The organism is Marinobacter sp. 1-4A, assembly GCF_016597725.1.
Lineage (GTDB): Bacteria > Pseudomonadota > Gammaproteobacteria > Pseudomonadales > Oleiphilaceae > Marinobacter.
Genome location: NZ_VCGY01000002.1, coordinates 1 through 57,671, shown reverse-complemented (window position 1 = coordinate 57,671; position 57,671 = coordinate 1). Strand labels below are relative to the sequence as shown.

Genomic DNA, 57,671 nt, shown 5'->3' with positions numbered 1-57,671 from the left:
TATCGGCTATCGCTGGGGTGAGAAGGGCAAGTGGAACCTGAAGCAAACAGCCAAGACGGACGACGTCAGCCTTCAGTTGTCTCTGGTTGAAAAGCATGACGAAGTGGTTGATGTGGCCTTCCCGTATTTCGGAGGTGTTAAGCACGATCACTTCAAGTCTGTTGAAATCAGCGACACCCTGACCCACAAGCTGGGCAGCCGTAAAATCGAGCTGGCTGACGGTGGCGAAGCTCTCGTAGTTACCGTGTACGACCTGATGATGGCCAACTACGGCATCAGCCGCGGTCTGGGCGATGACGACGGCGCAACCTCCTACGATGAAATCAAGCCGTACACTCCGGCCTGGCAGGAGAAGATCACCGGCGTACCCGCTGAAAAAGTGATTCGTATTGCCCGTGAATTTGGTGAGAACGCCCATAAAACCAAGGGCCGTTCCATGATCATTGTTGGTGCCGGTATGAACCACTGGTATCACATGGACATGAACTACCGCGCGCTGATCAACATGTTGGTTATGTGTGGCTGTATCGGTCAGAGCGGTGGTGGCTGGGCTCACTACGTAGGCCAGGAAAAGCTGCGCCCGCAGACTGGCTGGCAGCCGCTGGCATTTGGTCTGGATTGGCAGCGTCCACCACGTCAGATGAACGGTACCTCGTTCTTCTACGCCCATTCCGGGCAGTGGCGCTATGAGAAGCTGGATGTGAGCGAGATTCTTTCGCCTCTGGCCGACAAGTCCAAGTTCGGTGGCAGCCTGATCGACTACAACGTGCGTGCCGAGCGCATGGGGTGGTTGCCATCTGCTCCACAGCTTAATCGCAACCCGCTGACCATCGCAGCAGAAGCTGAAAAAGCCGGTATGGATGTACCTGCCTACGTGACCCAGTCCATGAAGGACGGTTCACTGGCCTTTGCGTCGGAAGATCCGGAAGCACCCCAGAACCATCCGCGCAACATGTTTATCTGGCGCTCCAACCTGCTGGGTTCTTCCGGTAAGGGGCATGAGTACATGCTTAAGTACCTGTTGGGGACCACCAGCGGCGTGCAGGGTAAAGATCTGGGCCATAACGGCGGCATCAAGCCTGAGGAAGTGAAGTGGCGCGATGAGGCACCGGAAGGCAAGCTCGACTTGCTGGTTACTCTCGACTTCCGCATGTCTACAACCTGCTTGTACTCAGACATAGTTCTGCCTACCGCTACCTGGTATGAAAAGAACGACCTGAATACGTCTGACATGCACCCGTTCATTCACCCGCTGACGGCTGCGACAGACCCCGCGTGGGAATCCCGCAGTGACTGGGAAATCTACAAAGGCATCGCCAAGTCCTTCTCCAAGGCGGCGGAAGGCCATCTGGGTGTCGAAAAAGACGTGGTTACCCTGCCGCTGATGCACGACGCTGCTGCAGAACTGGGCCAGCCATTCGATGTTAAAGACTGGAAGAAAGGCGAGTGTGAGCTAATTCCCGGCAAAACTGCTCCTAACTTCATTACGGTAGAGCGGGATTACCCCAATACCTACGCGCGCTTCACCTCACTTGGGCCGTTGATGGACAAGTTGGGTAACGGTGGTAAGGGTATTAACTGGAATACCGAAAAAGAAGTGAGCTTCTTGGGTGAGCTGAACTACAAGCACATCGACGGAGCGAACGCAGGTCGTCCGAAAATTGAAAGTGCCATTGATGCAGCTGAAGTAATTCTGACGCTGGCGCCGGAAACCAACGGCCACGTGGCTGTTAAAGCCTGGGCTGCGCTGTCGGAATTCACCGGGCTGGATCACAGCCACCTTGCGGTGGGCAAAGAGCACGAAGCGATTCGCTTCCGCGATATCGTGGCGCAGCCCCGCAAGATCATCTCCAGCCCGACCTGGTCTGGCCTGGAAGACGACCATGTGTCTTACAACGCGGGCTACACCAACGTGCACGAGCTGATTCCCTGGCGCACATTGACAGGCCGCCAGCAGTTCTATCTGGATCACGAGTGGATGCGTGCCTTCGGCGAAAGCTTGTTGGTCTACCGTCCGCCTATTAACACTAAAGCCGCAGCGCCATTGCTGAACGCAAAACCCAATGGCAACCCGGAAAAAGCGTTGAACTTCCTGACACCGCACCAGAAGTGGGGTATCCACAGTACCTACAGCGACAACCTGTTGATGCTGACCCTGTCTCGCGGTGGCCCCATTGTGTGGCTGAGTGAGGATGATGCCCGCGACGTGGGTGTTGAAGACAACGACTGGGTAGAAGTATTCAACGCCAACGGAGCGCTCGCAGCGCGGGCCGTTGTCAGCCAGCGGGTTATGCCGGGCATGATGATGATGTACCACGCTCAGGAACGGATTGTGAACATTCCCGGCTCGGAAGTGACCGGAAGCCGCGGTGGTATTCACAACTCGGTTACTCGGGCTTGCCCGAAGCCCACGCACATGATTGGTGGCTACGCGCAGTTCTCCTACGGCTTTAACTACTATGGAACCGTGGGTTCCAACCGCGATGAGTTCGTGGTGGTGCGCAAAATGAAGAACGTTGACTGGCTTGATGGCGAAGGCAACGACACTGTTCAGGAGGCTGTAAAATGAAGATCCGTTCCCAAGTAGGCATGGTGCTGAACCTGGACAAATGCATCGGTTGCCATACCTGTTCAGTGACTTGCAAAAACGTGTGGACCAGCCGTGAAGGCATGGAATACGCCTGGTTCAACAACGTAGAAACCAAGCCAGGTATTGGTTACCCGAAAGAGTGGGAAAACCAGGATAAGTGGAAAGGCGGCTGGATGCGTGATGCCAGCGGCAAGATCCGCCCGCGAATTGGCGGCAAGTTCCGGGTACTGGCGAACATTTTCGCCAACCCGGACCTGCCGGAAATTGACGACTACTACGAGCCGTTTGATTTCGATTATCAGCATCTGCACACCGCAGGCGACAGCAAGCACCAGCCGGTTGCACGGCCTCGCTCGCTGATCTCCGGCAAGCGTATGCAGAAAATCGAGTGGGGCCCGAACTGGGAAGAAATTCTCGGTACCGAGTTTGCCAAGCGTCGCAAGGATAAAAACTTCGACCAGATTCAGGCAGACATATACGGTCAGTTTGAAAGCACGTTCATGATGTACCTGCCGCGCCTGTGCGAGCACTGTCTGAACCCGACCTGTGTGGCCAGTTGCCCGAGTGGCGCTATCTACAAGCGGGAAGAAGACGGCATTGTACTGATCGATCAGGACAAGTGCCGTGGCTGGCGGATGTGTGTATCCGGCTGCCCGTACAAGAAGATCTACTTCAACTGGAAAACCGGCAAGTCTGAAAAGTGCATCTTCTGCTACCCGCGTATTGAAGCCGGTATGCCGACCGTATGCTCCGAGACCTGTGTAGGCCGTATCCGCTATCTGGGTGTGTTGCTTTACGATGCCGACCGCATTGAAGAAGTAGCAAGCACTCCGGGCGAGCACGAGCTGTACGAAAAGCAGTTGGAAATCTTCCTGGATCCGAACGATCCGAAAGTGATTGAGCAAGCGAAAAAAGACGGCGTGCCAATGAACGTGATCCAGGCGGCTCAGCGCAGCCCGGTTTACAAGATGGCGGTGGACTGGAAACTGGCCCTGCCTCTGCACCCGGAATACCGCACTCTGCCCATGGTCTGGTACGTGCCGCCTCTGAGCCCGATCCAGTCTGCAGCAGAAGCGGGCAAGGTTGAGTTCGACGGCGTATTGCCGAAGATCGAAAGCCTGCGGATACCGGTGAAGTATCTGGCCAACCTGCTTACCGCGGGTGACGAGAAGCCGATTGTGCGTGCGCTCAAGCGCATCATGGCCATGCGTTTGTACAAGCGCGCAGAAACAGTAGACGGCGTTGAGGATCTGCGTGCATTGGAGGAAGTTGGCCTAACCAAGGCTCAAGCCGACGAAATGTACCGTTATCTGGCCATTGCCGATTACGAGGATCGTTTCGTGATTCCGACCAGCCATCGTGAATTGGCGAAGGAAGCCTTCCCGGATGCACACGGTGAGCGCGGTGGTTGCGGCTTCAGCTTCGGCGACGGTTGCAGCGGTGGCGACAGCGAATTCAGCATGTTTGGCGGTCGTAAAAACACCTCCACCATGGTGCAAAAGCTGACCACTGTGAAGCAAGTCGATCCGAAACAGCTGCAGGAGTAAGGAGGCCGCATGAAACTATTAAAAGTACTGGCACGGATTCTGGAGTATCCCACGGCGGAGCTTCAGGCCTCCAAAGACGCCATGGTTGCCGCTGTCCTGGAGGACAGCCGGTTGCCAAGGAAAAACAAAGAGCAACTGCTCCAGTGTATTGACCGTTTATGCGATGGCGACCTGCTGGATCTCGAAGAAGCCTACACAGGCACATTCGACAAAGGCCGCGCCACCTCGCTGCTGTTGTTTGAGCACGTTCATGGGGAGTCACGTGACCGCGGTCAGGCCATGGTCGATCTGATGGAGCAATATCGCGCTAACGGGCTGGAAATCGACGCCAAGGAATTGCCGGATTACCTGCCGCTGTTCCTGGAGTATTTGTCGACCCGGCCTTGGGACGAGATTAAAAACTGGTTGGAAGATATCCACCACATTCTTGGCCTGCTGGGCGAGCGCCTGTACCAGCGTGAAAGCATCTATCACGTAGCCATGGATTCTTTGCTGGAACTGTCTGGTCGCACAACGAACCGTCAGGAGCTGGCACAGCTTGTGGCTTCTGAGGAGCGCGACGATACGGCAGAGGCTCTGGACAAGGTCTGGGAAGAAGAAATGGTGAAGTTTGTGGATGATCAGGGCAGTTCCTGTAATACAGGTGGCGTTGTTGGCCAGCGCCGCCGCGAAATGGAACAGACCCAAACCATTCACCTCAGTGATCATCTGATGACGGATGTAACGCCCGCTCAGGCGCGTGCCGCCGCGAGAGACGCCTGACGGCGCAGGAGGAGACCAAGATGATGTCTTATCTGAATACATTGATTTTCGGGATTTACCCGTACATTGCTCTGGTGGTGATGATTGTTGGCACTTGGGCAAGATACGATCACGGGCAGTTCACCTGGAAGGCTCATTCCAGCCAGATGCTGCGTAAGAAAAACATGGTGCTGGCCAGCGTGCTGTTCCACGTAGGCATTCTGGTGATCTTCTTTGGTCATTTGGTTGGCCTGCTGACCCCGCACTTTGTTTACGAACCGTTTATGACGGCAGGCACTAAACAGGTGCTGGCGATTGTGGTGGGTGGCATTGCCGGTGTGATGTGTTTGGTGGGTGGTGTTATGTTGGCCCACCGTCGGCTGACGGACCCTCGGGTCAGTGCCAGCAGCACCTTTGCCGATAATATGATCATCATCATTCTGGTGGTTCAGGTGCTGCTTGGGTTGGCGACGATAGTGCCAACTCTTGGCCACCTTGATGGCAGCACCATGTTGCTGCTGGCGGGCTGGGCACAAAGCATCTTTACCTTCCAAGGTGGTGCAGCTGAATACATGGTGGGCGTGGGCTGGATTTACAAACTCCATATATTTTTGGGTTTGACGATCTTTGTTCTCTTCCCGTTCACTCGCTTGGTGCACATGCTGAGTGTGCCGCTGGAGTACTTCGGGCGGAAGTATCAGGTGGTGCGTAAGCGCGCGTAAGGGAAAGCTTCCCCCTCTCCCCCAGCCCCTCTCCCGCGAGGGGAGAGGGGAGTTACACATCCCGGCCTGCGGGAGCGGTCCCAGCCTGCGGGATTACACCCAGGTCCGAGAGCAGTGCAGTAAAGCCCCTCTCCCCCGGAGGGAGAGGGGTTGGGGAGAGGGGGAGAGCCCTCACTCAACAAATTGACGGAGACCTACCATGCAATTGATCCCAACCGGTGAACCGGAAAAGCCCAGAAACCAGTTCCCACCAGTGTATGTGGGTGAAACCCTGATTACCGAAGAGGATATAGCCCGGGAAATGCAGCACCACCCGGCGGAAGAGGTTGCTGAAGCTTGGCATGAAGCGGCTAAAAGCCTTGTTATCCGCGAGCTTTTGTTGCAACAGGCGAAAGCTTTAAAGTTACCCGAAGAGCTGGATGAAGAAGCCGCTATCGCTCGCGTGCTAGAGCAAGAACTCGATGTGCCGGAACCCAGTGACGAGGATTGCGAGCGCTTTCATGCGTCGAACCCCGATCGGTTCCGCAGCCCAACGCTCATGGCGGTCAGCCACATCCTGCTGGCCGCTGCGCCAGATGATGTGGAAGAGCGCATGCGCCAAGAAGAAGTAGGGCAGCAGTTGTTGTCGTCTCTATTAGAAGGCCGTGCCCAGTTTGTGCCTTTAGCCAAACAATACTCTGCTTGCGAATCCCGTCATCAAGGCGGCAGTCTTGGCCAAATCAGTAAAGGGCAAACCGTCGAAGAGTTTGAAAGGCCTGTGCTCACGCTGAAAGAGGGACTTAATCCGGAATTGATCGAAAGCCGGTACGGCTGGCACATTGTTCGTGTAGATCAGCGCATTGATGGCGAGCAGCTCCCCTACGAACACGTGAAGCCGAAAATTCGCCAGTATTTGAGTGAAAGCGTTACCCGGAGGGCATGCCGCCAATATCTGCAAGTGTTGGCATTTGAGGCGGGCGTTCAAGGTGTGGATCTTGAATTACCGGATTCACCTTTAATGCAGTGACGACAAGCCGCAAACAAGAAGCGAATTTGCGAAGCAGGTAGTAATGCGAAGTTTTGAGTTAAGTCAATTTCCCCTGAATAACCGTGTTACTACCTCCATGGAGGGAGCGATTTTTCGAGAGTATCCTCCTATTATCATAAAACATGATTTTGAATGCATGATATGAGCGAGGATATGATAATGGTGGCGATGCAATCTGCAGAATCCCGCTACGCCAAACCGGTTATGGTGGCTACCAATACGCTAGTAGACGATGAAGGAGGGTTGCAGCCACTGCGCAGTCACGCCCTTTTCAGTACCCTCAGCAATTCGGATTTGGAGAATCTGATTCTGCAATCCCGCCGCCTTCGCCTTGGGCATCATCAACTGCTCTACCGTCAGGACATGCCCGCCCACCACTTCTTCTTTGTTATATCCGGTCGCTTGCGGCTGTATAGGCTGGATTCATCTGGCATTGATCGTACTCTTGATAGCATTGCCCCCGGCGACTGCTTTGCCGAAGTTATGATTTACGCCGATCCTGCGCGATACGCATGCTACGCCGAAGCACTGAAATCCAGTGAAGTTCTGATGATCCCGGTAAAAGCTTATCAGGAGCTACTTGATAGCAAACCCGAGTATGCCAGCGCCGCGCTTAGGCATTACGCCATGCGCGCAGTTTCCCGGTTCCATGACCTCGAAATCATGACGGTTCAGAATGCTCGCGATCGACTGATCCGTTACTTGATTGACTTGCTACCAAACGGCGTTGCAGAAGGAGGGGAAGTAGAGTTGCCTTTGCCAAAGTGCTTGGTTGCATCAAGGCTCGCAATGCAGCCGGAAACCTTCTCTCGAATTTTGGCGGATCTCAAGTCTAACGGGTTGGTTAGGGTAAACCGGAGCAAACTGTTTATCTCCGATCCTAAAAGATTGATCGAAATCAGCCAGTAGACCTTAGAAAGGATATAGCCCTCATGATTAGCAGTTACAGTGATTTGATCAAAGCAACGAAAAGCGAGCGCGAACCCCAGCGTCTGTTGTTCGTTTTTTGCCGGGCAGAATTACCGGATGATGCCTCCGCCGAAGAAAAAGCCGCATTCGAAAGAGGCGAGGGCGGTGCGCTTACTCCGGTTATCTGTGTTGATAAAACCCCTCAGGAGGTTTCAGAGTTTTCTGTACTGGCGGAAGAGTCTAGAAATACCGGCCAGTCGTGGGATGTGGTGTTTGTTGCAGCCATGTCCGGTAGAGGCGGAACGCCTCCATCTTCAGACGAAGCCCAGCAGCCAATGACCATGATGGTGGAGTCCATTCGCTTGGGAAATGTTAGCAATTACCTGCCCTTAGATAAGAGTGGAAACGCCGTCAGCCTTGGTTGAGCCGAGTTGTCTATCTGGTTTTTCACGGAAGATCTAACCACATAGAGGTATTTGATTTATTCCTCAATCACCTAGGCTGGCTAATTCAGGCTTGGATGATTCGCTGTTTTTGTTGGGGGCTTGCTTTGAACGTTAATTTTCGTGCCGTTTTTTGTGTTTTCACCCTGCTGCTGGCAACCTTGCCTCTGGTAGAGGCTGCGCCCCTTAGTCAGTACGAGCCGGTGGCCGGGCGCCAAGTTATCGAGAAAGCCTTTCCTGAAGTAACCCGACTGGAACCCCGAGAAGGCAACCGCGCCATACAAGAGCTGTACGCTGGCGACGAGCTCAAAGGCTATGCCTACCAATCCCTTGATTTCGTGCAAACCCCTGCCTATTCCGGTAAGCCGCTAAACGCCATGGTGGTGCTGGATAACGAAGGCACCATCCGCTTTGCCAAAGTGATTCACCACGACGAACCCATACTTTTGGTGGGCATTCCCGAAAGCAAGATGCATGATTTCACCGACCAGTACGCCGGGCTGAAAGCAGACCAGCGCGTGACCGTGGGCGGTACCTCTACCGAGCGCAAGGTCGCTGTAGACGGCCTCTCAGGTGCTACCGTAACCGTAATGGTAATTAACGAAGTGATTATGCGAACCGCTCACCGGGTAGGCGTTGAGCTGGGTTTGGTAGAGGGTAGTGGTACCAAGCGCCCTCCCACAGCTGAAGTCATTATGGATGGTTTTCAGCCCCGCACCTGGGAACAGCTGACTGGTGACGGTTCAATTCGTCGTTTGCTGCTAACCAAAGGCCAGGTAGATGACTCCTTCAAAGGCACCGATGCAGAAGGTATCGAAACGGCCGCACCGGAGGAGCGTGACGAACCTCTGATAGATCTGTACACAGCCTATTTGGATACACCGACCATTGGCCGGAACCTGCTGGGCGAGAGCCAGTACGACTGGCTGATGTTCGAATTGAAAGAGGGCGAGCAGGCCATTGCCGTTATGGCTAACGGTGAATACTCCTTTAAAGGTTCTGGCTATGTGCGCGGCGGTATTTTCGATCGTGTGCAGATTCGCCAATACGGCGATACCTTCAATTTCCGTGATCTCGATTTTTACCGACTCAACGATGTTTATGCTGGGGGTATGCCCGATTTCAAGGAAATGGCTATTTTTATTATCCGGCAACAGCATAACTTTGACCCTGGCGCGCCTTGGACTTTGGAGTTGACCGTAAAGCGGCAGACTGGCCCTCTGGACAGTGAGTTTCAAGTATTCCCACTGGAGTACCAGCTGCCGGATCAGTATTACACCCGTGCAGAACCGGTGCTCACCGAAGAAGAGTGGCTCGAAGGCCAGCCTCTGTGGGTACAAGTTTGGTACCAGCGCCAGTTTCAGGTGATCGTTCTGGGTATTGGTATTGGTGTCCTTCTGCTGATTTTGTTCTTCCAGGACTGGCTGGTGAAGAAGCCCAAGATAACTCGCTGGATTCGCCACGCATTCCTCACCTATACGCTGTTTTTCATTGGTTGGTATGCCTTGGGTCAGTTATCGATCGTTAACGTACTGGCGTTTGTGCACAGTCTGGTCAGTGGCTTCACTTGGGAAACTTTCCTCATCGACCCGATTATCTTTGTGCTCTGGGCGTCTGTGGCGGGCATTGTGCTGCTGTGGGGACGAGCGGTTTATTGCGGCTGGCTATGCCCGTTTGGTGCCCTGCAGGAACTGATCAACGAAATTGCCCGCTTCTTCAAAGTGCCCCAGTACGACGTACCCTGGGCTATTCACGAACGATTGTGGGCTGTTAAGTATATTGTGTTGCTGGTGTTGTTCGGGGTATCGCTAGACTCACTGGCCACCGCTGAGAAGATGGCAGAAATCGAGCCCTTCAAAACCGCGATTACCCTGCATTTTGATCGTAGTTGGCCGTTTGTCACCTACGCCGTTCTGTTGCTTGTAGTGAACATATTCACTCGCAAAGTATTCTGCCGCTACATGTGCCCGCTGGGCGCCGCTTTGGCGTTGCCTACCAAACTGCGTGTGTTCGACTGGCTCAAACGCCGCAAAGAGTGCGGCAATCCTTGCCAGCTCTGTGCCAAGGAATGTGAGGTTCAGGCTATTCATCCGGACGGCACCATCAATTATCAGGAATGCCATTATTGTCTGGATTGCCAGATGACTTATTTCGATGACCACAAGTGTCCGCCGCTGATTGTTAAGCGAAGAGGCAAACGTCGTGGTCACAACGCGCCGGGCCACCCGGAAGAGATTCCGGTGGTGCAGGTGACGTAGCAGAGCAAAACCAAAAAAAAGAGAAATAGAACCGCCATTACTAATAACGGAGTTGGATGTTATGAAAAAGACAGATGAGTTTAAGAAGGATGTGGCTGAAAACGGCGAAAGCGGCTTGAGCCGTCGCCGTTTTCTGGGCGCTACTGCGCTGGCCGGTGCGGTTGGTGCTGCGGGCCTAGGTGGTGCTGTAATGACCCGCGAGTCTTTTGCCGCTGCGGCAAAAGAAGCACAAAACAAGATTCACGTAGGGCCGGGCGAGCTGGACGAGTATTACGGATTCTGGAGTGGTGGCCACCAAGGCGAAGTGCGCGTTCTAGGCATACCTTCCATGCGCGAGTTGATGCGCATCCCTGTCTTCAACGTCGACTCTGCCACGGGTTGGGGTATCACTAACGAAAGTAAGGACGTTCTTGGTCACGACAACAAGTTCCTGAACGGCGACTGCCATCACCCTCACGTTTCTATGACTGACGGGCGTTACGATGGCAAGTATCTGTTCATCAACGATAAGGCCAATACCCGAGTTGCACGTATCCGTCTGGATATTATGAAGTGCGACAAGATTACCCACATTCCGAACGTGCAGGCCATTCACGGTCTGCGCCTGCAGAAAGTGCCGCACACCAAGTACGTTTTCTGCAACGCAGAATATATGATCCCGCACCCTAACGATGGCAGCGATTTCTCCATGGAGAACAGCTACACCATGTTTAATGCGCTGGATGCGGAAACCATGGAAGTGGCCTGGCAAGTGATTGTAGACGGCAATCTGGATAACACAGACGCCGACTATACTGGCAAGTACGCCGCCTCTACCTGCTACAACTCGGAGAAAGCGACCGATCTGGCAGGCACCATGCGCAACGACCGTGACTGGGTTGTGGTATTCAACATTGAGCGTATCGAGGAAGCTGTAAAAAATGGCGACTTCAAGACGCTAGGTGACTCCAAAGTTCCCGTTGTCGATGGCCGTGGCAAATCCAGACTTACCCGTTACATTCCTGTGCCTAAAAACCCGCACGGTGTGAACACTTCTCCGGACGGTAAGTACTTCATCGCAGCCGGTAAGCTGTCGCCTACTTGTACGGTTATTGCGATCGATAAGTTGGACGATGTGTTTGATGACAAAATCGGACTTCGCGATGTTGTTGTTGCCGAGCCAGAATTGGGTCTTGGGCCTCTGCACACTACCTATGATGGCCGCGGCAACGCATACACTACGCTGTTTATCGATAGTCAGGTGGCCAAGTGGAACATTGCTGACGCTATCAAGCACTACAACGGTGAGAAGGTTAACTATCTGCGCCAGAAGCTGGATGTGCATTACCAGCCGGGGCATAACCATGCTTCATTGACGGAATCACGTGATGCGGATGGCAAGTGGCTGGTTGTTTTGTCAAAGTTCTCGAAAGACCGCTTCCTGCCGGTAGGCCCACTGCATGCGGAGAACGATCAGTTGATCGATATTTCCGGTGAAGAGATGAAGCTGGTTCACGATGGCCCTGCGTTCGCCGAGCCACATGACTGCATTATGGTTCGCCGTGATCAGATCAAGACCAAGAAGGTTTATACTCGCGACGATCCTTACTTTGCTAGCGCCCGCGCTCAGGCTGAGAAGGATGGCATTACTCTGGAATCCGATAACAAGGTGATTCGCGATGGTAATAAGGTTCGCGTTTACATGACGTCGGTTGCGCCTATGTTCGGCTTGACGGAGTTCAAGGTGAAGCAGGGCGATGAGGTGACGGTGTATGTTACCAACCAGGATACCATTGAGGATGTGACTCATGGTTTCTCTATGGTTAACCATGGTGTGAGCATGGAGATCAGCCCGCAGCAGACGTCTTCGGTTACGTTCATTGCGGATAAGCCGGGGGTTAACTGGTATTACTGCAACTGGTTCTGTCACGCTCTGCACATGGAGATGACGGGGCGGATGTTGGTAGAGAAAGCCTAATTTAGGTGCTTTGACCGGAGCTCTTTATGGGCTCCGGTTCTTCTGGCTTTGAGCAACAATACACAGGAAGAGCCACTTCCAAAACACGCTGTAAATACGTCCATGTACGCTTGGCTTCGCACAGTTTTGGAAGTGGCTCTTCCTGTGTATTGCCCAACTTTGGCAATAGCTTCCAGTGTGAGAACCGATTTAATGCACCACATTTTGCGCGTAGTTGCGGCCCTGACAGTCGCTTTGCTATCGCTGACCGCTCAGGCCGATATTCAGCAGAAGCTGGATGATCTGGAGCCGGGCGCTTCTTTTGAGCTTCCACCTGAAAACCTTTCGTCTTTGGCTATCCGGGTGTCGGGGGTGACTGTCGCCTGCAGTCCGGAAACGCTTATTGATGGCGGGGGCACGGGCAATGCGGTGAAGATTGAGGCCGAGGGGGTAACGCTCGCCGGGTGTCGTATCCGGAACTGGGGTACGGATCTGAATGAGCTTAATGCCGGGGTTTTTATTAGCCGGGAGGCCAGTAATACGACGGTTGAGAACAACGATCTACAGGGTACTGCGTTTGGTATTTGGTTAGACGCCGCGCCGGATGTGACGGTTAGGGGCAATATCATTCGTGGTGATGCGACGGTTCGTCCGAACGATCGTGGGAATGGTATTCATTTGTTCAATACCACCGAGGCTTTGATTGAAGGGAATGATATCCGCCAAACCCGGGATGCGATTTATATTGAGACGGCGAACGGAAATAAGATTCGCAATAACACCATGTCGGATCTGCGCTACGGGATTCACTATATGTATTCCATGGATAATCTGTTGGAAGGCAATGTGACCCGGGGCACCCGCACTGGTTATGCGCTGATGCAGAGCAAGCGCCTTACGGTGCTCAATAACCGGTCCGAGAATGATGAGAATTACGGCATTCTGATGAACTTCATTACCCAGTCAGTACTGCGGGGGAATGTGGTTTCCGGCGTGTCGCAGGGTCAGACGGCTGGTGTTTCTGTCTCTGGCGCTGAAGGTAAGGCCGTTTTTATCTATAACTCTTTGTACAATACATTTGAAAACAATCTGTTTCGGGACAGCGGTGTGGGTATCCATTTAACCGCAGGTTCGGAGGATAACGAGGTTTTCCGTAATGCGTTTATCAACAATCAACGTCAAGTAAAGTATGTCGCCCTGCGCACTCAGGAGTGGTCTAAGGACGGTGAGGGTAATTTCTGGAGCGATTATCTCGGTTGGGATCGCAATCAGGATGGTGTTGGTGATGTGCCCTATGAGCCCAATGACAACGTTGATCGTCTGCTTTGGACTTATCCGGAAGCCAAAATTCTGATGTTCAGCCCGGCGGTGGATACGCTGCGCTGGGTTCAGGAAGCGTTTCCAGTAGTTAAGGCTGCGGGGGTGACCGATTCACACCCGTTGATGAGTCCGCCCAAAATGTTGCAACCGGAGTCCCGATGAGTTGTTTTCGTCTTGAGAATGTGAGCTACAAGTACGACAAGGCGCTGGTGTTGAATGGCGTTGATTTGCGGCTTGAGCCCGGGGAGATTCTTGGGTTGTTTGGCCACAACGGCGCCGGCAAAACGACCAGTATCAAGTTGATTCTGGGGTTGATGACACCATCCCAAGGTAAGGTGTCGGTTTTGGATGGCGAAGCTGGCGACCCCAAAATCAGCCAGTACATCGGCTACCTGCCAGAAAACGTGATGTTTTATCCACAGCTCACCGGCCACGAGATTCTTGCGCATTTTGCCCGGCTAAAAGGCGCGAGCCTGCGCCAAGTGCCTGAACTGTTGGGGCAGGTGGGGTTGGATGATGCGATGGATAGCCGGGTTAAAACCTACTCCAAAGGCATGCGTCAGCGCCTTGGGCTCGCGCAAGCGTTACTCGGTAAACCTCGGTTGTTGATGCTGGATGAGCCTACAGTAGGGCTGGACCCCGTGGCCACGGCTGATCTTTACCGCCTCTTGCGCAAGTTGCGGGATGAGGGCACGGGGATTGTTCTTTGCTCCCATGTGCTTCCCGGCGTAGAGCCATACATTGATCGGGCGGCAATTCTTACCGAGGGCAGTTTGAAAGCAGTGGGCGATCTGGCCTCGTTGCGCAGGCAAGCTAATATGCCCACCACGCTTTCTATTGAACCGGAAAGCACCGTGGCGGCACTGGAGTCAGTTGTAAATAACGCCAAGGCCTCGGCAGGGCTCATGATGCGCCACGATAATGGGCGGCTGCATGTGGATGTTCGCCCAGCGGAAAAAATGGCGTTAGTGAAAGCTCTGATGGCCTCCGGCGAGGTGCGTGACTTAGGCATTTACCAGCCAACACTGGAGGACGTGTACGTGCACTTTATAGGGTCTGGTGGTCTTGCCCACCGCGGAGGTGCGCAATGAACAGCATCTGGACCATCGCTCGCAAGGAGCTTAGCGACAGCCTGCGCAACCGCTGGCTGATTGCCATTGCTATAGTGTTTGCAACTCTCGCCGTGGGCATCGCCTGGTTTGGCGCCGCAGCATCTGGGCAGGTGGGTTATGCATCTACCCCCGCCACAATTGCCAGCCTTGCCAGTTTGGGTATCTTCCTCATTCCGCTTATTGCCCTGCTCTTGGCCTATGACGCGATTGTAGGTGAGGAAGAGGGCGGCACCTTGTTGCTGTTAATGACCTACCCCTTAAGCCGCGGGCAGTTGCTATTCGGCAAGTTTCTGGGCCACGGACTGACGTTGGCACTGGCTACTTTGATTGGGTTTGGTGTGGCAGGCGTTGCCATTGCATTGTTGGTAGAAGATGTCGCAGTGGGTGCATTGGCTGTCGCCATGCTCCGTTTTATCGTTTCGACCACATTGCTGGGCTGGAGTTTTATTGCACTGGCGTATGTTGTTAGCGTGCGCGTAAGCGAGAAACCCGTCGCTGCTGGATTGGCTTTAGCGATCTGGTTTTTCTTTGTGTTGATATTCGATTTGATGCTGCTGGGCACACTGGTCGCAAGCCAAGGCGAATTCAACCCAGAACTACTGCCCTGGCTTCTGCTACTCAATCCAACAGATATCTACCGCTTGTTAAACATAGTGACGTTTAGCGATAGCGCGCAGCTCAGTGGCGTTCTAAGCCTTGGGGCAGACCTGCCCATTGGTCCGAGCGGGCTTTGGCTGGCATTGGTTCTGTGGTTTGTTATTCCCTTAACTGGCGCATGGGCGTTGTTCCGTAGCCGCCGCATTTAACCTTAGCCCCTTAATTATGGAGAGTTCCATGAAACCTGCTCGTTTAAAATTACTGCCAGCATTGCTGATGTTCGCAGTATTTCTGGTCGGCTGCTCCGGAGAAACTGAAAAAGTCGTCGAAAAACCTGCCGCGGTACACATCGAAGACGGTGACGAGTGCCACGTATGCGGCATGGCCATAACCCGCTTCCCCGGCCCTAAAGGCGAAGTGATTACCGAGAAAGAGCAAACCGTCCACAAATTCTGCTCCACCCGAGACATGTTCGCATGGGCACTGCAGCCAGAGAACACCATGCGCAAGCATACGCTGTATGTTCACGACATGAGCCAAACCGAATGGGAAAGCCCCGACGATACCGCCCTGATCGACGCCCGAGACGCTGTCTACGTGGTCGGCTCAGAGCGCAAAGGCGCTATGGGCCAGACATTGGCGAGCTTCGCCACCGAATCAGCTGCCCATGACTTCATGATGGAACACGGTGGTGAGTTATTGGCTTTTGATGCAATCACCTTGGAGCACCTCAACACAGAGATGCCCGCTGGTGAAATGCATGGCGATATGGGGCATTAAGGGGCAGCTCCCTTTCGCAGTGGGGATCCCGTGAGGCAGGGGGTTCAGAAACTGTGCGAAGCCATGGATGGCGGAGCCAAGCGTACATGGACGTATTCACAGCGTGTTTATGAACCCCCTGCCTCACGGGATTCTTTCGATGTAGCTAAGTTGCGGGCATTAAAGCCGGACCCTTCTCCATAGGGCGCGCCCCACAATCTTCAACTTGTCCCGGGTTGCCATCCGAGACAAGTTGGTCTTAACCACCCCCGCTGTAAACCGTGTTGATCTGCACCGGTGCGGCTGACCGCATCTGCCATAAACGCACCGCCGCACTCATGGGTTACAAGTGTCGGCTCAATGCTCTCAGAACGGTTGAGCTCGTCATAAATTTCAGTGGTGTGTACACCCGGAATGCCAAAGGTGCGGCGTATGCCTAGTTGCTCCAAAGCGTGGCGAACAAGAGTCGCGCCCGTTTTTTTTCATGGATATGCCCTGAGAATTATTGTTGTGTTTTAAGTAGGGCTTTGACTGGCGAGAAGGCCGTTGAAATTGCAGTCGGAGGTTTGCCGGGGATTAACCCCCGGTCATGTTCATGAAGCGCAGAATCTGCACATCGCCATTGGTGGAGAAGTGGTGGCGCTCCGGCTTTAGGTCCATGGAGTCCATGATGGTTTGTCGGAGTTTGTCATTGGTTACCGGATGGCCACGAAGTACCCGGCGAAGATCAACAGAGTGCTCGTTGCCCAAACAAAGCAGCAACCTGCCCTCAACGGTTACCCGCACGCGGTTGCAAGTTGAGCAAAAATTGTGGGAGTGGGGCGAGATAAAACCAACTTTAATGGGGCTGTCAGACATTCGGTAATAGCGTGCGGGGCCGCCGGAGTCTTCCGGCGTTGGCCTCAAATCGTGGTGCTGGCGGACTATGTCGCGCACCTCGTCACTGGTACATAAAGCCTGACCACGGTCGTGTTCGGAAATTTCACCCAGTGGCATTTCTTCAATAAAAGTAATGTCCACGTTTTTCTTTCGCGCAAACTCGATTAAATCCGGAACTTCGTGATCATTCCCGCCTTTCATTACAACGGTATTGAGTTTAATGCCTTTAAACCCGGCCGCTCTGGCTGCGTCTATACCTTCTAGAACCTGCGACAGCTTGCCCGTGCGGGTAATGCTGGCGAACTTATCCGGGTCTAAAGAGTCCAGACTAATATTCAGTCGCTTCAGGCCAGCTCGTTGCAGTGGCTCTGCCATGGTTGGCAACTGGCTGCCATTAGTGGTCATGGCGAAGTCACGCAGGCCGTAGGTACCTATTTCCCGAACCAGTTCGAGAATGTCTTTGCGAACCAGAGGTTCCCCACCGGTGAGGCGGATTTTTTCTGTGCCCAGAGACACGAATGTTTTCGCTACTCGGGCAATTTCCTCAAGCGTTAAAACCTGTTGCCGGGGCAGAAAGGTCATCTCTTCTGCCATGCAATAAACGCAGCGAAAATCGCAGCGGTCGGTAACGGACAGGCGCACGTAATTGACGGTTCTGCCAAAACGGTCTGTCAGCTTGCTCTTGGACATCGGTATCTTTCCTGTAACTGCTGAATGCGCGTTTACGGATTACTGATAGGTCGAGTATCGCAGAATCAAACAGGGAAGCCGATACCCCTCGTTAGGTAAGCCAGCCTAATGCCTTTGGCGGTGTTTGCTTTGTTGAACGGGCCTGATTGATTTCTAGGTTTTGGTTGATCTTTGCTCAAAAGGTGTTTATAAAATACTTGTTATTAGTTGGGCGCTCATCCTGATGCCCGATGAAGGTCCCTTTGGAGGATAGAATGGAAAAACTGCTGTTTCGTGCCAATAGCGCTATGGTCTGGTCTTTGTTCGGCCTGATTGCCACCATTTTGATGGCTTACCCCTTTGCCGGGCGATTTCCTATGATGATTCAAGTGCTTGCCCATGTGGGCACTTTGCTGTTTGCGGTTGGTATCAAGATTTCTTATGTCGCCCGGCTGGTATTTTTAAGTCGCCTCGGGAGACCTGTCCACTGATTAGCGTTAGAATAGGTGAAAGATTGAACAGGGGTGAGGTTCCCGCTATGGCCGCTCGATCCGGCAAAACCGGTTTCAGGGTTCTCGCGTACATATCAATAGCTTTGGCTGCCATCGGCGTGGTTTTGCCTTTGCTGCCCACCACTCCCTTTGTTTTGTTGGCAGCTTTCTTTGCCAGCAAAGGCTCTCCGGCGTTCGCCAGTTGGCTGGAGGAGCATCCGACGTTTGGTCCAGCCATACTAGATTGGCGCCGAAACCGGGTTATACCCATAAAGGCCAAAGTGTTGGCTTGCAGCATGATGTTACTGAGCTGGAGCTTATTGTTTTTTATGGGTATGGCGGCAATCGTATTGGCTATATCAGGCACTTTTATGGCGTGCATGGCGATGTACTTGTTAACTCGGCCTTCGTATTAACTTAACGGCTTTCACTGAATATCTGGAGTATTGAATGCATATTACCCGATACACCGACTACTCACTTAGAGTGCTGATTTATTTGGCGGTGCAGGGTGATCGCCTGGCAACGATTCAGGAAATTGCCGACAGCTACGATATCTCCAAAAACCACTTGATGAAGGTGGTGCACCAGCTCAACAAAAAGGGCTATATAGAAACGGTGCGAGGCAAAAAAGGTGGCATGAGGCTGCACATGGCGCCAGAAGATATCAACGTGGGCGTGCTGGTACGCGAAACCGAGCATGATCTGAGTATTGTTGAATGTTACTCCTCTAAAAATGCCTGCAAAATCGCTCCGGTTTGTGGGCTCAAACCCATGTTCGGAGAAGCTCTGCAGGCATTCCTTTCAGTGCTTGATAAATACACTCTGCAAGACATTATGCAAGATCAGCACAAGCCGCAGTTGCTAAGATTGCTCCAGATCGCCTGACGGCCTGCTTAGGTTGGCTGGCCTATTAGCTTAGTGCGCAGTCGGTCAGGCAGAGAGTAGGTCAGTATTCTTTTCACTACGGTGCCGTACTGGTGCCCAAAACTACCTGTGTTGTAACCTATGCCGTGTTTGCGGCATACCGCCTGAACTTTGTCGGAAATCTCCGGGTAACGGTGTGCCGGCAGATCCGGGAAAACATGGTGTTCGATCTGATAGCTCAAGTGTCCGCTGAGCAGATGTACCCATTTGCTGCCGGTAAAGTTTGAGGAGCCGGTAAGCTGGCGTAAATACCAGTGTCCCTTGCTCTCATTTTCGCAGTCTTTTGCGTTAAAGGTTTCAGCATCCTGAGTGAAGTGCCCGCAGAAGATCACGGTGGACGACCACAAGTTGCGCATCAGATTGGCCCCAAGGTTACCCGCCAGTACGATGGGTGCTACGGGTAGCGTAATAAGCGGGAAGAATACATAGTCTTTGAACGCCTGCCTGCCGCCTTTACGCAGGAAATCCTTGAGAAACGGAAGTTTGTCTCTCAAGCGGATCTCGCCGCGTCGTATCCGCTCGAACTCCAGTTCGTGCAAGCTAACACCCCATTGGAAAAACACGCTCAACAGAATGTAGTTTAGAAACTGCAGGCTGTGGGCCGGGTGCCATTTTTCATCATCACTCAGACGCAGCAGGGCGTAGCCGTAGTCACGGTCTTTACCGATGATGTTGGTGTAGGTGTGGTGCTCGAAATTGTGGGTTCGTCGCCAGGAGTCTGATGAACACGCGGTGTCCCACTCGTAGGTTTGCGAGTGTAGAGATGGGTCGTTCATCCAGTCATACTGGCCATGCATTACATTGTGGCCAATTTCCATGTTTTCTATGATTTTAGAAAGACCGAGAGAAACCGTTGCCGCCACAAAAACGGGTGGGATGAAGCCGAACGGCATCATTACCCTACCTCCCACTTCAAGGGCACGGTGCAAGCGGATGACTCGGCGTATGTAGCGCGCATCCCGCTCTCCCAAGTCTGCGAGAACCTCATCACGAATGGTGTTCAGGTCTTGCTCCAGTTCTTGGAGCTGTACCTCTGTCATCTGTTTCATAGTCTTGCTCCTTAAACGTCGATAGTTACAGGGCCATGGGGAATGGATATACAAAGCTGAACGCTTTCCTCCCCAGAGCCGGAGGCTTTACCGGTGAGTCGATTGATGACTGTGCCGCTGGTTTTGCGGCAACTGCATTGGTGGCAAATACCCATGCGGCAGCCGTGGCGTGGTTTAAGGCCTGACGCCTCGGCGATTTCGAGTAGGCTGGCATCGCCCTCAGAGCTGGCTTCCAGATTGCTCTTGCCGAACTGCACTTTGCCGCCAAGAACCTGATCTGCCAGATCGGCGTTCAAAGCTGGAGTTGCCGAAGAAAAGAAAGTGCTGTGGATGTCCTTTTCGCGCACACCCTGCTGATGCAATAACTCATTGGCCAGATCCATCAGACCTTTTGGGCCGCACAGAAATACGCGCCTTGCTTTGAGGCCTGGCACAGCTTTTAGGTCTTGGCTTTTCAAGTAACGGGGCTTGTCGTTTTCATTGGTAGCGATAATGTTCAAGGTTAGAGCGCTGTAGCGGCTTGCAATAGCCTTCAAGCGCTCTTCCGCAATGACATCCCGCTGGGTGCGCACGAAATAAAGCAGGGTGACCGGTGCCCGGAAGTCGCGCGTGGCCATGGTTTCCAGTTGGCTAAGAATCGGTGTAATACCGCTGCCGCCAGCGATAAAGAGCACCGGCTGAGGCGTTTTTGGTAACAGGAAGTCTCCAAAGGCCTCTCCCAAACCTAACACCTGCCCCTGACCGAGGTGGTCATGCAGCCAGTTGGTTACCAGACCGCCGGGCAGTCGCTTGATGGTTAGGGTAACCAGTCCCTGTGTAGACCATAGCTCGGGGGAACTGGATAGGCTGAACGTGCGCGTGTGTTTAACGCCGTTAATCTCAACGCAGATGTTGACGTGTTGGCCCGCTTGAAAGCCAGCCCAGCGTGCTGCCGGTTTCAGTACAAATGTGCGTGTGTCAGCGGTTTCTTCAATAACCTGCTCGACCCTTGCAGGTGTTTGGCTTTGCACCAACATGGGGTCTAGCGTCTCCAGCAGTGGGTCAAAGAAGGCAGCCGGATCATTCCGATTAAAAAGCTGCTTTCCAAGCCAGTGCAGTGCGTTTGTTTGAGTGTTTCTTGCCAGCATGATGCTTTCTCCTTATGCGGCCTAACCTAATGTGTACGCTTGTGCACATATTGTGTACGACTGTACACATGGGTGTGTGAGCAAACAATGGGAAGCTTTTCGTTGGCACGAAATGACAAGCATTTGATACTTTATTTTTTATGTATGTGTACACTTGTTACCCTAACCCAACGATAAATGCGGTATGGGCAAGTCATGTCGGAAAGAAAAAAGCGCAAACCCGGGGAGACCCGTGAAAAGCTGATGAGTGCCGTGCTAACGCTAGTAGGCAAGGGGCGACATTTCGCCAGCCTAGGTATTCGTGAAGTAACGCGTCAGGCGGGTGTGGTACCTACTTCTTTTTACCGGCACTTTCGCAACATGGATGATTTGGGGTTGCAACTGGTCGATGAGCTTGGGCTGGTGCTGCGGCGAATGATGCGGGAGGCGCGTGAAAACGTCTTTCAGGCGGATAAGCTTATTGAAGAGTCGGTAGGGATTTTTGTCAGCCATGCACAGGCTAACCGCAGTTTCTTTTTGTTTATGGCCCAAGGGTTGGCGGGGGAAAGCCGGGCTATTCAAGACGGCATTCGCAGTGAAATGCGATATTTTTCCACGGAGTTGGCGAACGACTTGCGGCGACTGAAACTGGCAGACCACCTTACTGACGGAGATCTTGAAATGACCTGCGATCTGGTGGTTCGCAGTGTCGCCTTCAGCCTTACCGACCTAATGGGCGTTTCGGCTGAAGACGAGTATCAGGTAGAGCAAATACGGAAGCGGACATGCCGCTTCCTTCAGCTCATCTTCGTTGGTGCTGCGCACTGGGATAACAAACAGGCCTAAGCTCAGGCCTTGCCGTTTTTACTTGCCCGCGCTTTTTTAGGCCTCCGCTTGGGCGGCAGAATTAGCGCTTCTAGTTCATCCAACGCTTCTCCGGTATACACCGCCAGTTTTTGCATGCTGGGCAAGGTGTCCCGGCAACCGGTAAATCCGAAATTCAGTGCTCCCGCATAGCTTAGGCAAGTAATATTCAGAGCACCGCCGTGAGCTATCAATGAAACCGGATACATGGCCTCCAGCTTGGCGCCCTCGTAATACAAGGATTCTTGCGGGCCGGGTACGTTGGATATGGTCACGTTGAACACGGGGCGCATGCGCCCGCCAAGGCCAGACAAAAGCTGCAGGATATAGGGCGACATCAGCAGCATGGTGTACTGGGTGAGGGCGCTCTTGGGCAGCTTTTGTAAGTGCTCTTTTGCCCGGTTTGTGGAGGCAATGATGCTCTGTAAGCGGGTAAGTGGGTCGGCCTCGTTGGTTGCGAGGGTGGCGATCATGAAGCTTATCGCCGTGCCTGTGCCTTGATCATCTGCTGGCCGGATGTTGACCGGAATACCTGCTGTAAGTGGGGTCTCCGGCAGATCATTCTGCTCCAGCAAAAAACGCCGAAGTGCTGTGCCACACAGGTACAGAACTATGTCGTTCAGAGAAGATTTGGATGCATGAGCCAGTTCTTTCAGGCGGTCAAGCTTGTAGTGCTGGGTGGCGAACCGGCGCTGGCCGGTCACCCGATGGTTAATCTTCGAGACTGGCCCGACAAAGGGTGCGGTAGGGCCAGCCTCCGGATGGCGAGCAGATTGCACGAGGCGGTTCCCGGCGCGCCATAGAGTGGGCGCCATATCTGCTTGCAGCTTAACGGCATCCAGTGCCTGAGAAAATACAGAGGGGACGCTTTGCCTCGATTCGCCTTTGCGCGGCTTGAGCCTTTCTGGACGCATGGCCCAGGGCGGCAACATACCCTTTTCATTAGGATCCTTACTCAAAACCCGCTGCAGCAAACGCACGCCACTGATGCCATCAATCATCGAGTGATGCATTTTCGTGTAGAGGGCAAACCGGTTGTTTTCTAACCCCTCTATCACGTGACACTCCCAAAGCGGGCGAGCGAAATCCAAAGGATTGGAGTGTAAGCGTGATACTAGAACGCCAAGCTCCCGTTCACCGCCGGGCTTGGGAAGAGCTGAGTGGCGCACGTGGTAGTCAAGGTCGAGGTTCTTGTCGACCTTCCAAGCGGGAGCTATTAGCCGCCCCAGTGTGCCGGACCATGCAAGCTTGGCGCACCAGGGGTGTGCAATCTCGCCAGTCTCCTTCATGCTGGTAACCATATCGCGAAGGAAGGTGTCGGGCGCGTCTTCCGGCAATGAAAAGATCAACATGTTGCCGACATGCATTGGCGTGTCTTCAGACTCTACGGCTAACCATGAGGCATCAAGTGTTCCCAGGCGTTTCATTCCTTAAGCACCTCTGCCCGGTTCGGGGCGTCAAAGAGTGTCTTTTATTTGTTGTCTGCAAGTATACGGGTTACCGCTTACTCAGACGATCATTGATGTAAAAAAATATCTTCAAACCATTTCAGAGGTTTTATACAAGGTTGCGACTATCAGGCTCCCGAAAGTGTAGCGCTTGTGTTAGTTTCACAACGTTAAACGAATAACAAATAACAACATCCGGAGGCATTGTGGAATCCAGCCCACTGATCTCAGCAGGACTGCCGATTGCATTGTTCATTATCATGATTGGTATAGGCATGACCCTGACCATTCGCGATTTTCGCCAAGTGGCGGTTTATCCCAAAGGCCTAATTGTCGGAACCCTAACGCAGATTTTGTTGATGCCTTTGGTGGCGTTTGCATTGGCGTCTCTATTAGCAGTGCCGCCCGCCATTGCGGTGGGCTTGGTGATTATTGCCGCGTGCCCCGGAGGCACTACCTCCAACCTCTTTGTGTTGCTTGCCAGAGGCAACATAGCGCTGTCGATTGTGCTGACCGTTAGTGCGAGTTTGATCACCATTCTCACACTTCCGCTGTTTACCAATGTGGCGTTGCAGTTCTACATGGGCACGGAGGAAGATATTGTTCTGCCGGTGTGGAAAACCATCGGTATGCTGGTTGGAATCGTGCTGTTCCCGGTGGCAATCGGTATGCAGGTGCGCTCACGTAAGCCAGAGGTGGCGCGCAAGGCTGAAAGTATTGTGAGTGTGTTCGGCGGCGTTGTACTTGCCTTGTTGATCGTTGCGCTTATGTATGGGGCGCGGGACCAGATTTGGGAATTGCTCAAGCAGGCAGGGCCAGCAACCATTTTGCTGAATGCAGCGGGTATTTTTATCGGCTTGCTTGCGGGCCGTATGGCGGGGCTGACCCAACGAGAATCTCTGGCCGTTGCTGTAGAGTTGGGGGTGAAAAATGGCACGATTGCTCTGATGGTGACCCTCACGTTACTGGAGTCCAGCGCCATGTCGATACCGGCCGCCGTTTATGGCGTACTCATGTTCCCCATCGGCTTTTTGCTTGCTATGTACGGTCGGCGCCTCATTCCCAAAGCCAGCGCCGAGCTTTCGAAGTAAGGAGAAATAGCGTTTGCCGGCGCTTGTGCGCCGGCAGGGGTTTTTGGCTTACATCCAGCCGTCTTTATCCACCCGTGTGGGTTCCATGCTGCCCGCGTGGTAGTCGATTTCCAGTTCTTGCCCCTCGGCGTTGTCTCCCTCCACTTCAATCTCGCCCTTGGCGTTGATTTTGATGTCTTCAATGCGGTTAATGCCTTGTTTTGCACTGGCATCAATGTACTTTTCAACATCCGCGGCAGTCAGGCCCCAAGGGCCGTCATTTCGCTTGCGGCGCTCTTCTTTTTGAATGGTGCCATCGCTATCGATGTCTAGCTCTACATACCATTGCCCATCTACCCAGCCTTCAATCTCCATGCGGCCATCGTCGTCGCGATCATCTTCCAGTTCAATGCTGTGGAAGTGCGAAATGCCATAGTCGGATCCAATCTGGATCGCCCGCTTGGCGTCGTCAACAGTGCCGGATGCGAAAGCCAGTGGCGCGGTAACAAGGCTTGCGGTCAGTGCGGTTGCTATGAGTGTTTTCATGGTATTGCTCCTGATTCAATGATGGTGGAGTGTGTTTCAATCGTCTTTTAAAAGCGTTCTTGGACGTGCTCCTGTGGGAAGACTTCCTGAACGTTGAGTGCATCTTAGGTAAGGGCTGCTTGCAGGAGAGTGAGTGTTTCGTTCATGGTTCATTCATGTTGGCTCTGACAAAATGACCCTATGAAAAATTTACCCTGCTATCTTCTGAAACTGATCATCCCCACAGCCGCATTCATTGCCGCAGCCTTAGCCATAGCCTTTTGCCTAACAGCCGCTGTGCCAGCCTCTGCAGATGAAGACTGGCGCAAGCTCCATGAAGAGGTGCAAGCAGGCCGAATAAAGCCGTTAGGTGAGATTTTGGACAGCCTGCTCCGGGACTGGGAAGGTCAGGTCATTGACGTGGAGTTTGAAGAAGACAATGGCATGCGGCTTTATGAAATTGAATTGCTGGGCTCCGAGGGGCAGGTCGTCGAGTTTGAAGTGAATGCGGTCACGGGTGAGCTTATCGGCATTGAAGGTAACAACATCAACGGAATGAAACGCCAATGAAAATTTTACTGGTAGAAGACGATGAACCTCTGGCCCTTGGGCTTGCATCGTCGTTACAGGATGCTGGCCTATTGGTGGAAATTGCAGGCGATGGTCGCACTGCGGATTTTATGATCAGTACCGAGCGTTATGATGCGGTTATTCTCGATTTGGGCCTGCCCGACGGCAACGGAGCGCAATGGTTGTCGGGGTGGCGCGAGCAGGGTATTGAACTACCGATTCTGATTTTGACGGCCAGAGAACGCTGGTCTGATAAAGCTGCTGGCTTTTCTGCCGGAGCTGACGATTACGTCACCAAGCCGTTCGAAACGGCAGAAATCTTGTTCCGTTTGAGAGCTTTGGTTCGCCGGGCTCATGGACATGCCCATCCGGTTATTCGGGTAGGGGATATTTGCCTTGATACCCACAGCGCCCAAGTAACCCGCGCTGGCATGCCGGTATCCCTGACCGCTCAGGAGTTGAGATTGCTTTCCCACCTTGTACACGCTGCGCCTCGCGTGGTCAGCCGAGCGGAATTAACCGAGCACGTGTATGACGGTGATACAGAGCCGGATTCCAATGTGATTGATGTGCAGGTCAGCCGCCTTCGGCGAAAACTGGGTAGCCAGAGTATTGAAACCCTGCGGGGTCAGGGCTATCGAATGGTTACGGATACCAGCGAGGAATCATGATGTTGGCAGACCGACTGCGTCGCCTTCCCATAGCTACACGGATGCTGGTATCTGCGCTGGTTTTGGTTGTACTGGTTCTACCCGCTGCCGGTTCCTTGCTGTCGTGGAACTTTCGCGAGGCGGTGAACACAGCCTTCAATGAACGGTTGGAGTCGCTGCTTAACGTAGTGATCGCCGGGGTTAGCTACGATATCCATCAGGATGCTCTGGTAACCAATAGGCAGTTGGGAGACTCCCGCTTTGATCGTGTATTCTCCGGATGGTATTGGCAGGTTCGTGACGATGGCCAGCGGGTACTTACTTCCCGCTCGTTGTGGGATCAAAGGCTGGCGGTGTCTCAAGAGCCCGACATGGCGTTTCGAACCATCGCTGGCCCCAGAGGGAAACAACTTCGCTTGCTGGAACGGGACATTCGTTTGCCCAACCTCAACGATGTTCTGCATGTTCAGGTGGCTGCGAGTCTGGATGAGGTAGATGCCCAGGTTGCGCGATTCCAGACTTTATTATGGCTCTCTCTGGCAACACTGGGCGGGCTACTGATTGTGCTAATCGGCTTGCAGATCCGCTGGGGATTAGCGCCCCTGCGCCGAATTGAGCAAAGCTTGAAGGCGGTAGAGCAGGGTCGGCAACCGTCAGTTGAGACCGATCTGCCACGAGAGCTGGCGCGCCTGGCAGATGCCATTAATACGGTATTGGAAAGAGACCAACGCCTGATGGAACGGGGCAGAACCGCTGCGGGAAATCTGGCCCATGCCTTGAAAACCCCGGTTGCCGTGTTGGGCACTCTGGCAGAACGCTTACCGCGTGAACAGAAAGCGGCCATGCAGGCAGAGCTCAAGCGTTTGGATGAAGCCATACGGCATCATCTCGCCCGCGCGTCGGCAGCGGGGCCGGTGACTCTGGGCGCGGAACAGGAGGTAACCACCGTACTTGCGCCGGTAATTGAAGGCGTCCAGCGTTTGGCTGGAAGACGCGGATTGGTGTTTCAGAGTGATTTACAGGAAGGGCTTCAGGTACGGATTGACGCACAGGACTTGCAGGAAATTGTCGGGAACCTGCTGGAAAATGCCATCAACTGGGCCAAGGGTTGCATCAGCTTGACGGGCACTGTAGAGGGTGGCTGGCTGGTGCTCAGCGTTTCCGATGACGGCCCCGGTATGTCACCAGAAACACGTGAGCAGGCCCTGAGCCGGGGCGGCAAGTTGGATGAAACAAGATCCGGCTCCGGGCTGGGGCTGTCGATTGTTACTGAGCTGGCGGCGTTACACGGTGGCGACCTCAGGCTGGGCGAAAGCACTTTGGGCGGCTTGCACGCGGAAGTGGTCTTGCCACTGACTCACTTACGCTCAGGACGTTAACGGCGGCGGGTGCGGGCAGTGGTATTCATCAACTACCGTACCTTCATCCACGCTTTCCAGATGCACATCAAACCCCCACAGCCTGTGCGCATGCCGCAGCACTTCTTCTGTATCCTTGCCCAAAGGCACTCTGTTTACAGGTACGTGCCTGAGCATCAAAGAACGATCACCACGAACGTCCACATTCCAGACCTGAATATTGGGCTCCCGGTGGCTGAGGTTGTATTGGCGGGCCAGCTTCTCCCGCAGTTCCCGGTAGCCAGGCTCATCGTGAATGGCGGTTACCTTGTAGCTGTCTTCCTGATCATCATCTTCAACGGCAAAAAGCTTTAAATCCCGCATCACTTTGGGTGACAGAAACTGTTGAATAAAGCTCTCGTCTTTGAAGTTGGCCATGGCAAAGTGCAGGGTTTTTACCCAGTCAGTACCAGCAATATCGGGAAACCATTCGCGATCTTCATCTGTAGGTGCTTCGCAGATTCGCCGTAGATCCGTAAAGATAGAAAACCCGAGGGTGTAAGGATTGATGCCGGAATACCAGGGGCTATTGAACGGCGGCTGATACACCACAGCGGTATGGCTTTGCAGGAACTCCAGCATGAAACCGTCAGTGACCAAACCTTTTTCGTACATTCTGTTCAGCAGGGTGTAATGCCAGAAGGTGGCCCAGCCTTCGTTCATTACCTGCGTTTGGCGCTGCGGATAAAAATATTGCGCCAGTTTGCGCACAATCCGGATGATTTCCCTCTGCCAGGTTTCCAGTAGGGGCGCGTTTTTCTCGATGAAGTACAACAGGTTTTCCTGAGGCTCCTCCGGGTAGCGTTTTTTGCGCGTTATCGGGTCTTCGTCCTCATCCATTTTCGGAATGGTGCGCCACAGATCGTTCACGCGGCGTTGCAGATATTCCTCCCGTTCTGCTTGGCGCAGGACTTCTTTAGCAGCCGAAATCGGGGCGGGCCGCTTATAGCGATCAACGCCATGGTTCATCAATGCATGGCAGGAATCCAGTATTTGCTCCACCGCATCCACGCCGTGGCGCTCTTCGCATTCAGAAACATAATGTCGGGCAAACACCAGATAATCAATAATGGCGCTGGCATCTGTCCATGTGCGGAACAGGTAGTTGCCTTTAAAAAACGAGTTGTGGCCATAACAGGCGTGGGCAATCACCAGTGCCTGCATAGGCAGGGTGTTTTCTTCCATCAGGTAGGCAATGCAGGGGTTAGAGTTAATCACAATCTCATAGGCCAGCCCCATCTGCCCCCGCTGGTAGCCTTTGGAGGTACTAAGAAACTGCTTGCCGAAAGACCAGTGATTGTAGCCAACCGGCATGCCAACGGAGCTGTAGGCGTCCATCATCTGCTCGGCGCTGATCACCTCAACTTGATTGGGGTAGGTGTCTAGGCCGAACTCGGCGGCGCACTTGGCAATTTCCTCATCGTATTGCCGGATCAGCTCGAAGGTCCATTCCGATCCGGTGGAAACCGGTTTGCGAGTTGCCGGGCTGTCGCTGCCCGGAGCATTGGGGCGATCTATGGCGTCACTCATGCCGCTTTCCTCTCAAAAAGCCTGCGAAAGACCGGGTAGATCTCGCTGGGCTCCGCAATCTGTTGTTGCGCAAAACTTCCGGGGAACTGCTCCTGCACCCGCTCATATTCGTACCAGAGCATCTGGTGATCTTGGGGCGTAATCTCTACATAAGCGTAATACTGCACCAATGGAAGAATGCTGTCGGTCAGAAGCTTGCCACACACCGGCGAGTCGTCGTTCCAGTTGTCGCCATCGGATGCCTGAGCTGCGTAGATGTTCCACTCGGCCGGGGAGTAGCGGGATTCGATGATCTTGTGCATCAGCTTCAGAGCGCTGGAAACAATTGTGCCGCCGGTTTCACGGGAATAGAAAAACTCTTCTTCGTCCACTTCCTTGGCGCTGGTGTGGTGGCGAATGAACACCACGTCGATTTTTTTATAGTTCTTCTTCAAGAATAGGTACAGCAGGATGAAAAACCGCTTGGCGGTGTCTTTATGCATCTGCGTCATAGAGCCGGAAACGTCCATCAGGCAGAACATCACAGCGCTGGTTGCAGGCTTGGGTTGCTTTAAATGCTGGCGGTAACGCAGGTCGATTTCATCAATAAACGGAATCCGTTTCACATTGGCTTTCAGCCGTGCGATTTCGTCTTCGAGTGCTTTAACCTGATCCTCATGGCTGAACGCAGCGTCCAGATCAGCGGTCGCGCTTTTTAGCTCCGCAAGCTGAGCCTCAAGCTCGCGAATCTTTTTCTTGCGGGCACCGCCAAGGCCGAGGCGGCGCGCGTGGGCGCCACGCAGTGACCTTACAACGTCGAGCTTGGCGGGCACACCCTGAGTGCTGAATCCGGAACGCACGTAATTGAATGCTTCGGTGTCTTTGAGCTTTTTGCGAACAAGGTTAGGAAGCTCCAAATCGTCAAACAGGAAGTTCAAGAACTCTTCCTGCGTTATCTGGAAAGCAAATTCATCCATGCCCTCGCCATCGGGGCTGGCTTGGCCTTGCCCCTGACCTTGGCCCTCACCACCTTCTGGTTTGGGTAGCCGATCTCCGGTTACAAACTCCTGATTTCCCGGGTGAACCATCTCCCGGTGACCGCCTTGGCCGTGGTGAAACACAGGCTCATCAATATCCCGCGAGGGAATGCTAATGCTCTCCCCCCGTTCTATGTCAGTGATAGAACGCCGGTGCACCGCGTCCGAAACCGCCTTTTTTATGTGATGCCGGTAGCGGCGCAAAAACCGCTCCCGGTTCACCGCGCTTTTGTTTTTGCCGTTCAGTCGTCGGTCGACTATGTGGGTCATACCCATAATTCACACTCCACTTACAGGTTCCGGCCTAGGATGGCAGGCTCGTTTATAGAGCCTGCCATCCTGCTAGTGAGACTTGCGAACCCGCAGGTACCACTCTGCCAGCAGGCGCACCTGCTTCTCCGTATAGCCACGATCGACCATGCGTTCGACGAACTGTTTGTGCTTGTTCTGATCCTCCTGGCTGGCTTTAGGGTTGAACGAAATAACCGGCAGCAAGTCTTCGGTGTTGGAGAACATTTTCTTCTCGATCACGCTGCGCAGCTTTTCATAGCTGAGCCAGGATGGGTTTTCGCCCTGATTGTTGGCTCGCGCCCGCAGTACAAAGTTGACCACCTCGTTGCGGAAATCCTTGGGGTTGCTGATGCCCGCCGGCTTTTCGATTTTCTCCAGTTCCTCGTTGATGGAAGAACGGTCGAGGATTTCGCCAGTTTCCGGATCCCGGAATTCCTGATCCTGAATCCACAGGTCGGCATAGGTTACGTAGCGGTCAAACAGGTTTTGCCCGTACTCGCTGTAGCTTTCCAGATAGGCCGTCTGGATTTCTTTACCGATAAACTGAACGTAATGGGGTGCCAGGAATTCCTTGATGAAGCGCAGATAGCGCTCTTGAACGTCTGGCGCGAACTGCTCCTGTTCAATCTGCTTTTCAATCACATACAGCAGGTGCACCGGGTTGGCGGCCACTTCAGTGGTGTCGAAGTTAAACACCTTGGAGAGAATCTTGAAGGCGAACCGGGTCGAGAGGCCGTCCATACCCTCGTTTACGCCCGCTGCATCCCGATATTCTTGAATGGATTTGGCTTTGGGGTCTGTATCTTTAATGTTCTGGCCGTCATAGACCCGCATTTTGGAGAAAATGCTGGAATTTTCAGGCTCCTTAATACGCGAGAGAACTGAAAACTGGGCCAGCATGTCCAGTGTGTCCGGGGCGCAGGGCGACCCAGCCAGAGAGCTGTTTTGCAGAAGCTTTTTGTATATCTCGATCTCTTCCGTAACCCGCACGCAGTAAGGCACCTTGACGATATACACCCGGTCAAGAAAGGCCTCGTTGTGCTTGTTGTTGCGGAAGGTTTGCCATTCCGACTCGTTGGAGTGGGCCAGAATAACGCCATCAAAGGGCACCGAACCCATGCCTTCGGTGGTGTTGTAGTTACCCTCTTGAGTCGCGGTTAACAACGGGTGCAGCACTTTGATGGGGGCTTTGAACATCTCCACAAATTCCATCAGCCCCTGATTGGCTTTGCACAGGCCGCCGCTGAAACTGTAGGCGTCGGGATCATCCTGTGAATAATCCTCCAGCATGCGGATGTTCACCTTGCCCACAAGGGCAGAGATATCCTGATTGTTGTCGTCCCCTGGCTCGGTTTTAGAGACGGCAACCTGGTCTAGAACGGAAGGGTATTTCTTCACCACGCGGAATTGGCTAATGTCGCCGCCAAATTCGTGCAGCCGCTTAACTGCCCAAGGCGACATGATGTTTTTCAAGTAGCGGGAAGGAATGCCATATTCTTCTTCCAGAATGGCGGCATCTTCTGCCGGATCGAAAAGCCCCAGAGGCGACTCGTTAACGGGGGAGCCCTTGATTGCGTAGAAGGGCACCTTTTGCATCAGGTACTTCAGCTTCTCTGCCAGCGATGACTTACCACCACCAACCGGCCCAAGCAGATACAGAATCTGTTTCTTTTCTTCCAGACCCTGAGCTGCGTGCCTGAAGAACGATACTATGTTCTCCACAGCTTCTTCCATGCCGTAGAACTCGGAAAACTCCGGATAGCGTTTGATGATTTTGTTGGAAAAGATGCGCGACAGACGTGCATCGCGGGAAGTATCGACAAATTCGGGTTCGCCGATGGCAATCAGTAACCGTTCTGCAGCCGTGGCGTAGGCCGCTGGGTCGTTTTTGCAGATCTCTAGGTATTCTTCAAGACTGTACTCTTCTTCTTGGGTGCTCTCATACCGGTTTTTGAATTGCTGCAGTATGCTCATTGGTAGCCCCTCGCTCGCTGTTCTTCAGCTTTCAGTGCACGCAGTATCCCCGTTAAGTTACGGTCGCCACGACGGCGATTCGCTTTGGTTATAGGTGAATGGAAGTATCGGTTTTGGCCTGTCACGATCTGTGTCGGGTTTTGACCTATTCAATCTGAGCTTAGTTCACGGTCACGAGGTTGGACAGGCTGTTAATGGTTAAGGTTCATTAAATTATGTTACCGCTGGGCTGCTGGCCTCAGCGTTTAGTCAGTCTGAATACGCTCTCTGTTGCACCAATAAGGCCTTTGCGCTTGGTGAACGGGTGGTCGTTGGGCAGCGTGTTGGTAAGAATGTGCTCAATCTCGTAATCCGGTGAATAGAGTTCGCGAACCTCTTCATCGCTCACGTTAAACGGTGGCGGACTGATTTTTGTGCCGTAGTCGAGGGTGATAAGCAAAATGCGTGTGCCATCGGGGATGACGGCCGTAAGATGTTCCACATAGGCTTTGCGCATTGAAGGTGGCAGGGCAATGAGCGCAGCACGGTCGTATACCAAGCGACTGTGCTTTAAGTCATCTGGCACCAATTGAAAGAAATCGCCGCACCAGAGCTGCAGGCTTTCATGCTTGAATTTGGTGAAGGGCTCGCTTGGGTGCACCATGGCTTTCTCGCCCGCCTCCTCAAAAAAGTCTTTACAGGCGATTTCACTCAGCTCTACACCAATAACCGGGTGCCCGCGATCGTGCAGCCACCACATATCGTGGGCTTTGCCGCACAAGGGTACAAAAACACCCTCAGTGCCGCCGCCAGAAAGCTCGGGCCAGTGATCGTATAAAAACTTGTTGACGGAGCCTTCGTGAAAGCCGATTTCCTTTTTGCTCCAGCGCTCGTGCCAGAATTCGTGTTCCATAGTTTCGATTCTCTTATTTGGATGTTTGATTCAGTCTACCTTAATCTCAGTGTTTATTGATGAAGGAGAAAAGTATGAAAGCCGTGTTTTTGGATGCCACTACGCTTGGCAATGATGTGGATTTTGCGCCTATTGAGCGCGTGACTGGCGGCCTTGTGAAACATGGGGCTACAGCGCCAGAACAGGTGGCTGAACGAATTCGGGGTTTTGATACGGTGTTGGTCAACAAGGTGGTACTCGGGCGCGAGCACTTTGAACACAGCCCCGAGCTAAAAACCATAGCGGTTGTGGCCACTGGGTTGAACAACATAGATCTAAATGCCGCCAAAGACCACGGCATACAGGTGCTGAACGTGACGAACTACGGGCGCTCCACGGTAGCCCAGCACACCATGGCGCTGATTTTGGCTTTAGCAACGCGCTTGCTGGATTACGATCGGGATGTGCGGGCAGGGCGCTGGGCGCAGAGCGACATGTTTTGCCTAATGAACCACCCCATCATGGAGCTGGAAGGCCGAACTTTAGGTATTGTGGGCTACGGTGACTTAGGCCAAGGTGTGGCCGAGCGAGCCAAAGCCTTTGGTATGAAGATATTGCTCGGCGCGCGGCCGGGGCAGGCAACAGGCAAGGTTGATGGCTACTCACGGATTCCGCTGGATGAGCTTTTGCCTCAAGTTGATGTGCTCTCGCTGCACTGTCTTCTTACCGATGAAACCCGCAACCTGATTGGCGCACGTGAGTTGCAGATGATGAAGCCGGACGCTCTTTTAATTAACACCAGCCGTGGCGGCCTTGTGGATGAAGGCGCTCTTGCGAACGCCTTACGTGAAGGCATTATTAGGGGTGCCGGTTTTGATGTTCTGACCGAGGAGCCGCCGCGCAATGGCAATGCCCTGCTTGCTGAAGATATTCCGAATCTCATCATTACACCGCACTCGGCATGGGCCAGCCGCGAAGCACGACAACGCATTGTGGATATCACAGCGCACAACCTTGCTTCGGTTTCTTGATCTATCAACAGGCAATGTTGTGCAGGGAGAGAGGGTGTGCGAGAGGTAATGGCTTGACAGCACTGCGGTATATGATTGTGGCCGCTTTTTCGACGGTGCTTGTGTCGGGGTGCTCGTCATTCCAGCACCGCGACCAGTTGGCTTTGTTTAACGCCGCTTATGTGACCGGTGATTACGACGCTGCGCTGAAAGCAGTGAGCTTCCCTGCGCCTGAAAACAAAGCTGTCGACACTCAAGAGCATTTGCTAGAACTGCTGCATCAGGGGGAAATGTACCGCCTGACCGATCGAAACAGTGAATCCACAAAAGCCTACGACCTCGCTGAAGAGGGAATGAAAGGCCAAGATACCATGGGGCTGCTGGCAAGCACTGCGGAAGGCTTGATGGCGGTGATGGTTAATGACTCAGAGCGAGACTACAAGGCTTTGCTGTCAGAAGCTGTTCTGGTGAACACCTACAAAGGGCTGGCGTTTCTTGCATCGGGCAATAATGATTATGCCCGAGTGGAATTTAACCGGGCCAATGATCGTACCAGACGCGCTGTTGAGTATTTTCGTAAGGAGATTGCTGCACAACAGGCCGCCTTGAAGCATGAAGCGGAGGGGGGAAGCCAAAAAGCCTCTATGGTTCGCAACAGCCTTCAGAGCGGCAGTTTTCAATCAGCGGTCGACAACCGCTATGGTGCGCCTTCGAAATGGTCTGTTTTCCCGGAGTTCATCGTGCCTTTCAGCACCTACCTGCACGGCCTTTATTTTCTCGCGAATGCCGAAGGCGGTTCAGACTACGAACGTGCTGTGACCTCACTTGCCCGAGTGGCAGAAATGAGCCCCGGGAATAGGATGCTGCAAGCAGATGCGGACCTAGCTGAGAGCCTTGCCTCGGGCGCGCAGAGCTTGCAAACCCTGCCGCCGCAGGTGTGGATTGTGTATGAGAACGGACTGGGTCCGGTGCTTAGGGAATCGCGTTTGGATGTGCCGTTGTTTTTGACCTACGGTAACCAACAAGTGCCCTCGTATTTTAGCATTGCCTTACCTGTATACACTGACCGCTCTGCGGTACCCGGGAGCATCGGCGCAGCAGATTCCTCCGGCGAGGTAATACGAACCGAGCGCATTTCGGATATGGGCAAAGTTGTCCGTACCGAAATGAAGGAGCGTTTTTCAGGCATACTCACCAGAGCGGTTACCTCTGCTATCAGCAAAGCGGTTCTTCAGAGAGAAGCAGCTGAGCAATTTGGCCCTGTGGGGCAACTTTTCGCCGCGGTGCTGACCATAGCAACCACTCAGGCTGACTTGCGCAGCTGGCAGGCGCTGCCGAACCACTGGCAGACTGCCCGCACTGATCGCCCGGAAAACGGAACCCTGTCACTGCTGGATCATAGGGGGGAGACGCTGGGCGCGCTGGAAATTCCGCAACAGCCATTTACTCTGGTGTATGTGAAACGCCCGACGTTACAGGCACCGGCAACGGTGATTATTATGGATTTGCAAGGTGGAGCTGAGGCGGCTTTTGCGCGTTTACCCAAGTGGTATGAGTAGTAGCATGAGCTTTCACAGCAATATAGATAAGCTGATTAACACAAAACAGGACGCACCTTATGAAATCAGTATTGTTCGCCAGCTTGCTGGTTCTTGGTTTGGCAGGCTGTGCTTCGCAACCCGAAGTAAGTAACTTATTGGCCGATAGGCAAGAGCTGAAGGTAGACCCGGAAGTTATTTACATCACCGCCGTAACAGAGCTCTTTGAGGAGCGCGTGCCCCAGCCCGATGGGGAGAGCCTTCTGCAGATACAGTTCGCGGTTGAGGCGAGATCAGACGCAGAGTTGGCGTGGAAGGTGACCTGGTTTGATGCCAAGGGTATGACTGTGCCCGGCGTTGGTGAAGGCTACCGAAAAGCGAGCTTGCTAACAGGGCAAACCCGCTATTTTAAGGCGACGGCACCCCACTCAAGGGCTACCAGTTACCAATTGCATCTTCGTGAGCCCAAATAAAAGGAAAACCTAATGTTGATACGCGCTGTTGTTATAACTGCAGGACTTGCGGTTCTGGCTGGCTGTGCCGCACCTACCCGCTACATCGATCCGGCTGCTGACGATGGCCCGGTTGCCATGACCATGGATTACCGGGATTTTGAAAAAGCGGCGACCGATGCCGTTGAAGACATGCTTGCAAGCGGAGCCGTAAATAATCCAAATGGTGGCCGTTACATAATGGTGGTCAGCCGTATTACCAACGACACCATGCAACGGATCGACACAGACCAATTAACCAAGAAAATCCGGGTGGCGCTTTTACGCTCAGGCAAGGTTGTAACCACCACGGCGGTTGGCCTTAATGGCGCTGAAGACGAAATGACCCAGAAAGCGCGTGAGCTGAGGGAATCTGAGGAGTTCGACCAGTCTACCGTACAAAGTAAGGGTACGCTTCAGGCGCCGGATTTAAGCCTCTCCGGAAAGATTCTTCAGCGTAACCATAAGGTCGGGAAAGAGCAGCAGGTGGAATATTACATCCAACTGTCTCTAACGGAGTTGGCATCCGGTCTGGCCATTTGGGAAGGTGAAACTCCCATCATCAAGCGGGGCCCTAACAAGTCCGTTACTTGGTAGGGCTGATGCGCCGCAATGGCGCGGTAAAGTTGCACTGGTGCATGGAATCCGACAGGCCTGCTTTCCTATGCCTCTGAAAGTAGGCCATACTCATTTTGTTTCGTATCCGTTTCAGGTTACCTTCTTGATATATAGAAAACAGGACGTTAAGTGGCTTCTTTCCAATTAAAAGAACGTCTGCAGGCTGCAGAAAACTGGATTCTCGCAAATCCGAATCCGCCGCAAAGCTGGCCTTGGACTTGGCTGTACAAGGTTGGCCGCTCTGCTTATGCCTTGATACGTGATGTGATTAGCGGGCAGCTAACTCTGCACGCTATGAGTCTGGTGTACACCACGCTCTTAAGTATTGTGCCTTTGCTTGCCTTGAGTTTTTCGGTTTTGAAAGCACTGGGTGTGCATCAACGTATGGAACCCTTCCTGTTCCAGTTCTTTCAGCCCATGGGGCCTGAAGGCGTTGAAATGGCAGAGCGTATACTGGGCTTCGTGGACAACATGAAGGTGGGGGTGTTGGGCTCCGTCGGTTTAGGCCTGTTGGTATACACGGTGGTGTCGCTGGTTCAGAAAATCGAGCGTTCGTTCAATATGATCTGGCATGTGCCGGAGATGCGCTCCGTGGCCCAGAGGTTCAGCAACTACCTGAGCGTTATTATGGTCGGGCCGTTGTTGATGGTTTCTGCCATCGGTGTGAGCGCTACCATCTTCTCGTCATCTTTCGTTCAAACTCTGATTGCCATTGAGCCCTTTGGCTCGGTGATTCTTGCCGCCAGCCGCTTCACGCCGTTTTTCCTTGTGGTGGGCGCCTTCACCTTCGTTTACGTATTTATGCCCAATACTCGCGTAAAAGTTCGGTATGCGGCCATTGGCGGTTTGGTTGCCGGTGTTTCCTGGCAGGCTGGGGGTATGCTGTTTGCCTCTTTTGTAGCGGGCTCGGCTAAATACGCAGCGATTTATTCCAGTTTTGCGATCGGCATTATTATGCTGATCTGGATTTATCTGAACTGGATGATTCTGCTTCTGGGGGCAAGCCTTTCGTATTACCTGCAAAACCCAGGTTCCGTTGCTAAACGCAGCCATGTACAGCTTGCGCCAGAGTTGCAGGAAAAAATTGCCTTGGCCATGATGTGGCTTGTAGCGCGGCCCTTTAGCGAGGGCAAAAAAGCGCCGCAGCAGGAGGCTTTGGAACATGATTTGCGTGTGCCGGGCGAAGTAACCCGAGCCGTTAGCGACAAGCTGATTCGCGCAGGCTTATTAAGCCTTGCGGGGCCACAGGGCGATCAGCTGGTACCTGGGCGAGCACTGGACCTTATTACCGTAGGGGATGTGCTTAAGGTTGTCCGCCGCGATGAAGATCGTGTTGTTGACAGGCTGCCGCCAGTGTTCCCTGCTGACTTGCTTAACGGCGAGCGGGAGAACGAATCCAAAACATTTGCCGCTTTGTTGAAAAACGGGGCTGACACTAGCTCTGCTGGCTGAGCAGGGCTTTGATGGCAGTTCGCACTCGGCCGGTTTGTTCCGGCGTAAGATGAACGATGTGCTCCAAATCTTCTTCGGGGAGGTTGCGTTGGTGCGCATGTCGCAACACTTCACGACTACCTATTACCATGCCATCTACCAGCGCTGCTTGCTCCTGATCAGGCACAGGTCGCTCTGCCGACATTAGATACGCGTGGTACTTAGGTGGCAGGCCCCACTCACTGGCGATCAATTGCGAAGCAACCCACTGGTAGCGCGCTAATGCGGTACGAATCAACACAACATCCGGCTCCCCGCCACCACGCTGTGCCCGGCATATCTGCTGGAGCTCCCTGCGAATAGTGATATAGGAGAGTGCCGGTAAAAGCCCCACGGTGAAGTGGGCGCTTGCGTCCTCCCCTTGTAGCTTTGCGATAAACTCCGCCGCGCGGGCGCAGGTAAGGCCCCAGCGCCATGCCCGTTGGGCAAATAGGGCTTCGCGGCTATTGCGGGCCGCCATCATTGGCCGCATAACCGTTGCCGAAATCACATTCCGAATACCATCGATACCTAGAATGAAAACAGCCTGATCCACAGACTCGATGGTGGCGTCGCCAGTACGGAAATAGGGGCTATTGGCCACCTGCAATATCTGATCGGTTAAAGAGGGGTCTCCCAGAATAATCTGGCTCAGCTTTTGCCGGTCGCCGGATTCATCAGAAAGCGCCTTCATCAGCATGGGAAGTGTCATGGGCCGCCTTGGCAGCTCTTCCATTTTCCGGTTCGCGAGGCGGTGATCGAGCTCTTGAAGTGCTTGGTGTGACGGGGCTTGCTCGGAGCGAAGTTGAGCGGGGCCGGTGTCCAGAAGCCAGCAAAAAAGATTTTCCTCAAGCTGCAGGGACAAGCTTTGAGCATCTTCCGCTGCTATGGCGGGTTTTGTAGATTTTGAAGGATTAAATAGCCTTGCCTCAGAAACCGCAGGAGGTGTCGGCTTTTCCGTGACAAAAAAGCCTGCAATCCAGGAAAAGAAGCCTGGCATCCGTTGCCCCCAGGTAAACCAGTCGCGAAAGTGTACGTTCTTGTGTATTGCAGTATAGAGGCCCACTACCGCCTTGCACAGTCTAACCCCTGTGCGGCTATAAAATTTTTCAGACTAACACCTCACCAAATACAAAAACGAGTTGGCCAACACCGGCCGAAAAGCCGAGAAAAGCACCCACAAGAATCAGTTTAATCTCATCTTCTTGGAAGCAAGGGCGAAGTAAATCCTGAAACTCCTCCGAAGAGAGGGCAATCATACGCTCCACCATAATGGACTCAACGGCGCGGGCACGGTCTGTCTCAAACACAGGGTTGTTAAAGGATGTTTTCGATATCTCGATGGCTTTTTCACCCACCTGATTTTTTAGCGTGGCAAAGCCAGTGGGGCCGAAGGCCATTTGGGTGAGAGCTTTGCCCATACCGGCGGTTTCGTCCACCAGTGGCTTGATGTGCTTTTTCACCATGTTGCGGGCACGATCACCTTTTGGGCCTTCCAGTATGGCACTGATGATATTGCCAACCGTGAGGATCTCGTGGGTAATTATGTGGCAAAAAGACTGTGCCACTTCCGGCTGTCGCTTGAGGAACAGTCCCTGAATACGAAAAGGGCCGACTTTTTTGGGGTGCAAGGGGCGGAAGATAACGTTCAAGGCAATCCAGTTAGTGGCCCAGCCCACCAGCAAGCCGAAGAAGGGTAATACCCACCAGCTTTGATAAAAGTACCAAACGGTCATCTGGATAACACCGAACAGAAAACCGAAGTAAAGACCGGAGTTCACGATAAAGCGGAACTCTGCATCGCCGCACTCCAGAAAGATACGATTCAGCAGCTGCTTGTCGGCCGACAGTTTCTCAATGGTCATGGTTTTGATATCAAGCAGATCTTCGATGTTGTTGGCGATATCGTCGACTAGGTTGTCCACCAGATGCGGCGTGGATTTACGAACTCTGTCATAGACCATCTTTCGGGCAGAGGCAGGAAGGTTCTCCCAAAATGTGGGGTATTCCCGGAGCATCATTTCATCCACGTATTCTTCGATGCGCGGCTCTACCGAGTGGACAATGTGCGCGGCGAGCACTTTGGGATCAATCTGTTCGAATATTTCCCGTACGGTTCCGATTTTTGAAATGGTGGCGTCTACGGCAATGGCGGCCATTTTATGGGCTTTGGAGGGAATAATGCCCTGCCATCCTAGCAGTGGAGGTTTGCCAACAAACTCCAGTGGAAGGAAGGTCATTTTGATGGCAAGCCAGTTGGTGAACCAGCCAATGAGGGCTGCGATAACGGGAATACTGAGGTATTGCCAGAATTCTGGGTTGTTAAGCAGGCTTGTCATTCGGAGGTGCACTCGCTTTTTTGTTTATGTCAGCGGGGTGAAGCATGTTTCGAAGGCACCTGCCTGTCAATGGCCCTTTAACCCCCACGTGACGGCAGTTCGATCTTAGCTGCTCATATCGCCCCATAACCATTGGCACAGTGCAATGGCCGCCACGGGCGCTGTTTCTGTCCTTAGAACCCGTGGTCCCATGGCCATTGGTAGGAACCCTTCTTTCTCCGCCAGTGCGATTTCGTCTGCTGTAAGGCCGCCTTCCGGGCCGATCATTAGGGCAATGGTGCCGGGTCGGTTCATGGATTTCAGCGATTTTTCGGTGCGGTGGTGCAAAACCAAACGCAGGTCGCAGGTGCGGCTGTACTCCAGCCATTGCTCTACCGTCATAACCGGGAGGATTTCGGGAACTGTGGCGCGGCCGCATTGTTCTGCTGCACTTATCGCAACCGACTGCCAATGACGCAGGCGCTTGTCTTCGCGGTCGCCTTTTAGTTTTACCTCGCAGCGTTCCGTGGTGAGCGGCACAATGCGGCTAACGCCCATTTCCACGGCTTTCTGCACGGCGTAATCCATGCGATCACCCTTGGATAAGGTTTGGCCAAGGGTGATTTGCAAAGGCGATTCGGTTGGGTTGGCTTGCGGTGGGCCCACCAGAACTTGTACACGTTTTTTGCCCGCTTCCGTGATAGTAGCGGAGTAATCTTGGCCATCGCCATTGAACAGTTTCAGTTCCTGCCCTGATTGCATGCGCAATACGCGGCCAACATGCTGGGCGGCGTTTTCATCCAGATCTGCGTGATGTCCTTCGCTCAGGGGCGAGTCTGTGTAAATTCTGGGGATGCGCATGCGTATGTACCTTGATCAGTCCCTAACGGCTATGTTGATGCCTTCGGTCGCGACCTGTGCCAGATGGCGGATCTGATCTTCGGTAATGACGTAGGGCGGCATGAAGTAAACCACATTACCTAGGGGGCGAAGCAAGGCCTCGCGTGTTAGCGAGTGCTGATAAACGCGAACACCCCGCCGCTCCTGCCAGGGAAACGGTGTTTTTGAGGCTTTGTCTTTTACCATTTCCACCGCGAGGGTCATGCCGTGCTGGCGGATATCACCAACGTTGGGGTGGTCGGCCAGATGTGCCACAGAATCGGCCATGCAGGCTGAGAGCCGTCGGTTGTTTTCGATAACATTATCATCCCGAAATATGTCGAGCGTGGCGAGTGCCACGGCGCAGCCAATAGGGTTTCCGGTGTAACTGTGGCTGTGCAAAAAGGCTTTTAGGGTTTCGTAGTCGTCATAAAATGCGTTGTAAACGGTATCTGTAGTCAGAACGACCGAGAGCGGCAAATAGCCCGCGGTCAGTCCTTTTGAAAGGCACATGAAGTCTGGCGTGATACCGGATTGCTCGCAGGCAAACAGGGTGCCGGTGCGGCCAAAACCAACCGCAATTTCATCGGCAATCAGATGCACGCCATAGCGGTCACAAGCTTCGCGCAACTTTGTATGGTAAATCGGATGGTGCATGCGCATGCCACCTGCGCACTGGATGAGAGGCTCCACCACAACCGCGCAGATCTCCTCATGCTTTTCTGCCAATAGCTTTTCCATGGCCTCAAACTGGCGCAGCGCATAGGCTTCGTCGGTTTCGCCTTCTTCCTTGTTGTAGGCGTCAGGGGAGGGGGCGGTCAGCACTTCCATCAGTAATGGCTGATAGGTGTCCTTGTACAGAGCTACATCGCCAAGGGCCAGAGCGCCCAGAGTTTCACCGTGGTAGCTGTTGCTCAGGTTTACAAAATTCTTTTTGCCGGGCTTTCCAAGGTTTTTCCAGTAGTGAAAGCTCATCTTGAGGGCCGCTTCAATGGCCGACGAACCATTGTCGGCGTAGAAGCATTTGTTCAGGCCTTCGGGAGTCACCTCAATGAGCCGCTCGGATAGATTGACCACGGGCTCGTGGGTAAATCCGGCCAGAATAACGTGCTCTAACTCGCCAATTTGCTTCTGAATCGCTGCGTTGATTCTCGGGTTTGCGTGTCCGAATAGGTTCACCCACCAGGAGCTGACCGCGTCGATAAAGCGGTTGTTTTCAAAATCTTCCAGCCAGACGCCTTCACCTCGTTTGATGGGCACCAGTGGCAGAGTTTCGTGATCTTTCATCTGGGTACAGGGGTGCCATACGGACTTGAGGCCGCGGGCGACGAGGTCGGCGTTGCGCATAGAAAATTCTCCGATAAAGCGATGGTGCTGACGTAATTAAGTGATGGCTGTTAACCTTCGGCGATAATACAGTTAACAGCGCTGACTGACTACTGTGCCAATGGATATCGACAGGCAGGCCAATGCGCGCAACTGGCTCTGCATCGACAATTCCAGCATCAATAAATAGAGGCTTGTTAACTATGGAACTTCAACTGACCCACCCGTATCAGGCAGGCATTGGGCGAGTACTTGGAGCCTTCTTCGACAAGGACCACATCCTTGAGAAAAATGAGCTTTTGGGTTCTCGAAATGTGCGCGTGGCGGAGCTGGAAAAGGACGATACCTCTGCAAAACTGGTGGTTGAACGGCAGATGACAACGTCCGCAGAAGTGCCTGGCATGCTCTCGCACTTTCACCGTGAATGGAATAAGGTTCGGCAGGAAGAGCACTGGTTTCGCAAGAGCGACGGCGAATGGCACTGCGAGTTTCGTGTGCACATTGAAGGCGTGCCGGCCAAGATCAAAGGTATGATGAAACTGGAAGGCACCGAAGAAGCCTGCACCAATCATGTGACTTTGAATGTGCGATGCGATGTGCCGCTAATGGGCAAAAAGATTGCGGCGTTTCTAGCTGAGGACTCCCACGCTAAAATTGAGCGTGAGTACGAGACTATTCTTCGGTTGCTATGATTCGACTATTGAAGGCTCTGGCTCACATGTAGCTCGTTCGTTTTCATCTGGATATTCACAACTAAGCCCTCATTATCGAGGGCTTAGTTGGTTTGAGCTTTGCAAAATTCCGTATAAAAATCAGTGTGCCAACACTCTGGATAGAAACGCCTGAGTGCGCTCATTCTGAGGGTTGTCGAACACGTCGTCCGGCTTGCCTTGCTCCACAATCTGGCCTTCGTGAATGTAGATTACGCGGTCTGCCACTTCCCGGGCGAAGCCCATTTCGTGGGTGACCACCATCATGGTCATACCTTCTCTTGCCAATTCCCGCATGACATCGAGCACTTCGCCGATCATTTCAGGGTCCAGTGCAGAGGTGGGCTCATCGAACAGCATTAAGCGCGGTTCCATGGCTAGGGCGCGAGCAATGGCAACCCGTTGTTGCTGGCCACCGGAGAGGTGAGTGGGGTATTTGTCGGCTTGGCTGCCAATGCCCACCCGTTCCAATAGGCGCTCTGCTGTCGCGTTCGCCACTGTTTGTGGCGTGTTTTTGACCTTCTGGGGCGCCAGCATGATGTTCTTCTTAACCGTAAGGTGAGGGAACAAATTGAACTGCTGGAATACCATGCCTACTTCTTTGCGAATGTTCGAAAGGGCTTCTTGGTTTCCACCCTTTGGCGCAAGTTTTTGCCCTTCAACTTCCAAGTGGCCGGATTCGAATTCTTCCAAGCCGTTCACACAGCGAATCAAGGTGGATTTGCCGGAGCCACTGGCGCCGATAATGACCACTACTTCGCCCTGTTCTACGGATAAATCGATATCTTTAAGGACATGCAGTTTGCCGAAGTACTTGTTCATGCCCTTCATTTGTACGATATGAGTCATGTATCAGGTTCCTTCAGACAGAGGCCAGTCCGCGCCGTTCAACCAGGCGGAGAATCAGGGACAGTGAGAGGGTGATGGCCAGATACATAATCGCGACCACAAAATACACCTCAAAGGCGGTGAAGGTACTGGCAATATAAACCTGACCCTGACGAACAAGTTCGCCCACACCAATAACGGAGAACAGCGAGGTGTCCTTGATACTGACGATGGCTTGGTTGCCAAGTGGCGGAATCATACGCCGGAAGGCTTGCGGCCAGATGATAGACCAGAATGTTTGAGTGCGAGACAAACCCAAAGAAAGCCCTGCTTCCGATTGGCCTTTGTCGATGGACTGAACGCCACCGCGCACCACTTCGGAAATGTAGGCGCCCGAGTTAAGTGCAATTGCTGCAATACCCGCGGTTAGGGGGTCAATAGGGCCACCGATTAAATCCGGCAAGCCGTAGAAGATAAACAAAACCTGAACGAGAATGGGGGTACCACGAAAGATTTCGATATAGGCCGTTGCGGGCCATCTCAAAAACCATTTTTTGTTTATGCTCAGCAAGCCAAAGATGATGCCCAAGGCAAAGCCGATCATCAGGCCGCCAAAAGAAATCAACAGGGTATAGGGTATCCCTTTAATCAAAAAAGGGATGGAATTGATGGCTGCCTGCCAGTCAAATTGGAACTGGGAATCCACAGTGTGCGTCTCCGCAGGGTTGGAGTCAGAAGTCGCCGGGGCTAACTTGCCCCGGCGCTATACAAGGAACGGGCCTAGCGGCCCTTCAGCCTTTACTTGCCTTCAGGCATTGGGCCGAACCACTTTTCGTAGATGTTTTTGTAGGTTCCGTCTTCTTTCATTTCGGCGAGGGCTTCATTAACCTCGTCAACCCACTCACTGCCGTTCTTCAGTGCGATGCCGTACTGCTGGCCTTCGTACAACTTGCCAACGGTTTTGACTTTGCCTTCACCCTTGGTGCGGGCAAAGTAGCCGACGTTCGGAGCGTCGTAGAACACGGCGTCTACGGAGCGTGACATCAGAGCCATGTACATGTCCGAACTGCCCGGATACGGGGTTACACCGTCGTTTTTGTCCAGATTTTTCTTCAGGAAGTCGTAACTGGTGCTGCCGATTTTGGAGCCAACCTTTAGACCTTCAAGGTCAGAGATTTCGGTTACGTCGTTGTTGTCCTGACGAACCAGAATCCGCAGACCGGAATCGTAGTATGGGTCGGAGAAGTCAACGATTTTTTCACGAGCTTCAGTGATTGTGATGCCAGCAATCGCGATATCCACGTTACCGGTTTGTAGGGCTGGGATAATACCGTTGAAGTCCATGGTATTGATTTTGTAATCAAAGCCTGCGCGCTGAGCGACTTCGGCGATGATTTCCATGTCAAACCCAATCATCTCACCGGTTTCTTGATCCAACATCTCGAATGGAACAAAACTGGGGTCGGTAGCCACACGCAGGGTTTCAGCGCTAACGGCGCTAGCTGCTACGGTAAGTGCCAAGCCAGTACCCAGTGTTTTCAGCCATTTCGTGCTCATGCTTTCTCCTTTTCTTTCTTATTGAGGCTCCGCTTGCCCGATAAGGCAAACCGGGAGACACTGTTGGTGACCGTGACCCTCGGGGAGCATTAGTGGAACTGCATCACATACACTTTAGACTATGACTCAGGTGAGCGCCGAAAATCAAATGCTTGGAGGGTAAAACGCCCCCCTCTCCCCAACCCCTCTCCCGCGAGGGGAGAGGGGCTCTATGTACTCCCTTCCCCCGTTGCATGGCAGGCTCCCTCTCCCTCGATAGGAGACCGATGCTTAGGGCACAGGGAGTCAGTAAGCCGGGCTGGGAGTTGCCTTTTAGCCCCTCTCCCCTCGCGGGAGAGGGGCTGGGGAGAGGGGAATGCCTCAAAAAGCAATCTTCTCCCGCTCACTAATTCCAAGATTTTTCCAAATACTGATACTCGGCTCAGCCTGATTCAATGTATAAAAGTGCAACCCCGGTGCCCCGGCTTTCAACAGCTTTTCACACATCTCAGTAATCACTTCTTCACCGAACTTGCGGATGCTTGCCGTGTCGTCACCGTAAGCTTCCAGCTGCTTGCGAATCCAGCGCGGTATTTCTGCACCGCACATGTCGGAGAAGCGCACTAAGCTGGAGAAGTTCACGATGGGCATGATGCCCGGCACCACAGGAATGGTGACCCCAAGCTTTTCCAGCCGATCGATGAAGTAGAAATAGCTCTCCGGATTAAAGAAGTACTGCGTAATGGCGCTGTTGGCGCCAGCCTCCACCTTGCGGGCGAAGTTCTTCAGATCCTCTTCAGCATTACGTGCTTGCGGGTGGAACTCCGGGTAGGCCGCGACCTCCAGATTGAAGTGATCGCCGCTGTGTTCGCGGATGAACGCTACCAGCTCGTTGGCATAGCGCATCTCGCCGGATGCGCCCATGCCGGAAGGCATGTCACCTCGAAGGGCGACAATGCGGTTGATGCCATTCTCTTTATACACATCCAGCAGCTCTGCAATCTCTGCCCGCGTACCACCGACGCAGGAGAGGTGGGGTGCTGTGGAAATGCCCTGTTTGTGCAGGTTGAGCACGGTTTCAATGGTGCGGTCGCGGGTGGAACCGCCCGCACCGAAGGTGACCGAGAAAAAATCCGGGTTCACTTCGGCAAGCTGGTTACGCACAACCTGAAGTTTTTCCTTGCCCTGATCGGTCTTGGGCGGGAAAAATTCAAAGCTGAAGCGGCGTTTGAATTGCTTCTGGGATTGCATCTTGTTACCCGATTAGTACTTGTAGCTTTCTGGTTTGTACGGGCCTTCGACCGGTACACCAATGTACTGCGCCTGCTCCGGAGTCATCTTGGTGATGACGCCACCAAAGCCTTCAACCATGGCAAGGGCCACTTCTTCGTCCAGCTTCTTGGGCAGAACTTGAACATAGATGCCTTTAGCGCGGGCGTCTTCTGGCAGGTCTGCGAACTTGCGCTCGAACAGGTACATCTGCGCCAGAACCTGGTTGGCAAAAGAGCCGTCCATGATGCGTGAAGGGTGGCCCGTTGCGTTACCCAGGTTTACCAGGCGGCCTTCGGAGAGCAGAATCAGGTGGTCGTTTACAGCCTTGTCGCGGTAGATCACGTGAACCTGAGGCTTAACTTCGTCCCATTCCCAGTTCTTGCGCATGAACGCAGTATCGATTTCGTTATCGAAGTGACCGATGTTGCACACAACCGCGCCGGACTTCAGAGCCTTGAGCATGTGCGCGTCGCACACGTTCATGTTGCCGGTGGTGGTTACCAGAATGTCGGTGTTCTGTAGCAGAGCTTTGTCGACACCTGCTTCAGTGCCGGTGTTGATGCCGTTGATGTACGGGGAAACAACCTCGTAGCCATCCATACAAGCCTGCATGGCGCAGATGGGATCAGCTTCAGTTACCTTAACGATCATGCCTTCCTGACGCAGTGAAGCAGCAGAGCCTTTGCCCACGTCGCCGTAACCGATTACCAGCGCCTTTTTACCGGCCAGCAGGTGGTCGGTGCCGCGCTTGATGGCATCGTTCAGGCTGTGGCGGCAGCCATACTTGTTGTCGTTCTTGGACTTGGTAACGGCATCGTTCACGTTAATAGCCGGAACTTTCAAGGTGCCGTCGCGCAGCATTTCCTGCAGGCGGTGTACGCCAGTGGTGGTTTCTTCGGTAACGCCGTGGCAGTTGGCCAGGATTTCCGGATATTTTTCATGGAGCAGGGCAGTTAGGTCGCCGCCGTCGTCCAGGATCATGTTGGGTTCCCAGCCGTCTACGTCTGCGCCGATTGTGCGTTCAAGGCACCATTCGTATTCTTCGTCGGTTTCGCCTTTCCAGGCAAACACAGGAATGTTCTGGGCTGCGATGGCGGCAGCCGCCTGATCCTGAGTGGAGAAGATGTTGCACGATGACCAGCGAACGCCAGCGCCCAGTTCGATTAGGGTTTCGATCAGCACGGCTGTCTGGATGGTCATGTGGATGCAGCCCATGATGTTGGCGCCTTTCAGCGGCTGCTCGGCTTTGTACTTTTCGCGCAGAGCCATCAGGGCTGGCATTTCGCCTTCGGCGATTTTGATTTCTTTGCGGCCCCAATCGGCCAGGTTGATATCGCGGACTTTGTAGTCGTTGAAGTTGCTCATTGGTGTGCTCCGGTATAGTCAGTTTGGCCTGTAAAGTTGGCCGTTCAAATCGAGAATTCCGGGGATGAAGCCAAGCCTCCGTGGAACCGCTACGAGCACTTCCCTGTGCGCTTGTCTCCGGCCGTTCTTGGCCTACGACATTCCACGGAGGCTTGGCTTCATCCCCTTGATCATGCTTTGGCGTATGCGATCTTGAATACGCCAACAAATCCGTTAGATACCAGCAGCGTCTTTAAGAGCAGCTGCGCGGTCGGTTTTTTCCCAGGGGAAGGTGGTGAACGTTTTGCCAGCAACGGTCACTTCTTCCGGCTCGCGGCCGAAGTGGCCGTAGGCTGCTGTGGCCCGGTACATGGGGTGGAGCAAGTCGAGCATGTTGGTGATGGCGTAAGGGCGCAGGTCGAAGTTCTGGCGTACCAGTTCGATGATTTTGTCGTCGCCGATTTTGCCGGTGCCGAAGGTGTTTACGGAGATGGAGGTTGGTTGGGCCACGCCGATGGCGTAGGACACCTGAATCTCGCACTTGTCAGCCAATCCGGCAGCAACGATGTTTTTGGCAACGTAGCGGCCAGCGTAGGCGGCAGAACGGTCGACTTTTGAGGGGTCTTTGCCGGAGAAGGCGCCGCCGCCGTGGCGGGCCATGCCGCCGTAGGTGTCTACGATGATTTTACGGCCAGTCAGGCCGCAGTCGCCAACTGGGCCGCCGATAACGAATTTGCCGGTGGGGTTGATGTGGTACTGGGTGCCTTTGTGTAGCAATTCAGGTGGCAGTACGTTTTTCACAACCAGTTCCATGACGGCTTCTTTCAGGTCTTCTTGGGTAACGTCGGGGTCGTGCTGGGTTGAGAGTACAACAGCGTCGATTCCCACAACTTTGCCGTTTTCGTAGCGGCAAGTTACCTGGCTCTTTGCATCCGGGCGCAGCCAAGGCAGTACGCCGTTTTTGCGGGCTTCGGCCTGGCGCTCTACCAAGCGGTGGGCGAAGGTGATCGGAGCAGGCATCAGTACTTCGGTTTCGTTGCTGGCGTAGCCGAACATTAGGCCTTGGTCGCCCGCGCCCTGATCTTCCGGCTTTTGGCGGTCGACGCCTTGGGCGATGTCGACGGACTGTTTGCCGATGATGTTGATGATGCCGCAGGTGTCTGCGTCGAAGCCTACGTCTGAGGAGGTGTAGCCAATGTCTTTGATTACGCCGCGAACCAGATCTTCCAAGTCTACCCAGGCGCTGGTGGTGATTTCACCGCCTACGATGGCAACGCCGGTTTTTACCATGGTCTCGCAAGCTACGCGGGCATGGGGATCTTCTATAAGGATAGAATCCAGAACCGCATCGGAGATTTGGTCGGCGAGTTTGTCCGGGTGGCCTTCGGAGACCGATTCGGAGGTGAAGATGCTGTAGTCAGACATAGGTTTGCTCCTCTTTGAGCGTTTCGAAATCTTGCCGGTGGCTGAGTGATGCTGCAGTGCCGACGTAATTATCTGTTTCAGTTTTAGTGTGTGTAGGTATTTATACCTACGTCAATATCAAAGTTTTTTGATATTCCTTGTGAAGGCCCGGAATATCTGGGTTTAATGAAAATAAAATGAGAGATTGGCTATCTCAGCGGCAGTTGGGTTTTCCAGAACTCTCTCACCTGAATCTGGAAACCATTCCGCAATCCGATAAACAGCTGTTCGCCAGCTTTTAAGCCTGCCGCTGCGGCCCAAGCGGTGAGTTCTTCCGGCTCGAAGCCAAGCCATAAATCGCCGCAATTCTCTTTCGCCCAGTTTTGATCGTGCCTGCACAGGTCGCTGACCATCAGGCAGCCACCGTTGTTCATCAGCGCGGCGGCATCGAGAAAGATGTCGGCCGGGCTGGGTACGTGGTGCAGCACCATGTTGGCGACCACCAGATCAAATGCATCGCCCCGGGCCAGCAGGGTGTCGGTTACACCTTCGATCAAATCGATGTTGTTTAGGCGCTCGTCAATGCAGGTGCGCGTTGCCTTGGCGAGCATGTCGCGGCTGTTGTCCAGCGCGACAACGTGTTCGCAGAGTTCGGACAATACCGGTAGAAAACCGCCTTCACCAGGGCCGATTTCCAGTGCCGTTTGCCACAAGGTTTTTCGCGTACGCTTGCGAATCATGTCCGCTACAGGTGCGGCGTACAGGTCAAAGGCAGCAATCAACTCTTGCTGTTCCCGGAACTGCTCTGAGTGCCGGGAGAAAAACGCCTGTGACTGGTCGGCCCGTTGATTGCGGATGGCTTCAATCTTGTCTTGTAAGTGCGCTGGTAGGGGCGCGCTGTCTACTGCTTCAAAAATCTGGCGAATGGTCAGATCTGTTGGCTTTTCGTTGTCCAAATGTAGCGGGCGACGGTAAAAAATGGCGTTACCTTCACGCTGTGGCTCCACCAGACCTGCCTTATGCATCACTTTTAGATGGTGGCTCATGCCAGACTGGCGCATATCGAATAACTGGCTCAATTCCAGCACGCCAAAGGTATCGCGACGCAGCACACGCAACACTTCCAGCCGCAATGGGTCGCCGCTTGCCTTGTAGATGGGGGCAAGTACGTCCACGGAGGAAATTTGGTTAACGTGTGCATTTAAAGTTGTCATGGTTGCGGAGTGTATGTGGGTTGGAGTGCTCAATCAATAGGCATATCAAAGTTTTTTGATATAGATTTATCATTCTTTGAAATCAGTCTCTTTCGGCAATCTCATCGTGAATATTTACACAGAAGCGGCACGTCGATTTGCCCAGGCACACCCTAATCGGCGAAAATACGCGCCTTATTTTTGAGCAGCTTTTTATCGCCCTGTAAAAAGCTCTGGATTGCACCCTATTTCCTTGAAAAAACAGTGGAGAAACGTCAATGCCCTCTCGTAAAGATCTCGCCAACGCCATTCGCGCGCTGAGCATGGATGCGGTTCAGAAAGCCAAATCCGGCCACCCGGGTGCGCCCATGGGCATGGCGGATATCGCCGAGGTGCTGTGGAACGATTACCTAAGCCACAACCCAGCGAACCCGCAGTGGGCCAATCGCGACCGTTTTGTGCTTTCCAACGGCCATGGCTCCATGCTGCAGTATTCCTTGCTGCACCTGAGCGGTTACGACGTTTCTATTGACGACATCAAGAACTTCCGGCAACTGCATTCAAAAACTCCGGGCCACCCTGAATACGGCTACACCCCGGGTGTTGAAACCACCACAGGCCCGCTGGGGCAGGGTATTGCCAACGCAGTGGGCTTTGCGCTTGCAGAGAAAACACTGGCGGCGCAGTTTAATCGCCCGGGCCATAATGTTGTTGATCACTACACCTATGCCTTCCTCGGCGATGGCTGCCTGATGGAAGGCATCTCCCACGAGGTATCGTCACTTGCCGGCACTCTGGGCCTTGGTAAGCTGATTATGTTCTACGACGACAACGGCATTTCCATCGATGGAAAGATTGAAGGCTGGTTTACCGATAACACGCCGCAGCGTTTTGAGTCCTACGGCTGGCAGGTCATCCCGGATGTAGATGGTCACGATGGCGATGCAGTGCGTGATGCGGTTGAGCAGGCGCGTGCCAACACCGATCAGCCCACACTCATCTGCTGCAAAACAGTTATCGGTTTCGGTTCTCCCAACAAGCAGGGCAGCGAATCTTCCCACGGCGCGCCTCTGGGTGACGACGAAATTGCACTGACCCGCGAAGCGCTGGGTTGGGCGCATGGCCCGTTTGAAGTTCCAGCCGACATTTACGCCGCTTGGGACGCCAAAGAAAAAGGCGCCAAGGCAGAAAGCGATTGGAATGAAACCTTCGCAGCCTATGAAAAAGCTGAGCCAGAGCTGGCGGCTGAACTGAAGCGCCGTATGGCGGGCGAACTGCCAGCCGACTTCTCTGAAAAAGCTCAGGCTTACATTCAGGAATGCCAGGATAAGAGCGAGACCGTTGCGAGCCGCAAGGCTTCCCAGAACACCCTGAACGCTTACGGCCCATTGCTGCCAGAATTGCTGGGCGGTTCTGCAGATTTGGCTGGCTCTAACCTAACTATTTGGAGCGGCTCAAAAGGTGTCACTAAAGAAGACGCCAGCGGCAACTACATCTATTACGGAGTGCGCGAGTTCGGTATGGCCGCCATCATGAACGGCGTCGCCTTGCACGGTGGTTTCGTACCCTATGGCGCGACCTTCCTAATCTTTATGGAATACTGCCGCAACGCCGTGCGCATGGCTGCACTGATGAAGCAGCGTTCCATCTACGTATTCACCCACGATTCTATTGGCTTGGGCGAAGACGGCCCAACTCACCAGCCCATCGAGCAGCTTGCAAGCCTGCGTACTACGCCAAACATGAGCACCTGGCGCCCGGCCGACGCGGTAGAATCCGCCGTGGCTTGGAAATCTGCTATCGAGCGCACAGATGGCCCAACGGCTTTGATCTTCTCCCGTCAGGGCTTGCCCGGGCAGGCGCGTGATGCACAGCAATTGGCAGATGTGGCGAAAGGCGGCTACGTGCTGACAGACAGCGAAGGTGAGCCAGATCTCATTCTGATTGCCACCGGTTCGGAAGTTGGTTTAGCGCAAGACACCGCTGCCAAACTGCGAGAGCAGGGCAAGAAAGTGCGCGTTGTTTCCATGCCCTCCACCGACGTATTCGATGCCCAGAGCGCTGAATACAAGCAACAGGTATTGCCAATCGAAGTCACCAACCGCATTGCCATTGAAGCGGCCATTGCTGACTACTGGTACAAGTATGTGGGCCTGAACGGTCGCGTTGTGGGCATGACTACTTTTGGTGAGTCTGCACCTGCTGGCGAGTTGTTCAAAGAGTTCGGCTTTACCGTGGAAAACATTCTGGAAGTGGCCTCGGAACTGCTGGACGCCTAATGACAGACTCCGTGCCCTTTCGTATTGCGATCAACGGGTATGGCCGTATTGGCCAGTGCGTGTTGCGTGCCCTATACGAAAACGGTTTTCGCGATCACCTGCAGGTGGTCGCGATTAACGAGCTTTCTGATATCGACACCATTGCGCACCTAACCCGGTACGATTCCACCCATGGCCGGTTCTCCGGAAGTATTGCGGTGCAAGGGCAGGACCTGATCATTAATGGCGATGCCATTCGCGTGCTCCGGCATTCCGACCCGGCAGAGTTGCCGTGGAGTGAGCTGGATATTGATCTGGTGCTGGAATGTTCGGGCGCTTATTCAGACCGAGCTACGGCCGAGTTGCACCTGCAAGCGGGCGCGAAACGCTTACTGTTTTCCCAGCCCGCCGAATCCGATGTAGATCGCACCGTTGTCTTTGGCATCAACGATGCAGACATTTCGGAAACTGATCGTATAGTGGCGGCAGGTTCCTGTACCACTAATTGCCTAGTACCGGTGATTACTGTATTGGATAAGGCGTTTGGTGTGGAGCAGGGCAGCACCACCACCATTCACGCCGCCATGAACGACCAGCCGGTGATCGACGCCTACCACCATCAAGATCTGCGCCTCACGCGTAGCGCGCTCCACAACATAGTGCCTGTGGATACAGGTTTGGCGCGGGGCGTTGAACGGCTGCTCCCGCACATGGAAGGGCGCTTCAGCTCGGTAGCCCTACGCGTACCCACCATGAACGTATCCGCCATCGACATGGTGTTTAACGTTCGAGAGGCCACCGACGTGCCCTCGGTAAACCGCGTATTGAAAGAAGCTGCAAGCGGCCAGTTAAAAGGCATACTCGGCTACACCGACGAACTGCTGGCCAGCTCAGACTTCAACCACGACTCCCACTCCGGCGTAGTAGACGGCGGCCAAACCCGAGTCACCCGGGGTACCATGGTGAAAGTACTGTGCTGGTTTGATAACGAATGGGGATTTGCCAGCCGCATGCTGGATGTAAGCCAAAGTTGGCTGTCGCGTACCTAAACTCTTTGCCAATTAATTGAATTAACGGAACCCAGATCATGGCCATCAAAAAAATGACCGACCTGAACCTCGCTGGCAAGCGGGTTCTGATCCGCGAAGACCTTAACGTACCCGTCAAAAACGGCGCGGTTTCCAGCGATGCTCGCATCCGCGCCTCCCTGCCCACCATCAAGGCAGCAAGAGATGCGGGTGCTAAAGTCATGCTGATGTCCCATCTGGGCCGCCCGGAAGAAGGCGTGTATGACGAAGCCGCCTCCCTCAAACCCGTAGCCGACAACCTCACCCAAGCCTTGGGGCAGGAAGTACGCCTGATTAAAGACTACCTCGGTGGCGTTGAAGTAGCTGACGGCGAAGTAGTGCTGTTTGAAAACGTTCGCTTCAACAAGGGCGAAAAGAAAGACGACGAAACTCTGGCCAAGCAATACGCGGCCCTGTGCGACGTTTACGTGATGGACGCCTTCGGAACAGCCCACCGCGCCCAAGCTTCTACCCACGGCGTTGCCCGCTTTGCACCAGAAGCTTGCGCTGGTCCCTTGCTGGCGGCGGAACTGGATGCACTAGGCAAAGCGCTGGATAACCCCGCCAAGCCGGTTGTAGCCATTGTTGGCGGCGCCAAAGTCTCTACCAAACTTGACGTACTCAACGCCCTTGAAAAAGTGTGTGACCAAATCATTGTAGGTGGCGGCATCGCCAACACCTTTTTGGCCGCAGCAGGCCACCCCGTGGGCAAATCCCTGTGCGAGCACGAGTTGCTGGAAACCGCCAGAGACATCGCCTCCCGCGTGAACATCCCGCTGCCGGTAGACGTAGTGGTTGCCGGCGAATTCGCTGAAAGCGCAACAGCCACCATACGGAACATATCCGACGTTACAGCAGACGACATGATCCTAGACGTAGGCCCGGAAACCGCAGGCCAATTCGCCGAGCTGCTCAAGAACGCAAAAACCATTCTATGGAACGGCCCGGTAGGCGTATTCGAGTTTGATCAGTTTGGCAACGGCACCAAAACTTTGGCTGAAGCCATCGCCGAAAGCGATGCCTTCTCACTGGCTGGCGGCGGAGACACAGTGGCTGCCGTTGACAAATACGGCATAGCTGACAAGATCTCGTATATTTCCACCGGTGGTGGCGCCTTTCTGGAGTTTGTGGAAGGCAAAGTGCTGCCAGCGGTAGCCGTACTGGAAGAGCGCGGCGCGTAAAGGCGCCAACCCAGATCTGGATTCGCAAGGCTGGTTTGGTGGCGCTTTCCGGGACTGTCGGCAGCAAGGACGCTGCCGTCAAGCGTACAAGGAAGTATTTACAGCGTGTCCCGAAAAGCGCCACCACACCTGCCGCAGCAGGCTCCAATTTTCAGAAGCCTGCGCCAAAAAATTAATCACGATTGCCCAAACTGTTATTTAAACAAGGAGACAACCAAATGGCCCTGATTTCGCTGCGGCAAATGCTGGATCACGCCGCCGAGCACGGTTACGGTGTGCCAGCCTTTAACGTAAACAATCTGGAACAGATGCGCGCCATCATGGAAGCCGCCGACAAAACCGACTCCCCGGTTATTGTTCAAGCCTCTGCCGGTGCTCGTAAATACGCCGGAGCCCCCTTCCTGCGCCACCTGATCCTCGCGGCCATTGAAGAATGGCCACACATCCCGGTGGTCATGCACCAGGACCACGGCACCAGCCCCGCAGTGTGCCAGCGCTCCATCCAGCTGGGCTTCAGCTCGGTAATGATGGACGGGTCACTGGGTGAAGACGGCAAAACGCCCATGGATTACGACTACAACGTAGACGTAACCCGCCGCACCGTAGAAATGGCCCACGCCTGTGGCGTATCCGTAGAAGGCGAGCTGGGTTGCCTAGGCTCTCTGGAAACCGGCCAAGCCGGTGAAGAAGACGGCATTGGCGCCGAAGGCACTCTGGACATGAGCCAAATGCTCACCGACCCAGAAGAAGCCGCCGACTTCGTGAAAAAGACCCACGTAGACGCACTGGCCATCGCCATAGGCACCAGTCACGGTGCCTACAAGTTCACCCGCCCACCTACGGGCGACATCCTAGCCATCGAACAGATCAAAGCCATCCACAAACGCATTCCAGACACCCACCTGGTTATGCACGGCTCCAGCTCTGTACCCCAAGAGTGGCTGAAGGTTATCAACGAATACGGCGGCGAAATTCCCGAAACCTACGGCGTACCGGTTGAGGAAATTGTAGAAGGCATCAAACACGGTGTGCGCAAAGTAAACATCGACACCGACTTACGCCTCGCCAGCACCGGCGCAGTGCGCCGCTTCCTAGCCCAAAACCCGGCCGAATTCGACCCGCGCAAATTCCTGCAGGCCACCATGGTAGCCATGACAGACATCTGCGTAGCTCGTTACGAAGCGTTTGGATGTGCTGGCAATGCAAGCAAGATCAAACCGATTAGCTTGGATCGTATGTTTGAGCGTTATGCTTCTGGTGAGCTAGACCCGAAAGTTAAGTGAGTTTTTAGTTAAACAGCCCCGGGTGCTTTCCCGGGGCTGTGCATTCACCCCTTCGTATCCCCTCCTTGCTACCCAGCAATGACTCACTGATCGCAACCAAAACGGGTGTCAGCTCTCTGCCACCCACTCAAAATGACAAAGTTTTGCACAAGGCAAAGGAAAGTCGATTAACGATGGGCTAATGTAGTTAACTACATGTTATGGACGCACCGATGGTTAAGGACAACGGCCTATGATCTCTTCAGCACTAATCCTGCCCCCTCTTCGCAACTACTGGCATTTGCTCCTCTACGCTGTTGGGCCTCGCTTTGCCGTGCGTGATGGTTGCTGCTTAGAGCCTGTTCAATGCGGCTGCGTCATCGAAGGAGGGGGCGGTGGTGATGCAATAATGAAGATGTCACGCGATTACATATCTGGAAAGCTTGAAGGTTTATAGGTTATTGTTATAAGTAATATTTTTTTGTTTGGGTTAGGAAAGGCTGAGTGAAATGTGGAGGTCACGTTTGTGCTGTGAAAGTTACATCCACCTAACCACTGTTATGCAATATAGGGAAATCACGGTGTCTATATGATGGAAGTTGAAGAGGTTTGGGGCAAAGATACAAAATCATGCGAAGGTAGCTCAATCGTAGCCATTGAAATTGTAACTTTGGCTCA

Annotated in this window: 51 protein-coding genes and 1 pseudogene (1 of these 52 running past the window's edge); 31 read left to right on the top strand and 21 right to left on the bottom strand. The window is 53.6% G+C overall.

Features of this window, described 5'->3' with window-relative positions; genetic code table 11:
- The 13 genes from FE845_RS04005 to FE845_RS03945 all read left to right on the top strand — a co-directional run.
- Positions 1–2,569, top strand: the 3' portion of a protein-coding gene (locus FE845_RS04005; RefSeq protein WP_200361919.1) for a nitrate reductase subunit alpha. Its footprint begins 1,175 nt before the window's first position; only the last 2,569 of its 3,744 coding nucleotides appear in the window; its start codon lies beyond the left edge, outside the window; the stop codon is at positions 2,567–2,569.
- The gene (gene narH / locus FE845_RS04000; protein WP_200361918.1) at positions 2,566–4,137 is read left to right on the top strand and encodes a nitrate reductase subunit beta; all 1,572 of its coding nucleotides are present in this window, start codon (positions 2,566–2,568) and stop codon (positions 4,135–4,137) included. Before FE845_RS04005 ends, narH begins: the two co-directional genes overlap by 4 nt.
- Before the next feature lie 9 nt (positions 4,138–4,146).
- Positions 4,147–4,899 carry a nitrate reductase molybdenum cofactor assembly chaperone gene (narJ, locus tag FE845_RS03995; RefSeq protein WP_200361917.1) on the top strand — a complete coding sequence of 251 codons (753 nt, stop codon included), beginning with the start codon at positions 4,147–4,149 and terminating at the stop codon, positions 4,897–4,899.
- Positions 4,900–4,922: 23 nt separating this feature from the next.
- A complete protein-coding gene (gene narI / locus FE845_RS03990; protein ID WP_200362773.1) occupies positions 4,923–5,600 on the top strand; it encodes a respiratory nitrate reductase subunit gamma in 678 nt (225 codons plus the stop codon).
- Between the two features lie 199 nt (positions 5,601–5,799).
- Entirely contained in the window at positions 5,800–6,606 is an 807-nt protein-coding gene (locus FE845_RS03985) for a peptidylprolyl isomerase (protein ID WP_200361916.1), read from the top strand.
- Between the two features lie 180 nt (positions 6,607–6,786).
- Positions 6,787–7,536 (top strand): Crp/Fnr family transcriptional regulator, encoded by a 750-nt coding sequence (locus tag FE845_RS03980; protein ID WP_200361915.1) that lies wholly within the window; start codon positions 6,787–6,789, stop codon positions 7,534–7,536.
- Positions 7,537–7,559: 23 nt separating this feature from the next.
- The gene (locus FE845_RS03975) at positions 7,560–7,961 is read left to right on the top strand and encodes a ribonucleotide reductase subunit alpha (protein ID WP_200361914.1); all 402 of its coding nucleotides are present in this window, start codon (positions 7,560–7,562) and stop codon (positions 7,959–7,961) included.
- Positions 7,962–8,056: 95 nt separating this feature from the next.
- Positions 8,057–10,237, top strand: coding sequence for a transcriptional regulator NosR (gene nosR / locus FE845_RS03970; RefSeq protein ID WP_200361913.1), 2,181 nt, complete (start codon positions 8,057–8,059; stop codon positions 10,235–10,237).
- Positions 10,238–10,298: 61 nt separating this feature from the next.
- A complete protein-coding gene (gene nosZ, locus FE845_RS03965) occupies positions 10,299–12,194 on the top strand; it encodes a TAT-dependent nitrous-oxide reductase (RefSeq protein ID WP_200361912.1) in 1,896 nt (631 codons plus the stop codon).
- Between the two features lie 192 nt (positions 12,195–12,386).
- A complete protein-coding gene (locus FE845_RS03960) occupies positions 12,387–13,655 on the top strand; it encodes a nitrous oxide reductase family maturation protein NosD (protein WP_200362771.1) in 1,269 nt (422 codons plus the stop codon).
- Positions 13,652–14,584, top strand: coding sequence for an ATP-binding cassette domain-containing protein (locus tag FE845_RS03955; RefSeq protein WP_200361911.1), 933 nt, complete (start codon positions 13,652–13,654; stop codon positions 14,582–14,584). The genes FE845_RS03960 and FE845_RS03955 overlap by 4 nt, the downstream gene beginning before the upstream one ends.
- Entirely contained in the window at positions 14,581–15,411 is an 831-nt protein-coding gene (locus FE845_RS03950) for an ABC transporter permease (RefSeq protein WP_200361910.1), read from the top strand. Before FE845_RS03955 ends, FE845_RS03950 begins: the two co-directional genes overlap by 4 nt.
- Positions 15,412–15,439: 28 nt before the next feature.
- Positions 15,440–15,982, top strand: coding sequence for a nitrous oxide reductase accessory protein NosL (locus FE845_RS03945; protein ID WP_200361909.1), 543 nt, complete (start codon positions 15,440–15,442; stop codon positions 15,980–15,982).
- A 200-nt stretch (positions 15,983–16,182) separates the two neighbouring features.
- On the opposite strand, the pseudogene FE845_RS03940 reads toward FE845_RS03945, so the two are convergent.
- Positions 16,183–16,425 (bottom strand): annotated as a pseudogene (locus FE845_RS03940) (thiamine pyrophosphate-binding protein); the annotation flags it as partial.
- Positions 16,426–16,537: 112 nt separating this feature from the next.
- Positions 16,538–17,530, bottom strand: coding sequence for a GTP 3',8-cyclase MoaA (gene moaA / locus FE845_RS03935; RefSeq protein ID WP_200361908.1), 993 nt, complete (start codon positions 17,528–17,530; stop codon positions 16,538–16,540).
- A 254-nt stretch (positions 17,531–17,784) separates the two neighbouring features.
- Here moaA and FE845_RS03930 point away from each other — a divergent pair, with 254 nt between their 5' ends.
- Genes FE845_RS03930 through FE845_RS03920 form a run of 3 tightly spaced genes read left to right on the top strand, consistent with a single transcriptional unit; the run spans position 17,785 to position 18,888 of the window.
- Positions 17,785–18,000 (top strand): hypothetical protein, encoded by a 216-nt coding sequence (locus FE845_RS03930; protein ID WP_200361907.1) that lies wholly within the window; start codon positions 17,785–17,787, stop codon positions 17,998–18,000.
- A 47-nt stretch (positions 18,001–18,047) separates the two neighbouring features.
- Positions 18,048–18,416 carry a YbaN family protein gene (locus FE845_RS03925; RefSeq protein WP_200361906.1) on the top strand — a complete coding sequence of 123 codons (369 nt, stop codon included), beginning with the start codon at positions 18,048–18,050 and terminating at the stop codon, positions 18,414–18,416.
- Between the two features lie 34 nt (positions 18,417–18,450).
- On the top strand, positions 18,451–18,888 hold the full coding sequence (locus FE845_RS03920; RefSeq protein WP_200361905.1) for an RrF2 family transcriptional regulator: 438 nt from the start codon (positions 18,451–18,453) through the stop codon (positions 18,886–18,888).
- Between the two features lie 8 nt (positions 18,889–18,896).
- Here FE845_RS03920 and FE845_RS03915 read toward each other — a convergent pair whose 3' ends face one another.
- A complete protein-coding gene (locus FE845_RS03915; RefSeq protein ID WP_200361904.1) occupies positions 18,897–19,976 on the bottom strand; it encodes a fatty acid desaturase family protein in 1,080 nt (359 codons plus the stop codon).
- Between the two features lie 11 nt (positions 19,977–19,987).
- Positions 19,988–21,103 carry a ferredoxin reductase gene (locus FE845_RS03910; RefSeq protein ID WP_200361903.1) on the bottom strand — a complete coding sequence of 372 codons (1,116 nt, stop codon included), beginning with the start codon at positions 21,101–21,103 and terminating at the stop codon, positions 19,988–19,990.
- Between the two features lie 195 nt (positions 21,104–21,298).
- Between FE845_RS03910 and FE845_RS03905 the strand changes: the two genes are divergently transcribed.
- A complete protein-coding gene (locus tag FE845_RS03905) occupies positions 21,299–21,928 on the top strand; it encodes a TetR family transcriptional regulator (protein WP_200361902.1) in 630 nt (209 codons plus the stop codon).
- Between the two features lie 2 nt (positions 21,929–21,930).
- Here the strand turns inward: FE845_RS03905 and FE845_RS03900 are convergent, their stop codons facing one another.
- The gene (locus FE845_RS03900) at positions 21,931–23,373 is read right to left on the bottom strand and encodes a WS/DGAT/MGAT family O-acyltransferase (protein WP_200361901.1); all 1,443 of its coding nucleotides are present in this window, start codon (positions 23,371–23,373) and stop codon (positions 21,931–21,933) included.
- 227 nt (positions 23,374–23,600) lie between these two features.
- On the opposite strand from FE845_RS03900, the gene FE845_RS03895 reads away from it, so the two are divergent.
- Positions 23,601–24,485, top strand: a complete 885-nt coding sequence (locus FE845_RS03895) for a bile acid:sodium symporter family protein (protein ID WP_200361900.1) — start codon at positions 23,601–23,603, stop codon at positions 24,483–24,485.
- A 48-nt stretch (positions 24,486–24,533) separates the two neighbouring features.
- Here FE845_RS03895 and FE845_RS03890 read toward each other — a convergent pair whose 3' ends face one another.
- Positions 24,534–25,010, bottom strand: coding sequence for a hypothetical protein (locus tag FE845_RS03890; protein WP_200361899.1), 477 nt, complete (start codon positions 25,008–25,010; stop codon positions 24,534–24,536).
- A gap of 180 nt (positions 25,011–25,190) precedes the next feature.
- Between FE845_RS03890 and FE845_RS03885 the strand changes: the two genes are divergently transcribed.
- From FE845_RS03885 to FE845_RS03875, 3 genes are read left to right on the top strand one after another with little or no spacing between them, the layout of a single operon-like run.
- Complete coding sequence (locus tag FE845_RS03885; protein WP_200361898.1) at positions 25,191–25,559, top strand: PepSY domain-containing protein; 369 nt, start codon at positions 25,191–25,193, stop codon at positions 25,557–25,559.
- Positions 25,556–26,230, top strand: coding sequence for a response regulator transcription factor (locus FE845_RS03880; protein WP_200361897.1), 675 nt, complete (start codon positions 25,556–25,558; stop codon positions 26,228–26,230). The genes FE845_RS03885 and FE845_RS03880 overlap by 4 nt, the downstream gene beginning before the upstream one ends.
- A complete protein-coding gene (locus FE845_RS03875) occupies positions 26,227–27,588 on the top strand; it encodes a sensor histidine kinase (RefSeq protein WP_227714075.1) in 1,362 nt (453 codons plus the stop codon). Before FE845_RS03880 ends, FE845_RS03875 begins: the two co-directional genes overlap by 4 nt.
- Here FE845_RS03875 and FE845_RS03870 read toward each other — a convergent pair.
- The 4 genes from FE845_RS03870 to tmpT all read right to left on the bottom strand — a co-directional run bounded on the left by FE845_RS03870 (position 27,577) and on the right by tmpT (position 33,309).
- Positions 27,577–29,136: a SpoVR family protein gene (locus tag FE845_RS03870; RefSeq protein ID WP_200361896.1), complete on the bottom strand. Its 1,560-nt coding sequence runs from the start codon at positions 29,134–29,136 to the stop codon at positions 27,577–27,579. The two genes, FE845_RS03875 and FE845_RS03870, sit on opposite strands and share 12 nt — an antisense overlap.
- The gene (locus FE845_RS03865; protein ID WP_227714126.1) at positions 29,133–30,422 is read right to left on the bottom strand and encodes a YeaH/YhbH family protein; all 1,290 of its coding nucleotides are present in this window, start codon (positions 30,420–30,422) and stop codon (positions 29,133–29,135) included. Before FE845_RS03865 ends, FE845_RS03870 begins: the two co-directional genes overlap by 4 nt.
- 72 nt (positions 30,423–30,494) lie before the next feature.
- The gene (locus tag FE845_RS03860; protein ID WP_200361894.1) at positions 30,495–32,417 is read right to left on the bottom strand and encodes a PrkA family serine protein kinase; all 1,923 of its coding nucleotides are present in this window, start codon (positions 32,415–32,417) and stop codon (positions 30,495–30,497) included.
- Positions 32,418–32,655: 238 nt separating this feature from the next.
- Positions 32,656–33,309: a thiopurine S-methyltransferase gene (gene tmpT / locus FE845_RS03855; protein ID WP_200361893.1), complete on the bottom strand. Its 654-nt coding sequence runs from the start codon at positions 33,307–33,309 to the stop codon at positions 32,656–32,658.
- Between the two features lie 74 nt (positions 33,310–33,383).
- On the opposite strand from tmpT, the gene FE845_RS03850 reads away from it, so the two are divergent.
- The 5 genes from FE845_RS03850 (at position 33,384) to FE845_RS03830 (ending at position 38,397) form a co-directional block, all read left to right on the top strand.
- Positions 33,384–34,319 carry a D-2-hydroxyacid dehydrogenase gene (locus FE845_RS03850; protein ID WP_200361892.1) on the top strand — a complete coding sequence of 312 codons (936 nt, stop codon included), beginning with the start codon at positions 33,384–33,386 and terminating at the stop codon, positions 34,317–34,319.
- Positions 34,320–34,372: 53 nt separating this feature from the next.
- Entirely contained in the window at positions 34,373–35,857 is a 1,485-nt protein-coding gene (locus tag FE845_RS03845; RefSeq protein ID WP_227714074.1) for a COG3014 family protein, read from the top strand.
- Between the two features lie 59 nt (positions 35,858–35,916).
- Complete coding sequence (locus FE845_RS03840; protein ID WP_200361891.1) at positions 35,917–36,309, top strand: YcfL family protein; 393 nt, start codon at positions 35,917–35,919, stop codon at positions 36,307–36,309.
- Between the two features lie 12 nt (positions 36,310–36,321).
- Positions 36,322–36,924, top strand: coding sequence for a penicillin-binding protein activator LpoB (gene lpoB, locus FE845_RS03835; RefSeq protein WP_200361890.1), 603 nt, complete (start codon positions 36,322–36,324; stop codon positions 36,922–36,924).
- A 150-nt stretch (positions 36,925–37,074) separates the two neighbouring features.
- Positions 37,075–38,397: a YihY/virulence factor BrkB family protein gene (locus tag FE845_RS03830; RefSeq protein ID WP_200361889.1), complete on the top strand. Its 1,323-nt coding sequence runs from the start codon at positions 37,075–37,077 to the stop codon at positions 38,395–38,397.
- Here the strand turns inward: FE845_RS03830 and FE845_RS03825 are convergent.
- The 4 genes from FE845_RS03825 to FE845_RS03810 form a co-directional block, all read right to left on the bottom strand.
- On the bottom strand, positions 38,381–39,415 hold the full coding sequence (locus FE845_RS03825) for an HDOD domain-containing protein (RefSeq protein ID WP_200361888.1): 1,035 nt from the start codon (positions 39,413–39,415) through the stop codon (positions 38,381–38,383). The genes FE845_RS03830 and FE845_RS03825 overlap by 17 nt on opposite strands.
- A 109-nt stretch (positions 39,416–39,524) precedes the next feature.
- Positions 39,525–40,754, bottom strand: a complete 1,230-nt coding sequence (locus FE845_RS03820; RefSeq protein WP_200361887.1) for a DUF445 domain-containing protein — start codon at positions 40,752–40,754, stop codon at positions 39,525–39,527.
- A 105-nt stretch (positions 40,755–40,859) separates the two neighbouring features.
- A complete protein-coding gene (locus FE845_RS03815) occupies positions 40,860–41,594 on the bottom strand; it encodes a 16S rRNA (uracil(1498)-N(3))-methyltransferase (RefSeq protein WP_200361886.1) in 735 nt (244 codons plus the stop codon).
- Between the two features lie 15 nt (positions 41,595–41,609).
- Positions 41,610–42,959 carry an adenosylmethionine--8-amino-7-oxononanoate transaminase gene (locus tag FE845_RS03810; RefSeq protein WP_200361885.1) on the bottom strand — a complete coding sequence of 450 codons (1,350 nt, stop codon included), beginning with the start codon at positions 42,957–42,959 and terminating at the stop codon, positions 41,610–41,612.
- Positions 42,960–43,141: 182 nt separating this feature from the next.
- On the opposite strand from FE845_RS03810, the gene FE845_RS03805 reads away from it, so the two are divergent.
- A complete protein-coding gene (locus FE845_RS03805; RefSeq protein WP_200361884.1) occupies positions 43,142–43,630 on the top strand; it encodes a DUF2505 domain-containing protein in 489 nt (162 codons plus the stop codon).
- A 120-nt stretch (positions 43,631–43,750) separates the two neighbouring features.
- On the opposite strand, the gene FE845_RS03800 is transcribed toward FE845_RS03805, so the two are convergent.
- The 7 genes from FE845_RS03800 to FE845_RS03770 all read right to left on the bottom strand — a co-directional run bounded on the left by FE845_RS03800 (position 43,751) and on the right by FE845_RS03770 (position 51,246).
- Positions 43,751–44,497 carry an amino acid ABC transporter ATP-binding protein gene (locus FE845_RS03800; protein WP_200361883.1) on the bottom strand — a complete coding sequence of 249 codons (747 nt, stop codon included), beginning with the start codon at positions 44,495–44,497 and terminating at the stop codon, positions 43,751–43,753.
- Positions 44,498–44,510: 13 nt separating this feature from the next.
- A complete protein-coding gene (locus FE845_RS03795; protein ID WP_200361882.1) occupies positions 44,511–45,182 on the bottom strand; it encodes an amino acid ABC transporter permease in 672 nt (223 codons plus the stop codon).
- 92 nt (positions 45,183–45,274) lie between these two features.
- Complete coding sequence (locus tag FE845_RS03790; RefSeq protein WP_200361881.1) at positions 45,275–46,033, bottom strand: transporter substrate-binding domain-containing protein; 759 nt, start codon at positions 46,031–46,033, stop codon at positions 45,275–45,277.
- A gap of 360 nt (positions 46,034–46,393) precedes the next feature.
- Entirely contained in the window at positions 46,394–47,263 is an 870-nt protein-coding gene (gene metF, locus FE845_RS03785) for a methylenetetrahydrofolate reductase [NAD(P)H] (RefSeq protein WP_200361880.1), read from the bottom strand.
- 12 nt (positions 47,264–47,275) lie between these two features.
- Positions 47,276–48,649 carry an adenosylhomocysteinase gene (gene ahcY / locus FE845_RS03780; protein ID WP_200361879.1) on the bottom strand — a complete coding sequence of 458 codons (1,374 nt, stop codon included), beginning with the start codon at positions 48,647–48,649 and terminating at the stop codon, positions 47,276–47,278.
- A gap of 213 nt (positions 48,650–48,862) precedes the next feature.
- A complete protein-coding gene (metK, locus tag FE845_RS03775) occupies positions 48,863–50,053 on the bottom strand; it encodes a methionine adenosyltransferase (protein WP_200361878.1) in 1,191 nt (396 codons plus the stop codon).
- A 188-nt stretch (positions 50,054–50,241) separates the two neighbouring features.
- A complete protein-coding gene (locus FE845_RS03770; protein ID WP_200361877.1) occupies positions 50,242–51,246 on the bottom strand; it encodes a metalloregulator ArsR/SmtB family transcription factor in 1,005 nt (334 codons plus the stop codon).
- A gap of 257 nt (positions 51,247–51,503) precedes the next feature.
- On the opposite strand from FE845_RS03770, the gene tkt reads away from it, so the two are divergent.
- The 4 genes from tkt to fba all read left to right on the top strand — a co-directional run bounded on the left by tkt (position 51,504) and on the right by fba (position 57,014).
- Positions 51,504–53,504, top strand: coding sequence for a transketolase (gene tkt, locus FE845_RS03765; RefSeq protein WP_200361876.1), 2,001 nt, complete (start codon positions 51,504–51,506; stop codon positions 53,502–53,504).
- Entirely contained in the window at positions 53,504–54,532 is a 1,029-nt protein-coding gene (locus FE845_RS03760; protein WP_200361875.1) for a type I glyceraldehyde-3-phosphate dehydrogenase, read from the top strand. The genes tkt and FE845_RS03760 overlap by 1 nt, the downstream gene beginning before the upstream one ends.
- 38 nt (positions 54,533–54,570) lie before the next feature.
- The gene (locus FE845_RS03755; RefSeq protein WP_200361874.1) at positions 54,571–55,731 is read left to right on the top strand and encodes a phosphoglycerate kinase; all 1,161 of its coding nucleotides are present in this window, start codon (positions 54,571–54,573) and stop codon (positions 55,729–55,731) included.
- Between the two features lie 218 nt (positions 55,732–55,949).
- On the top strand, positions 55,950–57,014 hold the full coding sequence (gene fba / locus FE845_RS03750) for a class II fructose-bisphosphate aldolase (protein WP_200361873.1): 1,065 nt from the start codon (positions 55,950–55,952) through the stop codon (positions 57,012–57,014).
- The last annotated feature ends 657 nt before the right edge of the window (positions 57,015–57,671 follow it).

Coding starts and splice junctions, on each gene's coding strand:
- narH (WP_200361918.1), top strand. CDS start 2,566: ATGAAGATCCGTTCCCAAGTAGGCATGGTGCTGAACCTGGACAAATGC.
- narJ (WP_200361917.1), top strand. CDS start 4,147: ATGAAACTATTAAAAGTACTGGCACGGATTCTGGAGTATCCCACGGCG.
- narI (WP_200362773.1), top strand. CDS start 4,923: ATGTCTTATCTGAATACATTGATTTTCGGGATTTACCCGTACATTGCT.
- FE845_RS03985 (WP_200361916.1), top strand. CDS start 5,800: ATGCAATTGATCCCAACCGGTGAACCGGAAAAGCCCAGAAACCAGTTC.
- FE845_RS03980 (WP_200361915.1), top strand. CDS start 6,787: ATGGTGGCGATGCAATCTGCAGAATCCCGCTACGCCAAACCGGTTATG.
- FE845_RS03975 (WP_200361914.1), top strand. CDS start 7,560: ATGATTAGCAGTTACAGTGATTTGATCAAAGCAACGAAAAGCGAGCGC.
- nosR (WP_200361913.1), top strand. CDS start 8,057: ATGATTCGCTGTTTTTGTTGGGGGCTTGCTTTGAACGTTAATTTTCGT.
- nosZ (WP_200361912.1), top strand. CDS start 10,299: ATGAAAAAGACAGATGAGTTTAAGAAGGATGTGGCTGAAAACGGCGAA.
- FE845_RS03960 (WP_200362771.1), top strand. CDS start 12,387: ATGCACCACATTTTGCGCGTAGTTGCGGCCCTGACAGTCGCTTTGCTA.
- FE845_RS03955 (WP_200361911.1), top strand. CDS start 13,652: ATGAGTTGTTTTCGTCTTGAGAATGTGAGCTACAAGTACGACAAGGCG.
- FE845_RS03950 (WP_200361910.1), top strand. CDS start 14,581: ATGAACAGCATCTGGACCATCGCTCGCAAGGAGCTTAGCGACAGCCTG.
- FE845_RS03945 (WP_200361909.1), top strand. CDS start 15,440: ATGAAACCTGCTCGTTTAAAATTACTGCCAGCATTGCTGATGTTCGCA.
- moaA (WP_200361908.1), bottom strand. CDS start 17,530: ATGTCCAAGAGCAAGCTGACAGACCGTTTTGGCAGAACCGTCAATTAC.
- FE845_RS03930 (WP_200361907.1), top strand. CDS start 17,785: ATGGAAAAACTGCTGTTTCGTGCCAATAGCGCTATGGTCTGGTCTTTG.
- FE845_RS03925 (WP_200361906.1), top strand. CDS start 18,048: ATGGCCGCTCGATCCGGCAAAACCGGTTTCAGGGTTCTCGCGTACATA.
- FE845_RS03920 (WP_200361905.1), top strand. CDS start 18,451: ATGCATATTACCCGATACACCGACTACTCACTTAGAGTGCTGATTTAT.
- FE845_RS03915 (WP_200361904.1), bottom strand. CDS start 19,976: ATGAAACAGATGACAGAGGTACAGCTCCAAGAACTGGAGCAAGACCTG.
- FE845_RS03910 (WP_200361903.1), bottom strand. CDS start 21,103: ATGCTGGCAAGAAACACTCAAACAAACGCACTGCACTGGCTTGGAAAG.
- FE845_RS03905 (WP_200361902.1), top strand. CDS start 21,299: ATGTCGGAAAGAAAAAAGCGCAAACCCGGGGAGACCCGTGAAAAGCTG.
- FE845_RS03900 (WP_200361901.1), bottom strand. CDS start 23,373: ATGAAACGCCTGGGAACACTTGATGCCTCATGGTTAGCCGTAGAGTCT.
- FE845_RS03890 (WP_200361899.1), bottom strand. CDS start 25,010: ATGAAAACACTCATAGCAACCGCACTGACCGCAAGCCTTGTTACCGCG.
- FE845_RS03885 (WP_200361898.1), top strand. CDS start 25,191: ATGAAAAATTTACCCTGCTATCTTCTGAAACTGATCATCCCCACAGCC.
- FE845_RS03880 (WP_200361897.1), top strand. CDS start 25,556: ATGAAAATTTTACTGGTAGAAGACGATGAACCTCTGGCCCTTGGGCTT.
- FE845_RS03875 (WP_227714075.1), top strand. CDS start 26,227: ATGATGTTGGCAGACCGACTGCGTCGCCTTCCCATAGCTACACGGATG.
- FE845_RS03870 (WP_200361896.1), bottom strand. CDS start 29,136: ATGAGTGACGCCATAGATCGCCCCAATGCTCCGGGCAGCGACAGCCCG.
- FE845_RS03865 (WP_227714126.1), bottom strand. CDS start 30,422: ATGACCCACATAGTCGACCGACGACTGAACGGCAAAAACAAAAGCGCG.
- FE845_RS03860 (WP_200361894.1), bottom strand. CDS start 32,417: ATGAGCATACTGCAGCAATTCAAAAACCGGTATGAGAGCACCCAAGAA.
- tmpT (WP_200361893.1), bottom strand. CDS start 33,309: ATGGAACACGAATTCTGGCACGAGCGCTGGAGCAAAAAGGAAATCGGC.
- FE845_RS03850 (WP_200361892.1), top strand. CDS start 33,384: ATGAAAGCCGTGTTTTTGGATGCCACTACGCTTGGCAATGATGTGGAT.
- FE845_RS03840 (WP_200361891.1), top strand. CDS start 35,917: ATGAAATCAGTATTGTTCGCCAGCTTGCTGGTTCTTGGTTTGGCAGGC.
- lpoB (WP_200361890.1), top strand. CDS start 36,322: ATGTTGATACGCGCTGTTGTTATAACTGCAGGACTTGCGGTTCTGGCT.
- FE845_RS03825 (WP_200361888.1), bottom strand. CDS start 39,415: ATGCCAGGCTTCTTTTCCTGGATTGCAGGCTTTTTTGTCACGGAAAAG.
- FE845_RS03820 (WP_200361887.1), bottom strand. CDS start 40,754: ATGACAAGCCTGCTTAACAACCCAGAATTCTGGCAATACCTCAGTATT.
- FE845_RS03815 (WP_200361886.1), bottom strand. CDS start 41,594: ATGCGCATCCCCAGAATTTACACAGACTCGCCCCTGAGCGAAGGACAT.
- FE845_RS03810 (WP_200361885.1), bottom strand. CDS start 42,959: ATGCGCAACGCCGACCTCGTCGCCCGCGGCCTCAAGTCCGTATGGCAC.
- FE845_RS03805 (WP_200361884.1), top strand. CDS start 43,142: ATGGAACTTCAACTGACCCACCCGTATCAGGCAGGCATTGGGCGAGTA.
- FE845_RS03800 (WP_200361883.1), bottom strand. CDS start 44,497: ATGACTCATATCGTACAAATGAAGGGCATGAACAAGTACTTCGGCAAA.
- FE845_RS03790 (WP_200361881.1), bottom strand. CDS start 46,033: ATGAGCACGAAATGGCTGAAAACACTGGGTACTGGCTTGGCACTTACC.
- metF (WP_200361880.1), bottom strand. CDS start 47,263: ATGCAATCCCAGAAGCAATTCAAACGCCGCTTCAGCTTTGAATTTTTC.
- ahcY (WP_200361879.1), bottom strand. CDS start 48,649: ATGAGCAACTTCAACGACTACAAAGTCCGCGATATCAACCTGGCCGAT.
- metK (WP_200361878.1), bottom strand. CDS start 50,053: ATGTCTGACTACAGCATCTTCACCTCCGAATCGGTCTCCGAAGGCCAC.
- FE845_RS03770 (WP_200361877.1), bottom strand. CDS start 51,246: ATGACAACTTTAAATGCACACGTTAACCAAATTTCCTCCGTGGACGTA.
- tkt (WP_200361876.1), top strand. CDS start 51,504: ATGCCCTCTCGTAAAGATCTCGCCAACGCCATTCGCGCGCTGAGCATG.
- FE845_RS03760 (WP_200361875.1), top strand. CDS start 53,504: ATGACAGACTCCGTGCCCTTTCGTATTGCGATCAACGGGTATGGCCGT.
- FE845_RS03755 (WP_200361874.1), top strand. CDS start 54,571: ATGGCCATCAAAAAAATGACCGACCTGAACCTCGCTGGCAAGCGGGTT.
- fba (WP_200361873.1), top strand. CDS start 55,950: ATGGCCCTGATTTCGCTGCGGCAAATGCTGGATCACGCCGCCGAGCAC.